Source organism: Kutzneria sp. 744, from assembly GCF_000568255.1.
Classification (GTDB): domain Bacteria; phylum Actinomycetota; class Actinomycetes; order Mycobacteriales; family Pseudonocardiaceae; genus Kutzneria.
In genome coordinates this window covers 10,907,568-10,958,357 of the sequence record NZ_KK037166.1, presented here as the reverse complement: position 1 = coordinate 10,958,357, position 50,790 = coordinate 10,907,568, and the positions used below count along the sequence as shown (strand labels likewise).

The window sequence follows — 50,790 nt, the reverse complement described above, 5'->3', positions numbered from 1 at the left end:
CAGGTTCCCGGTCCGGCCGGGAAATCAGAAGGCCACGGGGATCGGGGTGCCCCGCAGCAGGCGTGCGACCTCGGAGCGGAGTTCGACGAACGGCTCGGACTCGCGGGTGGTGATCTGGTCCCGGGTGCGGGGCAGGTCGACGGTGAGATCGGCCAGCACGCGGGCGGGTGATCCGGACAGGACGAGGACACGGTCGCCGAGGTAGACGCTCTCGTCGATGTCATGGGTGACGAGCAGCATGGTGGTGCCCTGCTCGGCGTGCACGCGAAGCAGCAGATCCTCCAGCTCGAACCGGGTCTGGGCGTCGACGGAGGCGAAGGGCTCGTCCAGGAGCAGCAATGAAGGTCGGTAGGCCAGGGCACGGGCGAGGGCAACGCGTTGCTGCATGCCGCCGGACAGCTGCTGCGGATGCTTGTGCGCGGCGCCGGCCAGTCCCACCTGAGCCAGGGCGAACCGGGCCCGGTCCTGGCGCTCGGTGCGCCCGACCCGTCCCCGCAACGGGAACTCCACATTGGACTGGACGGTGAGCCACGGGAACAGCGATCGGCTGTAGTCCTGGAACACGACCGCCAGGTCGTCGGGCACGCCGCGAACGGGCCTGCCGTGCAAAAAGACGGAACCATTGGTGGGCGCTAGCAAACCGGCGATGGCCCGCAGCAGGGTGGACTTGCCGCAGCCGGAGGGGCCGACGATGCAGGCCAGCTCGCCGGTGTCCACGGTGAACGACAGCTCGGCGATCGCGGCGTGATCGCCGCCGTAGACATGGCTCAGCCGAGCCAACTCAAGCATGGTCGACAAGGTGTCCTCCTGCTCTGGCCGGCGGGCGACGACCGCCCGCGGCGGGATGCCAGCCCAACGCGTGCCGCTCCACCGCGAGCAGCAGCGTGTTGAGGGTGTAGCCGAGCACGCCGATCATGGCGACCGCCGCCCACATCTGGGCGAAGTCGAACTGGTCCTGCGCGTCGCGGAGTTCGCCGCCGAGGCCGCCGTTGGCGGCGAACAGCTCCGCGACCACCATCAGCGTCACCGACTGCGAGAGACTCACCCGCAGCCCGGCGAAGATCTTCGGCAGCGCCGCCGGCAGCACGATGCCCAGCAGCCGCCGCGTGGCCGGCACGCGGAACGCCCGCGCGGTCTCCATCTGCACCCGGTCGACCGTCCGCACACCGTCCACAGTGTTCAGCAGGACGGCCCACACCGCACCGAAGAGGATCACGGCCAGCACCATCTGCGTCCCGAGCCGGCACAGCAGCACGAACACCGGCACCAGCGCCGGCAGTGGCAGCGAACGGAAGAAGGCGAACACCGGGCCCGTGTACTCGAGAAATCGCCGTGACAGCCCCAAAGCCGTGCCCACGAGCACACCGACCAGTACCGCCAGCAGCCAGCCGCCCACGAGCCGACCGACGCTGGGCACCAGGGCGTCTACGGCGTCCGGGCTGAGGAACAGCGTCGCGGCCGTGCCGGACAACCACATCTGCCGGGCCGCGTCCAGAATCTCCAGCGGCGTCGGGAAGTACGGATGGTCGGCAAGCGTCGTCAGGATCTGCCAACAGGCCACCACGGCCAGGAACACGCCCCACCGCACCAGGAATCGACTCATGACTGCCACCCGAAGTACCGTCGGTGCACACGTTCCAGGACGGCGTTGATCACGTAGCCGAGCACCCCGGCCACCACCACGCCGGCCAGGACCCGGTCCATCCTCGTCGCCCCGCTGGCGGCGGCCAGGATGAACTGGCCGATGCCGCCGCCGGCCCCGGTCAGCATCTCGGCCGAGATCACCACCGCCAGCCCGATCGCCGCCGACAGCCGCACCCCGGTCAGCACGAACGGCGCCACGCTGGGCAGCGCGACCCGGGTCAGCACCCGGAGCCTTCCCGCGCCGAACACCTTCGCGGTGTCCACTTGCAACGGTTCGATCTCCGCGAAGGCATAGATGGTGTTGAACAGGATGGGCCACAGCCCGGCGAACACCGCCAGCGAGATCTTGGTCGTCGGCCCGCCGCCGATGGACACCACCAGCAGCGGCACCAGCGCCACCGCCGGAATCGGCCGCAGGAACTCGACCACCGTCCCGCTGGCCACCCGCAGCCAGTGCACGCTGGCCAGCGCCAGGCCCGCCGGCACCGCGATCCCGACGGCCAGCGCCAGCGCTATCGCCCACGACAGCACGGTGGCCACCACCGCCAGCAGGAAGGCCGGATCCACCAGCATGTCCACCAGTTGCGGGAAGACGACCGAGGGCGGTGGGAGGTAGTCGGCCGGGACCGCGCCGGCCCGCACCACCACCTCCCACCCCAGCAACAGAATCAGGACGCCGGCCAGTCCTCGCAGCGCGGCGCGCGGCCGCCACCGTTCTCGGTCCGCCCCCCAGGGGCGCACCGACCGGTGCCGGCGCGTTGCCGTGTGGCCCAACGCTCTTCTCCGTCCCTCAGCTCAGCTGCGGCAGGATCATCGGCTTGATGTCGAACTTCTGGTTGATCAGCCCGAACTGCTGCATCAGGTCCGGCACCCGCTGCAACCTGGTCGGGTCGGCCGAGATCGGGTAGGACGGCAGGTGGATGACGGGCGCGATGTCGGGCTGCACGTTGGCGTTGTCGACCATGGTCTGTTTGACCTCGGTGTCGCCCTGCTGCGTGGCGGCCTCGGTCTGTGCCTTGCGGATCGCCCGCTGGAACGCCGCGACGGTCTTCGGCATCTCCTGCGTCGTCTTCTCCGTCGCCATGTAGCCGCTGAGCGGAATCCCGTCCAGCGCGCCGGTCAGCGGCTGGAACACCGTGGTGACACCGGCCTGGGCCTGAGCGATGGTCACGTACGGCTCGGCGAAGAAGGCGGCGTCGATCTCGCCGCTCTCCAGCTTCGGCAGCATGTCGGCGAAGCCGATCTGCTTCCAGTCCACGGTGGACCAGTCCACTTTGGCCGCCCGCAGGCCGGCCATCACGGCCAGGTCGGCCATGGTGCCGCGGGCGGTGACGGCGATCCGCTTGCCCTTGAGGTCTTCGGCCCGGCTCAGCGCGGATCCCTTCTTCACCACGACGGCCGTGGTGTCGGGCTTGGCCGCGGAGGCGTCGGCCACCACCCGGAGGTTCTGCTTGCCGTTGGTCTTGAGTTGGGCCTGCACCAGCACCGGGTAGGTGGCGAAGCCGAAGTCGGCGTCGCCGCCGAACACGCTGCTGATCACGCCGGGGCCGTTGGGCTTGTTGACCAGGGTGACGTCGAGGCCCTCGGCGGCGAAGTAGCCGTTCTTCTTGGCCAGCCACAGTGGACCGACGTCGGTGCAGGGGATCAGCGAGACGTTGATCTTGGATTTCTCCAGGGTCTCGTTGCCGGCCGCCTTGACGTCGGTGTTGGGTGAGCCGCCCAGCAGGCTGCAGCCGGAGTCCACCGCGGCCACCGCGGCCGCCGCCGTCACCGACAGGAACAGCCGCCGCGACCAGGGCCTGCCCACCGTCGCACCGGCGCGTGGATCAGTCATGTCGATCTTTCTCCTGACCACTCGTGGATCGAATTCACAATTGACGTGATGCGGATCACCGCCTTGACGGACGAGACTCTAGCGACATCCGCAATACCGTCATCCACGCGGCACATACGTCCGCAGAGCGGAAATCCTGCGGTCACAGCCCCGGACCAGGTCCGTTTCGGCGCACGGTTTACGCCGAAACGCCGAGTCATCGTGCCAGTAACCGATTCGCTCTAGCAGACACCGTGGCGTCCATGCGGGTGAATTCACTCGACGTGATCAAGCCGAAAACCGGCGGCACGGCGTTCGAAAACGGCCTTCATGGTGCCGAAACACAGTTCTACTTGCGGCGACAACCGATCGAGCGGCCAGCGGCCATTGGTGGGACGTCACCCCGACGCGCGTCACAACGAGGTCCCCAGCTGTGTTAAGAAGCTCCGGTGCAATTGCATCCGGCCGGTCCGAAACCTTTCGGGTGCAGATCGTCAACTGTCGACAAAAGGGCCGCGACATCCACCCTCGAACTCCGATTCGCCTGACGGGTCCTTGTTCGGATGACCAGGGGAGCGTGTGAGCAAGTGTCCGAGCGTCGGGTGTCCCACGACGAGTCGAGCGATCACCTCCACCAACCCCGCGGGCCGGTGAGGGGGCGACGACCAGGGCCCGGCGGCTCGGCCGGCGGACGATGGCGGCTGCGCAACTGGCGGCTGCGGACCAAGGTCGGCGCGGTGCTGCTGGTGCCGACGCTGGCCGCCCTGCTGCTCGGCGGCCTGCGGGTGCAGTCGGAGATCGACAACGCCAACAACTTCCACCGCACGGTGGCCCAGGTCGACGTGGCCCGGCAGATCACCGAGGTCGTCCACCAGCTCCAGAAGGAGCGGGTGCTCATGGTCACCGGCGCGGCCGCGACCAGCTCGGCAGCCGGGAGCCCCCTGGCCACCCAGCTCGACCGCACCAACGGCGCGATCGCCGAGCTGCGTGGCGCCGTGGCCAAGCTGAACCTGCCCGACCCCGGGGCCATGGACCGGTACAACCGTGCCGTCGACGGCCTGACCACGCTGACCACGCTCCGCGTGCTCGCCCAGCGCGGCGTCTACCCGGACAACGCGCTGTTCACCGAGTACACCTCCGTGATCGACACGTTGGTGCAGGTCGGCCGGGAGGTCACCGCGGCCGCCGGCACCCAGGAGCTGTCCCGGGTCAGCACTGCCGCCCAGACGCTCGACTCGGCCAAGGAACAGATCGCCCAGCTCGACGCGCTGCTGCAGATCGCCGCCGCGCACAACTCGTTCCAGTCCTCGCTCAACCAGGACCGGGCCCGCTCCTCGAACGCCGCGTTCACGGCGTCGGTCACCGACTTCACGGCGGTCGCGAACAGCCAGGAGCGGCAGGCCTTCAGCGACGGCTACAGCGGCTCCGACGTCGACGCCGACCACCTGATCGAGCAGTCCGCGCTGCTCACGGCCAGCCCGACGGCCCCGCTCAACATCGACATCCACGCGTTCACCACCGCCAGCGCCATCGCCAACGACAAGTTCCACCAGGTCGAGCTGGGCCTGATCGGACAGCTGCGGGCCCAGGCCTCCGCCCTGGCCGGCGACGCGGCGGCGGCCGCGGGCCGTGACATCGCGGCCCTGCTCGGCACGCTGATGATCGCCCTGGGACTCATGCTCGTCATGGCGTGGTCGCTGCTCACGCCGCTGCGCCGGCTCCGGCTGGAAGCCCTGGACATGGCCAACGTCCGCCTGCCGCAGACCCTCAAGCGCATCCTCGCCGACCAGGACCCGGTGGAGGCGGCCAAGAACGCCGTCGACCCGGTGTCGGTGTTCAGCCGCGAGGAGATCGGACAGCTGGCCCGGTCCTTCGACCTGGTGCACGACCAGGCCGTGCGGATGGCCGTCGACCAGGCGGTCCTGCGCGACAACGTGAACGCGATCTTCGTCAACCTGTCGCGGCGCAGCCAGGCCCTGGTCGAGCGGCAGCTCTCGGAGCTGGACCGGCTGGAGCAGAACGAGCAGGACCCCGACCAGCTGGCCCGCTTCTTCGTGCTGGACCACCTGGCCACCCGGATGCGCCGCAACAGCGAGAACCTGATCATCCTGTCCGGCACCGGGCTGACCAAGGCCCTGGTCCGGCCGCTGCCGCTGGCCGAGCTGGTCGGCGCGGCGATCTCCGAGGTCGAGCACTACGCCCGGGTCAAGGCCACCGGCCTGCCGACGGCGCTGGTGCACGGCCGCGCGGTCAAGGACCTGATCCACCTGATCGCCGAGCTGCTGGACAACGCCACCACGTACTCCGAGGCCTCGACCACGGTCACGATCGCGGCCCGGCAGCTGCGCGGCGGGCAGCTGGCCATGCAGATCTCCGACTCCGGCATGGGCATGACCACCGACGAGCTCGACGCCGCCAACCACAAGCTGGCCGACCCGCCCGACTTCGACGTCACGGTCGCGCGCCGGATGGGCCTGTACGTGGTCGGGCGGCTGGCCCAGCGGCACAACATCAAGGTCCGGCTGCGCAGCGGCGACTTCATCGAGGGCGGCACCAAGGCCGTCATCACCGTGCCGGCCGACCTGCTCGCCCCGCCGCGCGAGGAAGACGCGCGGGTCGACACGCCGCTGGTCCGCCGGCCGACCCGGCTGGAGGAGACCCAGCCCGACCTGGCCGCTCACGTGCCGGTCCCGGCCCAGAACGGCAGCAGCCTGTTCCGGCCGCCGCCCGAGCCGAAGCCGGTGAAGGAGCCCGAGCCCGAGCCGACCACCCGGCTGCCCATCTACGAAGAAGTCCTCTCCCGCTGGTTCCAGCCGGTCGTGATGGACGAGTGGCCGGTCGACGAGCCCGACGCCCCGCCGCTGCCCGCCCTGCCGATCGCCGAGCTCGACCCCGTCGAGACCAGCCTGCCGCCGATGAAGCCGCCGCCCGCGCCGGTCAACCGGCACGAGTCGTGGATCTCGCCGGCCGACGAGGCCTGGCTGACCGTGCGGACCAAGCTCAACGGACCGGCGGCCGAGCAGATCACGGCGGTCGGCCTGCCCAAACGCGTGCCCAACAAGCACCTCGTGCCCGGCTCCGCCGCGCCCCGCAGCGCCGCGCCCGAGGTGCAGGAGACGCGGCCGCCGCAGTTCCCGGAGCGCACCCCGGAGACGACCCGCAGCCGGCTGTCCGGTTTCCAGCGTGGCCTCGGCCGGGCCCGCCGGCACGCGCTGGACAGCACGGGCGACGACCTGGCCGAGACCCGCGCTGAAAGTGGAGCGAGCATGACCAACCAGGAACCCGGCGACTTCGCGTGGTTCATCAGCGACTTCGTGCGCCGCGTGCCGGAGGTGGCGCACGCCGTCGTGTGTGTCGGCCGACGGGCTGCTGCTCGCCGGCTCCCACGCGCTGCCGTCCGACCGGGCCGAGCAGGTCTCCAGCGTGGCCTGCGGCCTGGTCAGCCTGGCCAAGGGCGCCGCGCGGTGCTTCGACTACGGCGACGTGGTGCAGACGATCGTGGAGATGAAGCAGGGCTACCTGTTCCTGATGTCGATCAGCGACGGGTCCTGCCTGGCCGTGCTGGCCGCGCCCAACTGCCAGATGGACGTCGTCGCGTACGAGATGTCCATGCTGGTGGAGCGCATGGCCAGCCGGCTGACTCCCGAGCTGCGAGCCCAGCTGATCGCGGCCGCCGTCCAGAACTGAGGTCACGAGGGAGTGGCCTCCCGCCGCTTGAACTGCTGCTTGAGCAGCAGGCCGATCAGCGGGCCCAGCGTCAGCGCGATGGCCAGCGTGCCGGGGCCCGCGGTGCCGGCGCTGATGGCCTGCATCGGGTTGGCCAGCAGCAGGCCCAGGACGAGAACGCTGAGCTCCAGGGTCGTGCGCACGGTGCGGACGCTCAGGCCCCACCGCGCGCAGGCGCCGGTCATCAGGCCGTCGCGGGCGCCCGGGCCGAGGCCGCCGCGGATGACCAGCGCGGTGCCGATGGAGAAGACCACGATGCCGCCGGCCAGCAGCGCCACCCTCGGCAGGAGGGCGTCGGGCGTCGGGACCAGCGAGAGCACCACGTCGCAGCCGATGCCGGGCAGGAAGGTCGTGGCCACCGTGCCCAGGCCGGGGCGCTGCTTGAGCGGCCACCAGAACAGCAGCACCAGCAGCGCGACACCGATGATCACGGTGCCCGGGGAGACGCCGAGCAGCTTGGCCAGGGCCAGGTGCAGCACGTCCCACGGCTGTGCGCCGAGCCGTGCGCGGATCATCAGGGCCAGTCCGGCGCCCATTGCCGCGCCGCCGACGATCACCCGGAACAAACGCCAGGCCAGTTTCAGCAGCTGAGGCCGGACTTTCGCGATCACCGCGTTTTCCTCGGGCCGCCGCGCGTCGGCCAGGCTTTGGGACCTGTGGATCGGGCGTGGCCGTCGAACCAGAGCGCGATCATCCGGCGGCCGGACGTCGACACACGTTCCGGTGGCCACCTGCGCCGCCTCCGGTGGCACCCGAATGGACGGCACGTCCTGTGCGATTTGCTCGTTGTCCACATCCCGTATTCGCCGAATTTCCTCCATCGGTGACCGGCCTCCTCACGCCCCCGGGAACGCGTTCAGTTTCGACGAGAGATGCCGTTTCGGGAATAGGCAGAAAAGGTGAATGACCTCGCTTCACCCGAAGGAATTGCCGCATGATGGTGCAGCTGCACGTGCACGATCGCATTTCCGCAGCCCACGAACGGTGCCTTCCGTCACCCGGACGGAGTCGGACGGAGACGTCCGACGGCCGGACAGGTTACGGATTACTATTTGCAGGTGCCCCATGAAAGCGCCCCATGCACTTTCATGACGCAATCGCGCCATTAAATCCCGCCTGAGACAGGGCCGTTGCCCGCCGGCCGGTCAGGGGTTCGGGACCGGTCTCGCGGGGTCATCCCTTCAGGTGAGCCGGACGTCGTGGCCGGAGGATCGAGACGCCGCAACATGTTCACGTGGATCTCCGACGGTGCCTCACTCCGCTGGCGGTACCCGTTGTCCAGAAGGTCCAGTGCCCGCCACAGCGCGTCACAGCGTCCGCCATGTGTCCGTTTTTGCCCATCACACGTCGCCATATGATCACCACGACCTGGGGTTTTACGCCTAGCGTCGTTCTCGCCGGACCGAAAACGACGGGAGGCGGCAGCCGTGCGACTGATCGTGGGGATGACGGGGGCCACCGGCGCCGTCTTCGGCGTGCGGCTGCTGGAGAACCTGGCGCGGCTGCCGGACGTGGAGACCCATCTGGTGATGTCCCGGTGGGCCCGCAGCACGGTCGAGCTGGAGACCGGCCTCTCGGCCCGTTCGGTCGGCGAGCTGGCCGACTGCTCGTACTCGCCGGACGACCAGGGCGCCGACCTGCCCGCCCCCGATCTCGAGCGGTGGCCGGGCATGCGTGCGGCCCGGGTCGCATGGGCGACAGCGCCCCGGCCCTGTTCTTCAGCAGGGTCAAGGGTTTCACCGACGCCCGACCTCGGACGCGCTCGGCGGATGCGGCCGGACCTCACGGTCGTTCCGCTGGTGGACGCCGATCCGGGCCAGGTAGCCGGGGCGGACGACAAGGGCAGGAGCGCGGCGGGTCGGGGCCGGACGGGCCAGGCGGGGCTGAAACCGGATTGACCGGCCGATAAGGTCTGTAAAGGTGAGCGAACGCGCCTTCTCCCCGCTGCCGACCGAGATCGACCTGCCCGCGGTCGAGCGGGAGATTCTGGACCGCTGGCGGTCGACGGAGGTGTTCCGGCGCTCGCTGGAGCAGACGGCGGACGGCCCGAGCTGGGGCTTCTTCGAAGGCCCGCCGACGGCCAACGGCAAGCCTGGCACGCACCACGTCGAGGCGCGGGTGTTCAAGGACCTGTTCCCCCGGTTCAAGACGATGAAGGGCCACCACGTCGAGCGCCGAGCCGGTTGGGACTGCCACGGCCTGCCGGTGGAGCTGGCGGTGGAGAAGGAACTGGGCTTCACCAAGAAGCAGGACATCGAGGCGTACGGCATCGCCGAGTTCAACGCCCGCTGCCGGGAGTCGGCGCTGCGCAACGTGGCCGACTTCGCGGCGATGACCGAGCGCATGGGGTACTGGGTCGACCTGGACAACGCCTACCTCACGATGGCGCCGACCTATGTGGAAAGCGTGTGGTGGTCGCTGAAGCAGGTGTTCGACAAGGGCCTGCTCGTCGAGGACCACCGCGTCACCCCGTACTGCCCACGGGACGAGACGCCGCTGTCCGACCACGAAGTGGCGCAGGGCTACCAGGACGACGTCGACCCCTCGGTGTACGTGCGGTTCCCGCTGGCCAGTGGCCCGTGGCAGGGCGCGAACCTGTTGGTGTGGACGACAACTCCGTGGACGCTGCCGTCGAACACGGCGGTGGCGGTGCATCCCGAGGCGACGTACGCGCTGGCGGAGCACGAGGGCGAGAAGATCGTCGCGGCGGAGCCGCTGCTGCCGGAGAGCGCGGCGGTGATCGACCGCATGACCGGACAGCAGTTGGCCGGGGCAAGCTACGAACGACCGCTGGACCTGGTGCCGCTCAGCGAGTTCGGGGACGAAGCGTTCCGAGTGTTCACGGCCGACTACGTGACGATGGACAGCGGCACGGGCATCGTGCACCTGGCGCCGGCATTCGGCGCGGAGGACATGGCGGTCGGCCGACAGCACGGCCTGCCGATGGTCAACCCGATCGGCCTCGACGGCCACTTCCTCCAGGACGTCCCGCTCATCGGCGGCCTGTTCTTCCGTGACGCCAACGACACCGTCATCGAACAGCTCGCCCGGAAGGGCCTGCTGGTCAAGCACGAGCCGTACCCGCACAGCTATCCGCACTGCTGGCGCTGCGGCACGGCGCTGATCTACTACGCCCTGCCGTCCTGGTTCATCCGCACCACGGAGATCAAGGACCGGCTGGTCGCGGAGAACGAGCGCACCGACTGGCATCCCGCGCACATCAAGCACGGCCGGTACGGTGCATGGCTGAACAACAACGTGGACTGGGCGTTGTCCCGCAACAGGTTCTGGGGCACGCCGCTGCCGATCTGGCGCTGCGAGGACAACCACCTGACGTGCGTGGGATCGCTGAAGGAACTGTCCACTTTGGCCGGTGAAGACCTCACCGAGCTCGATCCACACCGGCCGTTCGTGGACGAGATCAGCTTTCCCTGCCCCGAATGCCGGGCCGAAGCGCGTCGTGTGCCGCAGGTGATCGACGTCTGGTACGACTCGGGCGCGATGCCGTTCGCCCAGTGGGGTGCGCCGCACCGCAACCAGGCGGAATTCGAAGTCTCCTACCCCGCGCAGTACATCTGCGAGGCGATCGACCAGACCCGTGGCTGGTTCTACTCGATGATGACGGTCGGCACGCTGGTGTTCGACAAGTCCTCGTACGAAACAGTGTTGTGCCTGGGGCTGATCCTCGACGCCGACGGCCGCAAAATGAGCAAGCACCTCGGCAACATCCTCGACCCCTTCGACCTGTTCGACCGCTACGGCGCCGACACCGTCCGCTGGCTCATGCTGGCCGGCGGCTCGCCGTGGGTGGATCGCCGCGTCGGCGACGAGGTGCTCAGCGAGATCGTCCGCAAGGTGCTGCTGACGTACTGGAACGCGGCCTCGTTCCTGCTCCGCTACGCCGACCTCGCCGACTGGCGGCCAGGCGAACCCGTCACCGATCGGCACGTCATGGACCGCTGGCTGCTGGCCGAACTGCACGGCGTCGTCGCCGACGTGGACGCCGCCCTGGAGGACTTCGACTCCGCCACGGCCGGCCGCCGCCTGGCCGGCTTCATCGACGACCTGTCCAACTGGTACATCCGCCGCTCGCGGCGGCGGTTCTGGCAGGCCGAGCCGTCGGCGATGGCCACCCTGCACGAGACCCTGGACGTGCTGACCCGCCTGATGGCCCCGTTCGTGCCCTTCGTCACCGACTACCTGTGGCAGCACCTGCACGCCGACGCCGACTCCGTGCACCTGGCGGCCTGGCCCGAGGCCGCCGGCCTGCCGGCGGATCCGGCCCTGGTCGCTCAGATGCGGCTGGTGCGGGACCTGGTGGAGCTGGGCCGCTCGACCCGGGCCGCGAACAAGATCCGCACCCGCCAGCCGCTGGCCCGGGCCATGGTGCACGCCCCCGGCTTCGCCGACCTCGACGCGGACCTGCGTGGGCAGATCGCCGAGGAGCTCAACGTCCGGGCCGTCGAGCCCATGACAACAGACCTTGTCGAGGTCACGGTCAAGCCGAACTTCCGGGTGCTGGGCAAGCGGTTCGGGCCACGCATGCAGCAGCTGGCCAAGGCCATCGCCGCCGCTGGCACGCCGGTCGACGGCACGCTGACCGTCACACTGGACGGCGAGACGATCACCCTGGCCGGTGACGATCTGGTGCTCACCGAGCAGCCTCGCAAGGGCTGGGCCGTGACCACCGTCAACGGCACCTCCGTGGCCCTCGACCTGGAGCTCGACGAGGAGCTCACCCTCGCCGGCCTGGCCCGCGACGCCCTCCGCCTGGTCCAGGACACCCGTAAGTCCGCCGGCCTCGACATCGCCGACCGGATCCGGCTGTGGTGGACCAGCGACCGCGAGGACGTGGCCGCCGCCCTGCGCCGCCACCGGGATCTGCTGGCCGAAGAGGTGCTGGCCGTCGACATCACCGAGGGGCCCGGCGAGAACGAGGCCACGGTGTTCGGCGAGCTGAGCCTCAGGGTGTGGTTGGCCAAGGTGTGACCCGGTTTGGGGGCACGACGGCGAGACATGGCATACGGGCGTCCGCGTGACCGTGGCGGATGTCACCGGTCGGCGCGCCTGTGCCGTCGATGCCGAGGAATGAAAACCATCGTCGGACCGTTGAACGGACAGCGAAGGAGGTGGCGATGGCCACGGTGGAACTGACCAGCGAGAACTTCGACGACGTCGTCGGCAAGGGCACGGTGCTGGTGGACTTCTGGGCCGAGTGGTGTGGCCCCTGCCGGCAGTTCGGGCCGGTGTTCGAGAAGTCCTCCGACGAGCACGACGACATCGTGTACGCGAAGGTGGACACCGAAGCGCAGCAGCAGCTGGCGGCGGCGTTCGACATCCGCTCGATCCCGACGCTGATGGCGGTGCGCGACGGCGTGGTGGTGTTCTCCCAGCCGGGCGCGCTGCCGGCGGCGGCGCTGGAGGACCTGATCGGCCAGGTGCAGGCGCTGGACATGGACAAGGTCCGCGAGCAGATCGCGGCGGCCCAGCAGCAGTGACCGCGGCAGCGGTGACCGCTTCCGGACGCCCTTTCTGACCCTACGGACGACTCTTCTCCCGGCCATAACGTGGCCGGGAGAAGTCGTCTGTGGAGGTGGGGAAGCATGCGTGCACTGCTGCTCGTCCGGCGCGGCGCACCGTTGACCAGGTCGCATGTGCACACGCTCCGGCGCAAAGGGTTCGAGCCGTTCGTGCTGTCCTCGCTGCCGGCCGACGGCGGCGCGCAGTTCCGGCGCATGTGCGCCGACATCGAGGTCGAGCACGCCGTCTCGCAGGGCGTGGCGATCACCTCTGACGAGGTCGCCGCGGTCGTCAAGGCCGTCGACGGCCTCGTTTTCTGTCTGACGCAGGCCGATTCGCTGCGTCCGCTGATGGCCGAGGCCAACCGGCTGCTGGGTGCGCCCGACGTGGCGCCGGAGGCGCTGGTGCACACCCTCGACAAGCACCTGATGCGCAAGGCCCTGACCACGACCATCGAGTCGCTGCGGATCACGGATCCGATGCTGCGGCAACGGATCGAGGCCGGGGAAACATTTGTTGTCAAGCCTCGGCGGGGCGTGGGCTCGCTCTGTGTGGGGCTGGTCCGCGAGTGGGCGGACGTCGAGGCGTTGCAGCGGGCCTTCGACGAGGGGCCGGCCGACGCGGACATGATGGCCGAGTACTTCGCCGACAACGAGCTGATCGCCGAGTCGTTCTTCGACGGCCGCGAGATCAGCCTGGAGATCATCCGCCGGGACGGCGTCTCGGCGTACGTCGTGGACCACGACAAGACGCTGATCGAGTTCGGCGCCGACACCGTGCTGGAACGCGGCATGGCCTCCCCCGTCACGATCCTCGACGACGAGGAGCTGGACCGGGCGAAGACCGTTGCGCAGCAGGCGATGGACGTGCTCGGGCTGACCGACGGCGGCTATCACGTCGAGCTGCGCGTCAACGCCGAGGGCACGGCCGAGATCGTGGAGATCAACCCGCGGGTCGGCGGCGGCATGGTGTGGGAAAGCATCCACCTCCAGTACGGCCGGTCCATCACCGACGACTGGATCGACGTGCTGTCCGGCCGGCCCGTCACGCCGCTGGGCGAGCGCCACTGCGGCACCTACGCGCAGCTGGCCTATCCCCGTGAGCAGCGGCAACTGCTGGGTGTCAACCGGAACGAGGCGATGCCGGAGCCGGAGATCTACGACGAGTTGATCACCCCCGGCGATGTGCCGATCGCCCACCGCGAATACTTCGGGGCCTTGGTGCTATGGCGGACGAAGCTGGCCACGCACCGGGACGAGGTTGCCGCGCTGGTGCCGGTGGAGTACTGCGACTTCGTCTACTCCCCCGGGCTCACCGGCCGGCCGGTTCTCCTCGTGCTGGAACCGGATTGGGACACGCTGCGGGCGGCCGTGGCCGTCGACGGCGTCGATGTCGTGGTCTGCCACCAGGGTCCGGTGGTCGTCACGCCGGAGTACGACGGCGTCCGCGACGGCCTGGCGCTACTGGTCCAGGTGCCCGACTGGTCCACTGTGGACGTCGTGCTGGACGCCGTGGCCGGGGCGGAGATCGCCGACATCATGGCGCCCCACGACGTCACGCGCCAAGCTGAGGCGCGGCTGCGGAAGGCTCTGGCATAGCGTCGCCAACCTCGCAGACCACGAGGTGCGGCGTAGCGTAGAAGTGCAGCGTCAGATCGCCGTAAGGGATCCACAACTCGCCGTCCTCGTCCATGCCTACGATGGTGGCGGAAGTGGCCGTCCCGAGGTGTCGTCGATGCCGGCTCCGGGTCCCGTATGCGCGATCCGCATACTGACCGCCGGCCAGGGGGCCAACGCTCGCAGCTCGCGGACGACATGCGGGGATCCGGAGACGCGGGCCAGGGCGGCGGCGTCGACACCGGCTGTTGTCGCCTCGTCGAGGTCGCCGTTCGTGGCGTAGGCGCGGGCGAGCTTGGCGGTGTGCACGCCTTGGAACCACGAGCAGACGTGGCCCCACCGGGGCCGCAGGTGGTGGTAGATGTCGATGGCCTCCTGCGGCCGGCCCAGGTCGAGCAGGCAGGAGGCCCGCAGCGCCGCCAGGTGCTCGATGTCCGTCCAGTAGCCGACGCGGTACTCGTCGGTGGCCGGGTGCACCACCCCGTCGATCAGCAGTGCCGCCTGCTCCAGCCGGTCGAGGCAGGCGGCCTCGTCCTGGGCCAGCGCGAGGCCGCGAGCTTCCTGTTGCAGCGCCAGCACTTTCAGTACCGCGCCGATGCCCGGTTCCCGTTGGGCGGCACGGGCCAGGCCGATCATGCGGTCGTGGTCGCCGGCCGCGAGCTCGCTCATCCGCACGTAGGCGTACGCCACCATGTCGCGGTCCTCGGCCGCCTGCGCCTGCTGCATCGCCCGGGCCGTCCACTGCTCGGCGCCGTCCTCGTCGGTGCCCTCCTCGTGCAGCCAGCCGACGAACTCGGCGTACAGCGCGGCCACCGACAGCAGGATCCGCCGCATCTCGCCGCTGGCCGACCGCCGCAGCAGGTCCGTGAACTCGTACAGCTCCCGCGCCGCCGGCCGCAGCGCCGCCGACACCCGCCAGTTGTCGGCGTCGTTGATCACGCGCCGCGCCACCAGCAGTTGGCCGACGATCTCCGGCGTGGCCGGCGCCGTCCGCTCCATCCGCCCGCCCAGCAACGCCACCAGCGCTTCGGTGCCGCCGTGGTGCCGCAGCTCGGCCGTGGCCACGCCCTGTTCGGCCAGGCCCAGCAAGCGCGGCGGGATGTTCAGCGTGCGCTGCACGATCCGCAGCACCCGCACGTCGTAGGCCAGGTTGCTGCCGGACTCCAGCCGCGAGATCGCCGACTGCGAGAACCCGGCCAGCGCCCCCAGTTCGTCCTGCCGCAGCCCATGAGCCCGCCGGGCGAACGCGATCACCGCCGACGGCGAGTTGCTCGCGACCGCGTCGCGCACCTCGTGCGCGTTCCACACCGACTCGGGCAGCGGGTCCACCCTGGTCATGGTGGCAGGCCGGGGCCGATCCGACGATCAGGACTGGCCGAAAGCAACATGCCGGCGTTGTTCGGACATTGACGATCAGCGGCCGCGGCCGGAAGCCGAACGTCGTCGAACGGCTAGAACTGGCCGAGGCGATGCGCATTCGGCGCCGCCGCACGACCGATGAACGGAGCTATGTGTGATCTCCCTGACCAAGCTGGCCGCTGCCGCGGCCGTCACCGCCGCCGTCACCCTCACCGCGGGCGCCCTACCGGCGCAGGCCAGCACTGCCGCCCCGGCGAGCTCGCAGTCCCCGCACGTCAATCCGCCGCCGAGCATCAACGGCGCGGGCTGCCCGCAGTACACGGAGCGCGCGGGCAACGACACCGTCTACCAGTACAACCTGATGTACGTGTACGCGCCGAACCACACCTTCTATGTCGGCCACTACGACGTGTACGGCTACATCGGCGGCACCACCTGGTGGCACACCGGGGAGTACGAGTACCTCTGCTGACCATGCGCCGTGGCCGTGCCGGGGGCACGGCCACGGCCCAGGATCAGGCGTGGACGCTGACGCAGCCGTCGCCGACGTGGTCGACGTTGGACTTGACGGCGTTCTCGCCGCCGCACAGCGAGACGGTGCGCGTGAAGGTGATGTCGTAGAACGTGGCGCTGTAAGCGTTGGTCAGCTTGGGGGTCCAGTAGAAGGTGGCGCCGGAGCCGGTGCTGGCCTCCAGGTAGAAGTAGCCGGTGACGGCGGCACCGGACTTCAGCGACACGGTGGCGGAGTCGACGTGCAGGCCGCTGCCCTTGACGTTGATGCAGTACTTGGTGCCGCACTTGGAGGCGCTGGCCGGCGCGGCGGGCGCGGCGACGGCCGGCCCGGCCAGCGCCAGGGTCGCGATGCCGGCGGCCACCAGCGGAATCCAGGTCCTGGTCATGCTCGTCCCCTCTCGTCGGATGGATCTTGTCCAGCCTCGGAGCGTGACCATGGCGGGCGGAAGCGGCCGGCGGCGATCGCGGACAATTCCCGGCGTCGTCGCTGGTCGCGCCTTTGTCCGCCGCACAAATCAGGTCACGTGCAGGAGGAAGAAGACGGCCCGCTGGCCGGGCAGCATGAGCCGGCCGGCCGAGTCGACCATCTTCCAGTAGACCTGGTGGTAGCCCGGGGTTTGCGCCACCCGGACGTCGACCGAGACGCGGGCCTGCTCGCCGGGGCGGGTCGCCGGGATGGGGACCTCCTGCGGCGTCAGGCATTCGTCGGGTCCGAACGACGCCGCGCGGCGCAGGTACCGGCCGATCCACGGCACGGTCCCGGAGTTGTGCAGCACCCACGTCTTCACGATCCGCGTGCCCGCCGGCACCGTCATGCCGTCAGGCACGTCGAGATCGCTGACGAACGTCGACCGGTCGCCGGGAATCGCCGCGACGGCAAGGGCCGGCTGCGCGGCGGCGGCCTCCCATTTGAGCCGCCAGGCCCGGCGCACCGCCCGTGGCTCTTGGCCCAGCACGCCGACCGCCAACGGGCGCACGAACTCCCAGGTGATGTCCCACGACGGCAGCCGGTGCCCGCGAGCGGCGTCGGCCAGCGCCGATTTCGATGCTACCGCCCCGAACTCGGCCCGCATCCGATCGTAGGACGGGTCCCCCGCCGCCTGTTTGAGCTCCCACAGCGCGTGGGCGAATGATCCAGCCATCGCGGGGGCCTGCGCCACGCGGCCCCTTCGTCCTGTCGCCACACAGGCTTGACGCCGCAAGGCCCGTTTGGCTGGCCGGTCACGCCTGTGACGCACGCCACGTGCTCAGTGGCAGGTGCCCAGCATCTGCACCAGGGCGTCGTGTTCGGTCTGGGAGATCGTGAGCTTGTACTTGGCCTTCACCTTGATCCAGTGCGTCGAGTAGTCGCACCGCTCGGACTCCACCGGCATGTAGCCGGGCGGCGGCTGATCCCCCTTGCTGCGGTTGCTGTGCGCGGTGACGGCGACCAGCTCGTCCAGGTCGTTGGCGAACGCCACCCGCTGGTCCTGGGTCCACGTCGCGGCGCCGGTGCGCCAGGACTCGGCCTCGGGCACGAGGTGGTCGATGTCCAGGTCATGGGGCGAGGTCACGGCCACGCCGTCATAGAGCGAGGTCCAGTTGCCGGAGTTCACGGTGCAGCCCTTGGACTTCACGTCCCGCCCCTGGGCCTTGAGCACGTCGACGCGGGTGTCGCAGCCGTCGGGCTGCTTGATCCAGTCGCCGCCGAAGCGATCACGTGAGTAGCCGGTCATGGGACCGGCGGCGGCGATCTTCAGCGACGCCAGCTGCTGGCTGCTGTCGCTGGGCAGCGGCGCGGTGCTGTCGCCGCCGGCCGTGGCGGGCAGGTTGCAGGCGGTGAGGGTGAGCAGTGCGAACAGGGCGATACCGGCGGTCACGCCGGTTCGGGGGCCAGCCATGCCCCCAGGGGTACGGCAAGATCGTCACCGGCGACAGAGGTCATTCGGAGCAGTTGGCGTGCAACGAAAGCACTAGATCCACAACTTCGGACGGCCGTTCCACCTGAGGGCTGTGGCCGGCGTCGGCGATGATCTCCACCCGGGCACCGGCCGCGCGGTAGCGCTCGGCGGTGCGGGCGCAGGGATAGAACCGGTCGTGTCGACCGAGGATGACCAACGTCGGAACGTCCAGGTCACGCACCTGCTCGTCCAACGGCCGACGCGCCAATGCCTTCCGCCGGTCGACGATCACCGCCCGTGCCACCGCCGGATCCGTGGCGGCGTGATCACACAGCAACACCGGGTCGAAGGCGAACCCCGGCGCGAAGGCGTACGACACCGCGCGACGCACCGCGCCGGCCGGCGCAAACCGGTGCAGCAGCGGGCCGAGGAACGGCGCAGCCAACAATCCGTTACCCCTGGGGAAAGTGGCGCCGCCGTAGTCCGGCGCCTGCCCGATGATCACGAGCCTGGACGCCCGCCGCCCCAGGGCCAGGGCCACGTCGGCCCCGTACGAATGGCCAACCGCGGTCACCTGGCCGACGCCGAGCGAGTCCAGCACCCCGAGCACATCGGCGGCCTGCGACACGGCGTCGAGGCCGGTGCGGCCGCCGGTCCGCCCGTGCCCGCGAAGATCCACCCGCAGCACACGCCCGTGCGCGGCCAGCAGCGGCGTCACGGCGTCGAACCACCGGTGCGACCCGCTGAACCCGTGCAGCAGCAGGAAAACCGGCGATCCCTGACCCTCGTCGGTGACGAACACCCGGTCAGGAGATCACAAGACTCGCGACCTTGTCGCCGCGGACGACGAAAGCCATGGTGCCGGTGCCGTTGAAGCGGTGGCTGCGGACCTTGATCGTCACGTTGTAGCTGTCGGGCTCGCCGGCCGGCTCGACCTTCTGGAGGTCGAAGTGGGCCTGCACGCCGATGTTGTCGGTCTTGTTCCAGCTGGCCACGCCGTCGTGGCCGTGGAACTGGCGGCCCCAGTCGTCGAGGAAGGCGTCCTCGGTGAAGGCGTTGACGAACGCCTCGGTGTCGGCCGCGTTGGTGGCGTCGACGAAGGCCTGGATGGCGGCTGGCGTGCTCACGCTGTTCTCCCTACGCAGTCCGGGCATGATGTTCGCGACGAGCGCCCGGGCGAACTCGTCGGTCAGCGGCTCGTCGGGGATGAGGAGCCGGTGGTACACGGCGCCCCACAGCTGGTCCACGACCACCTGCGGGTCGAAGTCGGAACGGAGTTCACCACGTTCCACGCCACGACGCAGCGTGCGCTCGGCAAGTTCACGGCGCGGGCGCGAGTAGCGTTCCCGAAAGGACAGGCCGAGCTCGGTGTCGGTCTGGGCGGCGCCCATGAGCTCGCCGATCACCCGCCCGGCGCGGCTGTCGCGCACCAGGTGCACGAAGGCCAGCAGCTGCGTGACGATGTCGGCCTCGGCGTCGCCCGTGTCGGGGAATTCCAGGCTGTGCGACACCACCGTGGCGTAGCCGTCCAGGGCCAGCGAGCCCCGGGACGGCCACCATTTGTGGATGGTCATCCGGCTCGATCCGGCCTTCGCCGCCACCTTCTCCACGGTGAAGCCGCCCATGCCCTCGGCCAGCAGCAGTTCACCGGCGGCGGCGAGCACCTGCTCGCGGACAAGGGCGGCGGGACGTCGACCACGCATCACGCGCCTCCCATCGATGTGTACCAGGCAGTATCGCCAGATATGGACAGACCGTATCTCGATATATGGACATAGTGTATCCATCAGACGGGGCCATGCCACGTGACGGCCGACACACCGCGATATATGGACACGCCGTACACATCCATGATTATATGTACACCGCGTCCACAATCAAGCAGGGAGAAAGACCATGAGCGAGACCAGGGTTGCCATCGTCACCGGCGGTTCGGGCGGCATCGGCCGCGTCGTCGCGGAGCGGCTGGCCAAGGACGGCCAGACGGTCGTCGTCACCTACGCCGGCAACCCCCAGCGCGCCGAGGAGGCCGTCGAGGCGATCACCGCCGCCGGAGGCACCGCGTCCGCCTACCAGGCCGACGTCGCCGACGAGACGCAGATCGAAGCCCTGTTCGACGACACCGAGAAGCGCTACGGCGGCATCGACGTGGTCGTGAACACCGCCGGCATCATGCTGCTGTCGCCGCTGGCCGACCTGGACCTGGCCGACTTCGACCGGATGCACCGCACCAACGTGCGCGGCACCTTCGTGGTCGACCAGCAGGCCGTGCGCCGGCTGCGCCGAGGCGGCGCGCTGATCAACTTCTCCACCTCGGTCACGCACATCGCCGTGCCGAACTACACCGCCTACGCCGCCACCAAGGGCGCGATCGACGGCATGACCCTGATCCTGGCCAAGGAGATGCGCGGCCGCGACGTCACCGTCAACGCGGTGGCCCCCGGCCCGACCGCGACTCCGCTGTACTTCGTCGGCAAGGACCAGGAGACCATCGACCGGGCGTCCAAGGCCGCGCCGCTGGAGCGCCTCGGCCAGCCGGAGGACGTCGCCGAGGTCGTCTCCTTCCTCGCCGGCCCGGCCCGCTGGATCAACGGCCAGGTGATCTACGCCAACGGTGGCGTCGTCTAATCCCGAGCGGACGCGGGGCGGTCCACTGTGGACCGCCCTTCACCGCTTGATACCCGTCATCACGTTGCGCACCAACGCCTTGGCGAAGTCGTCGGTGATCGGTTCGTCCGGCACCAGCAGCCGGTTGTAACACGCGCCCCAGAGCTGGTCGACGACGACCTTGGGGTCGATGTCGTCGCGCAGCTGTCCCCGCTCGATGGCCTTGCCCATCGCCGTCACGGCCAGTTCCCGCCGCGGCGCGGAATAGCGTTCCCGAAAAGCCGAGGCCAGCTCGGGATCGGTCTGCGCGGCCCCGATCAGCTCGGCGATCGCCTTGCCGGCGCCGGTTTCCGTGAGCAGCCGGGTGAAGGCCAGCACCTGCGTGGTCAGGTCGGCCTCGATGTCGCCGGTGTCCGGGAACTCCAGCACCGTGCGCACCTTGGTGGCGTAGCCGTCCAACGCGAGCGCGCCCCGAGACGGCCACCACTTGTAGATGGTCATCCGACTGGCCCCGGCCCGGGCCGCCACCTTCTCGATGGTGAAGCCGGCCATGCCCTCGGTCAGCAGCAGCTCGCCGGCCGCGGCCAGCACCTGTTCGCGCACCTCGGCGGCGGGTCGGCGGCCCCGCCCGCGGCGGATCGGCTGGTCGGTCTCGGTCATGCCGTCACGATATATGGACACCGCGTTTGTTCCCCGCACCTTGACGGCCGAATATTTTCACGAGTTAAATCGCGACTCGAACAAAGCCTCGGTCGGGCGGCGGTCGGGGCTGGTTCGAAGGGACTTCGCCCCGGGGGCGCCAGAAGGACCCTGTTGCGGAGGACCTTGCCCTGACGAGAGGACAGGCCCTGTGTCCGATAGTGACGGCAAGACCGGTCGAGGCTTGGCCCGCAGAGGTTTCCTCGGCGCGGCACTGGCGGCGGCGCCCGTGATGGCGCTGGCCTCGAACGCCGCGGCGGCCGAGGCCCCGGCGCCTCCCCCGCCGGCTCAGCCCAAAGCGGGTGATCCGGACTTCGGCCCCAACGTGCACGTGTTCGACGGTTCCATGCCCGCCGCGACGATCCAGTCCACGGTCGACGCGGTCTACGCCCAGCAGCAGCACGCCGAGTTCGGCTCCGGCCGGTATGCGCTGCTGTTCAAGCCCGGCGGCTACGGCATCGACGTCAAACTGGGCTACTACACCCATGTCGCCGGTCTCGGCCTGCAGCCCTCGGCGGCCGGCATCACCGGCTCCTGCCAGGTGCTCGGCGAGGCCCACGGCAACAACACCCTGACCAACTTCTGGCGGGGCGCGGAGAACCTGAACATCGTCCCGCGCAGCGGCCAGGACACCTGGGCGGTCTCGCAGGCCACCTTCTACCGCCGGATCTACCTGCTGGGCGACCTGAAGCTGTCCGACGGCAGCTGGTCGAGCGGCGGCTTCATCGCCGACTGCCAGCTCACCGGGCAGATCAACTCCGGCACCCAGCAGCAGTGGGTGACCCGCAACTCGGTGCTGGGCAGCTGGGTCGGCTCCAACTGGAACATCGTGTTCGTCGGCACGGCCAACGCCCCGGCCACCACCTTCCCGGCGCCCCCGGTGACCTCGGTCGCGAAGTCCCCGGCCATCCGGGAGAAGCCGTTCCTGTACGTGGATGCCGCGGGCGCCTGGCAGGTCTTCGTGCCGGACGTGCGGCACGACGCGCAGGCCACCAGCTGGGAGGCGCAGAAGCCGGCCGGCACCTCGATCCCGATCGCGGACTTCCTGATCGTCAAGGACGGCGTGACCGTCGCCGACATGAACGCCGCGCTGGCCCAGGGCAAGCACCTGCTGATCACGCCCGGCATCTACCACCTGTCGGAGTCGCTCAAGGTCGTCAGGCCGGACACGGTGATCCTCGGTCTCGGCTATGCCACGCTGATCCCCGACAACGGCGCGACCGCCATCGACGTCGCCGACGTGGACGGCGTGCACCTGGCCGGGCTGCTGATCGAGGCCGGCATCACCGAATCCGAGGCCCTGATCCGGGTCGGTCAGGCCGGCTCGCGGCGGGACCACAGCCGCAACCCGAGCTCGCTGCACGACGTGTTCGTGCGCATCGGCGGCACGCTGCCGGGCAAGACCAAGCAGTCGGTGGTCGTCAACAGCAACAACGTGATCATCGACAACACCTGGCTGTGGCGGGCCGACCACGGCAGCGGGGTCGGCTGGACCAAGAACACCGTGGGCGAGGGCCTGGTCGTGAACGGCGACGACGTGGTGGCCTACGGGCTGTTCGTCGAGCACCACCAGCGCACGCAGGTGCAGTGGAACGGCGAGAACGGCCGCACCTACTTCTTCCAGAACGAGATGCCCTACGACCCGCCCAACCAGGCCGGCTGGATGGACGGGCCGCACCGGGGCTTCCCGGCCTACGCGGTCGGCGACCGGGTGCGCCGGCACGAGGCGTGGGGTCTGGGCAGCTACTGCATCTTCGCCGTGGACCGGACCATCGTGGCCGACCGCGCCATCGCCGCCCCGCACACGCCGGGGGTGCGCTTCCACAGCATGATCACGTTCTCGCTGGGCGGCGGGCAGGGCACGATCGCCCACATCGTGAACACCACCGGCGGCCCGTCGGACTCCACGACCAACCTGGGCATGCTCACGCAGTACCCCTAGGCGGGTTGGATGAGGTCCCAGCGGTTGCCGTAGAGGTCCTTGAACACCGCGACCGAGCCGTAGGGCTCGTGTCGCGGTTCCTCCTCGAACTCGACACCGGCGGCGAGCATGCGCGCGTGGTCACGGGCGAAGTCGTCGGTGTTGAGCAGGAGGCCGACCCGGCCGCCGGTCTGGTCGCCGACGCGGTCCTGCTGAGCCGGCTTGTCGGCCTTGGCCAGCAGGATCGCCGTCTCGGTCGAGCCCGGCGGGGCCACGACGACCCAGCGCCGGCTGGCGCCCTGGTCGGTGTCCTCGCGCAGCTCGAAGCCGAGGGCGTCGGTGTAGAAGGCGATCGCCTCGTCGTAGTCGTGCACGAGCACGGCGACCAATCCGATGTGCGGCATGATCACATCCTGCCTTATTCCCGCTTCCCCGGATTTTCCCACTGCGTGGCCACTCCAGCGGGCGGGGCGTCCTCCGGCGCACAATCGCTGACATGACACGTGGAACTGGTCCGCGACTGGCCGTCGCGCTGGACGGCGTCGGCTGGCACCCCGCCGCCTGGCGTGCCGAGGAGACGCGTCCGGCCGAGGTGTTCGGGGCCGGCTACTGGCTGGACCTGGTGCGCGAGGCCGAGGCCGCCACGCTCGACTTCGTCACCTTCCGTGACTCGCTGGCGCTGCCGTCCGACGGTGTGCGGGGCCGGTTGGACGCGGTGCTGGTCGCGGCCCGGGTCGCGCCGCTGACCTCGGGCATCGGGCTGGTGCCGGAGATCGTCGCGACGCACACCGAGCCGTTCCACCTGTCGAAGGCCATCGCGACCCTGGACTACGTGAGCACCGGTCGGGGCGGTGTTCAGGTGTCGGTTTCTTCCGACGCCCTTGAGTACCGCAACTTCGGGCGGCGTTCCGTCGACGAGGACACCGCCGGCGAGGCCGCGGACTACATCGAGGTGCTGCGGCGGCTGTGGGACAGCTGGGAGGACGACGCCGAGATCCGCGACGTCGCGACCGGGCGGTTCGTCGACCGGGAGAAGCTGCACTACATCGACTTCGAGGGCCGGTTCTTCTCGGTCCGCGGGCCGTCCATCACACCACGGCCGCCGCAGGGCCAGCCGCTGGTGACCGCTTTGAGCGGTGTTGCCGACTCGTCGGTCGACGTCGTCTATGTGACGCCTCAGTCCCGTGACGAGATCGGGCCCTTGGTCGAGGCGCAGCACGGGCGGCAGGTGTTCGCGGATCTGGTCGTGTTCCTCGATTCCACGTCGAGGACCGCGGCCGATCGGCGGGCCCGGCTGGATTCGTTGGCGCTGCTGGAAAGCGACGCCCTGGTGTTCGCCGGGACGGCCGAGGAGCTGGCGGAGCTGCTGCTGGCCTGGCACGTCGCCGGACTCGACGGCTTCCGCCTGCGGCCGGCTTCGCTGCCACACGACCTGCACGGCATCACCCGGGGTTTGGTGCCGGAACTGCGGTCGCGCGGAGCGTTCCGCACGTCGTACGAGGCCTCCACCCTGCGCGGGCTGCTGGGACTGGGCCGGCCCGCCAACCGCTACGTCGTCTGAGGGGGATTGCGATGACCAAGCCGCTGAAGCAGATCCATCTCGCCGCGCACTTCCCGGGCGTGAACAACACGACCGTGTGGAGCGATCCCGAGGCCGGCAGCCACATCGAGTTCAGCTCGTTCGTGAAGCTGGCCCAGACCGCCGAGCGGGCCAAGTTCGACTTCTTCTTCCTGGCCGAGGGCCTACGGCTGCGTGAGCAGGGCGGGGTGATCTACGACCTGGACGTCGTCGGCCGGCCCGACACGTTCACCGTGCTGGCCGCGCTGGCCGCCGTCACCTCGAAGCTGGGGTTGGCCGGCACGATCAACTCCACGTTCAACGAGCCGTTCGAGGTGGCCCGGCAGTTCGCGTCCCTCGACCACCTGTCCGAGGGGCGGGCGGCGTGGAACGTCGTCACCTCCTGGGACGCCTTCACCGGCGAGAACTTCCGGCGCGGCGGCTTCCTCCCGCAGGACCAGCGGTACTCGCGGGCCGAGACGTTCATGCGGACCGCGTGGGAGCTGTTCGACTCGTGGCGGGCCGACGATGTCCTGGCCGACAAGGCTTCCGGGCAGTTCATCCGTGACGGCGCCGGCCGTTTCGAGCACCACGACTCGCACTTCGACATCTCCGGCCAATTCCCCGTGCCGCGCAGCCCGCAGGGCCGGCCGGTGATCATCCAGGCCGGTGACTCCGAGGAGGGGCGGGAGTTCGCCGCCGCCACCGCCGACGCCATCTTCACCCGGCACGGCACCCTGGAGGCCGGGCAGGCCTTCTACTCGGACGTGAAGGGCCGGCTGGCCAAGTACGGCCGCTCCGGCCACCAGCTGATCGTGTTGCCGGCGGCCACTTTCGTGCTCGGCGACACCGACGCCGAGGCCCACGAGCGGGCCGATGTCGTGCGGCGCCAGCAGGTCAGCGGGGCCACCGCGATCAGGTCCCTGGAGCAGCTGTGGAACGCCGACCTGAGCGGGTTCGACCCCGACGGGCCGCTGCCGTCGTTCGATCCCGTCATCGGGGAGAACACCATCTCCAAGGGACGGGCCAGCGACCGCATGTACCGGGATCCCCTGGCCACCGCGCGGCAGTGGCGTGAGCTGGCCGAGGCCAAGAACCTCTCCATCCGTGACCTCGTCATCGAGGTCACCGGGCGCCAGAACTTCATCGGCTCCCCCGCCACCGTCGCCGAGCGGATCAACCACCTCGTGCAGAACGACGCCAGCGACGGCTTCATCCTGGTCCCCCACGTCACCCCGGGCGGCCTTGACGAGTTCGCCGACCAGGTCGTGCCTCTGCTGCAGGAACGCGGCGTCTTCCGCACCGACTACACCGGCCCCACCCTCCGCCACCACCTCGCCCTCGACACCCCCTGACCCCCGCGAGTCCCGCCCAGCGTCACACCGAAACCCGTGCTGAGACAGGAGATCCGGGCGTAGCATCGCCGACGTGTCCGAGGAGTGGATCGGTCTCGACCGCCACGCCAAGCTCATGAGCTGGTGCTGGACCGGGTTCCTGACGGCGGTCATCGCGGCCATGGGGTGGGCGCCGACGGCGGACAGCACGTGGCCGGATCGCTGGTGGGTGCTCGTGGGGTTCGGCCTGGTGTGGTTGGCCACGGTCGTCTACATGGTCAACCGCTGCTACGGCCGGACGCTGCTGACCGCGGCGGGCATGGAGTTCCACACCTTCTTCAGTCGTCGGAAGATCGGGTGGGCCGACGTCACCCGGATCGAGAAGCGAAGCCATCGGGTGCGCGGCGGTCAGTGGTGGGACGTGCACGCCGTCCGAAGCCAGGGGCGGTCACTGCGCATCCCGGGCACGCACACGACGCGCCGCGGTGACCGCGACTTCGACCGGAAGTTGGGGCGGATCCGCAAGTTCCTGGCGGCGGCGAAGGTCTAGGTGCCGAAGAGGTCGGCGACCAGTGTTGCGGCCTGCGCGGGGGCACGGACCTCGAAGGCCAGGCGGCCGTCAGCCAGTCTCAGCGTGAAGTCGAAGAAGGGGCAGCAGCGCTGCTCGGCGACAGCCAGGGTAGCGATCTGGCCGGACATCTCCACGGGCAGCACGAAGCGGATGCCTTCGCGCACGGGCTCGCTGCGGATGGCGGTGGTCAACAGCCGCCGCCACTGCTCGGTGCGGTCGGCCTGCTCGTCCCCGCCCAACGCGCAGGCGATGATCTGCTCCTCGGACACGCTCCCAACCTAGACCGCTAGGCAAGCCGTTCGATGATCGTCACGTTGGCCTGGCCACCGCCTTCGCACATGGTCTGCAGCCCGAACCGGCCGCCGGTCCGCTCCAGCGACGACAACAGGGTGGCGGTCAACTTGGCGCCGGTGGCGCCGATGGGGTGGCCCAGCGCGATGGCGCCGCCGTTGACGTTGACCCGGTCGAGGTCGACCTTGAGCTCCTTGGCCCAGGCCAGGACCACACTGGCGAACGCCTCGTTGACCTCGAACAGGTCGATGTCGTCGATCGTCATGCCGGCCTTGGCCAGCGCGTGCCTGGTGGCCCGGATGGGGGCGGTCAGCATGAAGATGGGGTCGGCGCCGCGGGCGGACAGGTGGTGCACGCGAGCGCGGGGCTTGAGGCGATGCGTCCGCACGGCTTCCTCGGAGGCGACCAGGACGGCGCTGGCCCCGTCGGCGATCTGGCTGGCCAGGGCCGCCGTGACCCGGCCGTCGGGCCGCAACGTCTTGAGCGACGCCATTTTCTCCATGCTGGTGTCGCGGCGCGGGCCCTCGTCGACCTCCATCCCGTCGACGGGCACGATCTCGCCGGCGAAATGACCATTGTCCACGGCGTCGATGGCCCGCGCGTGGCTGCGGAAGGCGAACTCCTCCATCTCCTCCCGACTCAGCTCCCACCGCTCGGCGATCAGGTCGGCCGCCCGGAACTGCGAGACCTCCTCGGATCCGTAGCGGTGGGCCCAGCCGTCGCAGCCCTCGTACGGCGTCGGGAAGCCGAACTGCTCGCCCACGGTCATCGCCGCGCCGATCGGGATCCGGCTCATGCTCTGCACGCCGCCGGCCACCACCAGGTCGGCCGTCCCGCTGAGCACCGCCTGGGCCGCGAAGTGCAGCGCCTGCTGGCTGGAGCCGCACTGCCGGTCCACGGTCACGCCCGGCACCTCCTCCGGGAACCCGGCGGCCAGCCAGGCCGTGCGGGCCACGTCGCCGGCCTGCCCGCCGACCGTGTCCACGCAGCCGAAGATCACGTCCTCGACCTCGCCCGGGTCCACGTTCACCCGCGCGAGCAGTCCCTCGATGGCGCGGGCGCCCAGGTCGGCCGGGTGCAGGTGGCTGAGCCCGCCACCGCGCCTGCCGACTGGCGTCCGCACCGCGTCAACCAGGTACGCCTGGGCCATCGGCCCTCCCTTGCGCTATGCCGTCCAGCACGATCGACAGATACTGCCGGGCCACGGCGTCCGCGGTCAGCGCGCCGCCCGGGTGGTACCAGTGCACGGCCACCCACACCGTGTCGCGGATGAAGCGGTAGACCAGCTCCACGTCCAGGTCGTCGCGGAACGCCCCGTCCCGGATGCCCTGCTCCAGCAGCCCGACCCACAGCTTGCGGAACTCGGTGTTGCGGTCGGTCAGGTAGCCGAACCGGTCGAACTGCGAGAGGTAGGCGGCCTCCCGCTGGTAGATCGCGACGGCGTCGTGGCTGCGGTCGATGCACTCGAACGAGGCGACGACAACTGCTTCCAACGCCTGCCGGGGCGGCTCGCCGGCGGCCAGGATCTCCCGGTAGCTGCCGAACAGGCCGTCCAGGAAGCCGCGCAGGATCTCGTCGACCATCGACTCCTTGGAGTCGAAGTGGTGGTACAGGCTGCCGGACAGGATGCCGGCGGCGTCGGCGATGTCCCGCACCGTGGTGGCGAGGAAGCCGCGCTCGGCGAACATCCTCGCGGCCAGCGCGAGCAGCTCGGCTCGACGGCTCATGGTTCTCCTCAGGGGTGCTGGCTGCTGACCGACAGGACCTCGCCCGTCAGGTACGAGGCGTAGTCGCTGGCGAGGAACACCATGGCATTGGCCACTTCCCACGGCTGCGCCGCCCTGCCGAAGGCCTCCCGTCCGGTCAGCTCGGTGAGCAGCTCCTCGCTGGTCACCTTGGCCAGGAAGGGATGCATCGCCAGGCTGGGCGCGACGGCGTTGACGCGGATGCCGTGGGCGGCGACGTCGGCGGCGGCGCATCGGGTGAGGGCCATGACGCCGGCCTTGGCCGCGGCGTAGTGGGCCTGGCCGGCCTGGGACCGCCAGCCGATCACCGAGGCGTTGTTGACGATCGCGCCGCCGCCCTGGTCGACCATGGTCCTCAGGGCGGCCCGGGTGCAGCGGAAGGTGCCGTTGAGGGTCACGTCGAGCACCCGCGACCACTCGTCGTCGGTCATGTCGAGCACGGACTTCGTGCCGCCGAGGCCGGCGTTGTTGATCATCACGTCGAGCCGGCCGAAGGTGCTCACCGCGGTGTCGATCAGGGCCTGGACCTGGGCCTCGTCCGTGACATCACATGTGTCGCGGCCACCCGGTCGCCGTGGTCGGCGGCGAGCTTGTCCAGCGTCTCGCCGAGCCGGCGCTCGTGCCAGTCGCTGATCAGGACCTGGCGCCCTCTTCGAGGCACCGCTGCGCGACCGCCGACCCGATGCCGGTGCCGGCCGCCGCCGTGACGACGACCGCCTTGTCCGCCAACAAGTTGTGGCCGGGCACGTAGTCAATCATCCGCGCGCCTCCCTGGGCAGGCCGAGCACCCGTTCCGCGATGATGTTGCGCTGGATCTCGTCGGAGCCGCCGTAGATGGTGTCGGCCCGGCTGAACAGGTAGAGCCGCTGCCACTGGTCGAGGTCGTCGCCCATGACCATCGACTCCGCGCCGCGGGCCCGCATGGCCAGCTCGCCCAGCCGCCGGTGCCAGCCGGCCCACAGCAGCTTGCTCACCGACGGATCGGATCCCCTGGTACGCAAGGCATGCGAGCGCATGACACTCAGCTCGACCGCCGCCCGGGCCAGTTGTTCTTGCAGGACCATGTCTTCCGGGTCGGCCAGTGCCGCCACGGCGTCCAGCTCGCGCCGGAAGCCGACTTGCTGCCCCAGGGTCGACACGCCTCTTTCGTACGCCAGCGTGGCCATCGCGACCGCCCAGCCGCCGCCGGGCTCGCCGACCACAAGGTCCTTGTCGGTTCGCGCGCCGTCGAAGAAGACCTCGTTGAACTCGGCGGTGCCGGTGAGCTGGCGGATCGGCCGCACCTCGACGCCGGGCTGCCTCATCGGCACCAGCAAGTAGGACAAACCCTTGTGCCCCACCGATCCCGGGGTCGTACGGGCCAGCACGAAGCACCAGTCGGCGACATGGGCCAGCGAGGTCCACACCTTCTGCCCGGTGATCACCCACTGGTCGTCGACGAGCCGGGCCGAGGTGGCGACGGCGGCGAGGTCGGAGCCCGCGCCGGGCTCGGAGTAGCCCTGGCACCAGAGTTCCTCGACGGCCCGGATCTTCGGCAGGAAGCGGGCCTTCTGTTGCGCGGTGCCGAGGTCGATCAGCGTGGGTCCGAGCAGGTTCTCGCCGAGGTGGTTCACCCGCGCGGGTGCGTCGGCGAGGGCGTACTCCTCATGGAAGGCGACCTGTTCGTCGAAGGTCAGGCCCCGGCCGCCGTGCTCGACCGGCCAGGCCGGGCAGGTCCAGCCATGCGCGGCCAGATGGCGTTCCCAGTCGAGCCGCTCGGCGAACGCCTCGTGCTCGCGGCCGGGCCCGCCGAGCCCCTTGAGCTCGGCGAAGCGCCCGACGAGATGCTCGGCGAGCCACCGCCGGATCTCGGATCTGGTCACCGCCATGACCGTAGGCTAGCCTACCAAGCAGTTGCTTGGTAGGAGGTGTTGTGCTTCCCGGCACCATCCCGGCGGCCGTCGACGCGGCCGCGGAGCGCTTCGGCGACAGCGAGGCCCTCGTCGACGGCGAGTTGCGCCTCACCTACCGTGACCTGCGCACACGCGTCCGCCAGGTCGCCGCCGCCTTCATTTCCGGCGGCCTGCGCCCTGGCGACCGGGTGGCGATCTGCGCCCCCAACACGTGGCACTGGGTCGTCGCCGCCCTCGGCGCCAGCTACGCCGGCGGCATCCTCGTGCCCCTCAACACCCGCTTCACCGCCACGGAGATGCTGGACGTCATCTCCCGCAGCGACGCCGCCGCCCTCGTCGTGGCCACGGATTTCCTGGGCCGCAACCGCCTTGCCGAGTTGCAGGACCTCGGCGGCGTGCCGGAGTTGGTGCTGACCACCGGCGACTGGTCGTTCACCGACGAGGTCGACGCCGCCCCGGTGCAGGCCGACGACATCAGCGACATCCTCTTCACCTCCGGCACCACCGGCCGCAGCAAGGGCGCGATGAGCGCGCACCGCCAGGCCCTCGCCGTCGCCGCCGCGTGGGCCGACTGCGGCAACGTGGTGGCCGGCGACCGGTATCTGGTGATCAACCCGTTCTTCCACAGCTTCGGTTACAAGGCCGGGATTCTCGTCTGCCTGCTGACCGGCGCCACCCTCGTGCCGCAGGCGGTGTTCGACGTCGCCCGCACGATCGAGCTGGTGGAGCAGGAAGGGATCACCATCCTGCCCGGGCCGCCGACGATCTATCAGACGCTGTTGTCCCGCCCCGGCTGCGACACCCTGCGGCTGGCCGTCACCGGCGCCGCGCCCGTTCCCGTCACGCTGGCCGAGCGGATGCAGAAGCGGTTCGGCACAGTGCTCACCGCGTACGGGCTGACCGAGGCCGTGGTGGCGACCATGTGCCGACCCGATGACGGCGCCGAGACCGTCTCCCACACCTCCGGCCGTGCGACCGCCGACTTCGAGGTGCGCATCGCCCCGACCGGCGAGATCCTGCTGCGCGGTCCCAACGTCATGATCGGCTACCTCGACGACGCCACCGCGACCGCCGAGGCCATCGACGCCGAGGGGTGGCTGCACACCGGCGATGTCGGCGTCCTCGACGATCGCGGCTACCTGACGATCACCGACCGCCTCAAGGACATGTACGTCTGCGGCGGCTTCAACGTCTATCCGGCCGAGGTCGAGCAGGCGCTGGCCCGGCTGGACGGCGTCACCGAGTCCGCGGTGATCGGCGTGCCCGACGACCGTCTCGGCGAGGTCGGCAAGGCGTTCGTCGTCACGACGGCCGAACTGTCCACTGAGGACGTCATCGAGCACTGCCGCGGCCTGCTGGCCAACTTCAAGGTGCCACGACACGTGGCGTTCCTGGCTTCGCTGCCCCGCAACGCTTCCGGCAAGGTGCTCAAACGCTCGTTACGCGAGGAGGCCCCGTGACCGAGGAAGTCGTGCTGTACGAGCGCAACGGCCCCGTCGCCACCGTGACCATGAACCGGCCGCGGTACCGCAACGCCCAGAACTCCGTCATGACCTACGCCCTCGACGCCGCCTTCGAGCGCGCCGTCAACGACAACGAGGTGTCGGTCATCGTGCTGGCCGGCGCCGGCGACCATTTCTCCGCCGGGCACGACATCGGCACCCCCGGCCGCGATGTCGACGTCTCCTACGAGCGCAAGGCCGTGCTGTGGTGGGACCACGTCGACAAGGCCGGCAGCGACCAGCGCTTCGCCCGCGAGTCCGAGGTCTATCTCGGCATGTGCCGGCGGTGGCGGGAGATCCCCAAGCCCGTGATCGCCATGGTCCAGGGCGCCTGCATCGCCGGCGGCCTCATGCTGGCCTGGGTCTGTGACCTGATCGTGGCCTCCGACGACGCGTTCTTCGCCGATCCCGTGGTGCGCATGGGCATTCCCGGCGTCGAGTACTTCGCCCACCCCTGGGTCCTCGGCCCCCGCGCCGCCAAGGAGATCCTCTTCACCGGCGACCGCTTCACCGCCCAGCGGGCGTACGAGTGGGGCATGGTCAACCGGGTCGTGCCCCGCGCCGAGCTCCGGGACACCGTCGACGCCTTCGCCGCGCGCATCGCCCAGATGCCCGCCTTCGGCCTGGCCCTGACCAAGAAGGCCGTCAACCAGGCCGAGGACCAGATGGGCATGCGGTCGGGCATGGACTCGGTGTTCGGTCTGCACCACCTGGCCCACGCCCACAACGCCGAGGTGTCGAAGGACTCGCTGGCCGGCATGGACGCCAAGGCAATGAGGGGTGCCAGTGAAAAGTGAGGCGACGGCCGGGGTCGTCACGCCGCTGCGAGGTCCCCGTGGATCTTGATGACCACGACCTGGAGTTCCGCCGCGAGGTCCGAACCTGGCTCCGCGACAACGTTCCCGGGCATCTGTCCTCGATGGACACAACCGACGGCTTCGAGCAGCACCGCGAATGGGAGCGCACCCTGGCCGAGGCGCGGCTGTCGGCGGTGTCGTGGCCGGTGGAGCACGGCGGGCGAGGGGCGTCGCTGACCGAGTGGCTGGTGTTCGAGGAGGAGTACTGGGCGGCAGGCGCGCCGGGGCGGGTGGCGCAGAACGGGATCTTCCTGCTCGCCCCGACCCTGTACGCCCACGGCACGGAAGAACAGCAGAACCGGTTGCTGCCCAGGATGGCCCGGGCGGAGGACATCTGGGCGCAGGCGTGGTCGGAGCCGGAGGCGGGCAGCGATCTGGCGGCGATCCGGAGCCGTGGCATTCGAACGGACGGCGGCTGGCTGCTGAGTGGACAGAAGACCTGGAGTTCGAGGGCGGCGTTCGCCGACAAGGGGTTCGGGCTGTTTCGGACGGAGCCGGAGGCGGAGCGGCATCGGGGACTGACGTACTTCCTGTTCGATCTGAAGGCGCCGGGGGTGACGGTGCGGCCCATCCCCCAGCTCGACGGGGAGGCCGGCTTCGCCGAGATCTTCCTGGACGAGGTGTTCGTGCCGGACGCGGATGTGCTCGGCGAGCCAGGTGCAGGCTGGCGCGTCGCGATGAGCACCGCGGGCAACGAACGAGGTCTGTCGCTGCGCAGTCCCGGCCGGTTCTGCGCAGCGGCGGACCGTCTGCTCACGTTGTGGCGAGAAATCGGGGACCCGACCGACACCGCGCTGCGCAACAAGGTTCTGGACGCCTGGATGAGGGCGCAGGCCTATCGCCTGCACGTCTTCGGCTCGCTGGACCGGCCGATCGGCGCGGAGGCGAGCGTCACCAAGCTGTTCTGGTCGAAGCTCGACCTCGATCTGCACGAGACGGCTTTGGAGTTGTCGGGCACCAAGGCGGAACTGGCCGGACCGTGGCTGGACGGCTACCTGTTCGCGCTGGCCGGCCCGATCTACGCCGGCACGAACGAGATCCAGCGCAACGTCGTCGCCGAACGACTCCTGGGGCTGCCGCGATGAAGTTCACCCTGTCCTATGAGCAGCGGCAGTTCGCCCAAGCGCTGAGGGACGCACTCAAGCAGTCGACGGAATGGGACACGCTGCTGGCACTGGGCGTGCACGAAGTTGAGTCGGGACCGGATCTGGTGGTGGCGTTCCTGGAACTGGGCCGCGCCGCCGTGCCGGGGCCGGTCGTGGAGTCGTTCGCCGTGCTACGGGAAACCTCGTCCACGCTGGCCTGGGAGCCACACGTTCCCTACGTCGTGGACAACGCGGAGAACACCTACGCGATCGTCGACGACGTCCGGTACCGGGCGATCCTTGGGGATCCACAAAAGTCGGTGGACCCGACGAGGCGGCTGCACGGGTTTCGGCTGGGCGAAGCAGTGGGGCCGATGGATCCGGAGGCGTTCGACCGGGGTGTCCTCGCCTGTTCGGCGCAGCTGGTGGGACTCGGCCGCACGTTGCTGGAGCGGACCCGGGACTATGCCTTGCAGCGCAAGCAGTTCGGCAAGGCCATCGGCAGCTTCCAGGCGGTCAAGCACCAGCTCGCCGACGTCCACGTGGGACTGGAACTGGCCGAGCCGCTGGTGTTCGGCGCGGCGGTGACGATGAGCCCGCGGGACGTCTCGGCGGCGAAGATCGCCGTCGGCCAGGCGGCGTACCAGGCGATGCGCACGGCGTTGCAGATCCACGGGGCGATCGGCTACACGGCGGAATTCGACCTGAGCCGCTGGCTGTTGAAGGTCCGCGCGCTGGTGACGGCGTGGGGAACCGAGGCGTACCACCGGGAACGGCTGATGGCGGCGCTATGTGGCTGACCGAAGAGCAACTGGCGCTGCAGGACACCGTCGCCCGGCTCCTGGCCAAGGAGCCGGACGACCTGTGGCCCAAGCTGTGCGAGATCGGGGCGCCGAGCCTGGCCATCCCCGAGCAGTACGGCGGCAGCGGCGCGACCCTGACCGAGCTCCAGATCGTCCTGGAGCAACTCGGCCGGACGCTGGCCCCGACACCGTTGCTGGCCACCGCGATCGCCGCCGAGGCGGTGCTGGCCACCGGGAACACTCAAGCGTGTGAACGACTGTTGTCGGAGATCGCGGCCGGACGCCTCGCCGTCTGGTGCCCGGAGGGCGAGAAGTACGTCCTCGACGCCGATCACGCCGAGATTCTGCTGGTGGGTAAGGGTGGCGTGCTGTACGAGATGCGACCCGGCCAGGCCCGGATCGACCGCGTGAACACCATGGACGAGTCCCGACGGCTGACAACAGTTGTTGTCGACGAGCCGGCCAATCCGATCGGCCCCTACGACGAGGCCCGGGTCCGGAACTTCGCCCTCTCGGCACTCGCCGCCGAGCAGGCCGGCACGGCGGCGAGATGCCTGGAGATGACCGTCGAGTACGCCCGGCAGCGGGTCCAGTTCGGCCGGCCCATCGGCAGCTTCCAGGCGGTCAAACACCGCCTGGCCGACATGCACGTGCTGGTCGAGACCGCTCGTTCGGCCGCGTACGACACCGAGCACCCGGTCGAGGCCAAGGTCTTCTGCTCGGAGGCGCTCCAGCAGGTCGCGGCGGAGATGGTGCAGCTGCACGGCGGGATCGCCATCACATGGGAACACGACGCCCAGCGCTACTTCAAGAGAGCGCACGGCGCCGCGTTCCTGTTCGGCCATCCCGCCGAGCACCTCCGCGCGTATCAGGTGCGGGGATAACCGAGTCTCAGCACGACCTGCGGCACCAGGTCGGGACCAACCACCTGGCGGGCAACGACAGGCCGCACGGGCAGCTGACAGCCGAGCAGCCCCCACACCGTGCCCATGAGCAGCACGGCACTCAACGCCGCGCCGGCCGCGATCTCCTCTCCCTCGCGAACCCCGATCACCACGACCACACCGGCGTTCTGCAACGACCGCGACCGCCGGAGCATGCGCAGCCGTGTCCCGTGGTCGAGCACCACGTCCAGCTGCGCCCCCTCGGCCCGGGCCTGGGCGGCGAGACGGTTCAGCACCGTCCACGGCACCGCCGCCTCGCTGTAGTCGGCGTCCTCGCTGCTGCGGACGCTGATCGCCGCGGCCATCGCCACCTGCTCGGTCGTGGGCTGCTGGCGTACGGCGCGAACCGAGGCGATGTGGGTCGGATCGGACGGAACCGTGCCCCGCCCGATCAGCGCACCCCAACCGGCGGCGGCCAAAGCGATCCGCAGGTGGTGCAACACGGCGCCGACGCCGCGGAGCACGTGGGCCGGACTGTCCGGCGTGTTCCACGTGCAGGTGGGCGGCGCCGTCGCTGAGGCGCCACTGATAGCCGCCGGCATGAGGGGCGAGGTCGGCGAGGTGCAAAACCGCAGCACGGTGTCGCCGCGGGGCACCACATTCGTCATCGTCACGGTGTCTCCTGAGGTCTGGAGAGGGCTGCCCCCAACTGGCGTGGATCACAGCATCACGCCCGGGTTGCGGCAGGGTTGCGTCACGGCTGCGCGGCGACCATCTAGGGTGTCTGCGGATCATCCAAGGAGGACACGACGTGCACGCAGCCGACCTGGCTACGGCCCGCCACCTGCTCAGACCCCGCCGCGTGGTGGTGACGCACCTGGCCGAGGCCGAGACGCTCATCGACCACCTGATGCTGCCCGGCGCCGGCGTCAACCTGTACAAGGAGCCCGACGAGCCCAACGTGGTGACCTGGGGCGTGCCGGGCGAGCCCGCCGGCTGGTCCAACCAGAGCCAGTGCGCCTCATTCATCACGGCGGTCCTGCGGCGGGCCCATCCTTCCTGGGCCCGGTCGAGGTATTTCGCCCGGCATTTCGACAGCATCAGCCCATTCGCCCGCGACTACCAGCGTGTTTTCGCCGCCGGTGGAACGAGGCGGTTCAGGCCGGTCGCACGCGTGGCCGACCTGCGGCCCGGCGACCTGATCGCCATCGACTACGCCAATGCGCAGGAGACCAACACCGGCCACGTGGTGATGGTCCGCCGAATGCACGGCGTCTACGTCGCACCCAATCCGCGCCTCAATTTCGAGGGCGAGATCCAGTACGCCGTGCAGGTCGCCGACTGCACCGCGGAACCGCACGGCCTGGCCGGCGTCGGCAATTACGAGGATTTCCCCGACACGCGAATCGTCGGCGAGCAGCAGTCGCAGGGCGTCGGCTACGGCCACATGATGTTCTACGCCTCCGAGCTCACCGGCGAGTTCACCCGCTACCGCTGGAGCGTGAACTCCGGCTCGGCCGGCGTTTTCGGCGTGGAGGAGAGGCCGGTGTCGGCCGCGCGCGTCATCGCCGGCTGAGGGTGTCGACCAGCCGTTCGAGGGACACCGCGAACCGCTGCGCCTCCTCGTCCGGCCAATCGGCGGTGGCCGCCTCCAGGTGGCCGACCAGCCGGTCGCGCATGGTCTCCACGATCTGGTCGCCGGCCGGGGTCAGGCGGAGCAGCGTGGCCCGGGCGTCGGAGGGGTCGGGGACCCGGTCGACCAGGCCGGCCTGCTGCAGTCGGCTGGCGTAGCGGGTGGTCGCGGTGCGGTCGATGCCGATCTCCTGCGCCAGGTTGGTCGCGCTGATCGGCTGCCAGCGGGCGACGCCGCTGAGCACGGGATAGGTCGTGGCGTCCACTCCGTCCAGGCCGGCGACCATGGTGTCGTACAGGTGGGCTCGGGTGCTGCGACGCAGCAGCTGCCCGATCGCGGCTTCGATGCGCGCCGAGGTGGTCCGGGACGACATTCGCGGGAGCGTAGCCGCACCCCGCCCCGGCCGGAACACGCGACGCGGATCCCGTGATCGAACGGGAGGCCGGGAACGCCCGAAACGTCGGCGACCGTGTTCGATGGCGCGTGCTCCGCCCGCGCGGCTCGGCCCCCTGTGGGGCCGATGCCTTCGCTGGCCGGATTTCGAACGCCGCATCGGCTTCGCGGGTGCTCGCGTGGGTGGCGGCGATCGAAATCCGGCGACGTTCCAGGCATCGGCGGGGGCCTCGCACTTCTCAGTCCGCCGGGCCTGACCCCCTGGTCGAGAGGGGCGCTCCGCCGTTCGGTCCCTTGACACGACCGGTGGTCTAGTCCAATTGTGAGCAGGCCGCTGCCATGTCCTTATCCCGCCCACCCCTGGAGCAAGGATGCGTTTGAGAACGGCATTACTGAGCGCGGCCGTGGCCGCCGTCTCGGTAGCCGGCCTGGTCGCGAGCGCCGACGCCGCGGTCACGCCGAAGGCCACTCCCCTGCCGACGCATGTGTTCGCCCCGTACTTCGAGACCTATCAGGACGGTCAGAGCCCCTCGGCGATCGCCCGCCAGGCCGGCGTCAAGTACCTGACGTTCGCCTTCCTGCAGACCGCCAGCGCCGGCTCCTGCACCCTGCTGTGGGACGGCACCACCGCGATCGGCGGCGGCAGCTTCGGCACCGAGATCGCCGCGCTGCAGGCCGCCGGCGGCGACGCCATCCCGTCGCTGGGCGGCTACACCGCCGACACGACCAACACCGAGCTGGCCGACAGCTGCACGGACGTCTCGAAGATCGCCGCCGGCTTCGAGAGCCTGGTCACCACGTACAACATCAGCCGCATCGACCTGGACGTCGAGGTCGACTCGCTCACCAACAGCGCCGGCATCGACCGCCGCAACAAGGCCATCAAGATGGCCGAGGACTGGGCCGCGGCCAACGGCCGCAACCTCCAGTTCTCCTACACGCTGCCGACCACGCCCACCGGCCTGGACACCGGCTTCAACGTGCTGCAGAACGCCGTGTCCAACCAGGCGCGGATCGACGTCGTCAACCTGATGACGTTCGACTACTACGACAACGCCCAGCACGACATGGCCAAGGACACCCAGACCGCGGTCGCGGGCCTGGTCGGCCAGCTCGGACAGCTCTACCCGGGCAAGACCGAGGCCCAGCGCTACGCCATGGTCGGTGTCACCGAGATGCCCGGCCGCGACGACTACGGCACCGGCGGCGAGACCGGCCCGCCGGAGATCTTCACCGTCGCCAACGCCACCTCGGTCTACAACTGGGCCGTGTCCAAGGGCATCAACATGCTGTCCTTCTGGGCCCTGCAGCGTGACAACGGCGGTTGTCCGGGCGTCGGCGGCAACGACAGCTGCTCCGGCATCGCCCAGAACACCTGGGACTTCAGCCACGTCTTCGCGCCGTTCACCAGCGGCAGCACCACCCCGCCCACCAACGACTTCTCCGTGTCGGTGACGCCCGGCTCCGCCGCCGTCAACCCCGGCAGCTCCACCACCGCGGCCGTGAAGACCGCTGTCACCACCGGTTCCGCGCAGAACGTCACGCTCAGCGTCAGCGGCGCACCGGCCGGCGTCACCGCCTCGGTCAGTCCCACCTCAGTGTCGGCCGGCGGAACGGCGACACTGACCGTGAACACCACCTCTTCGGCGACGGCCGGCAGCTACCCGCTGACCATCACCGGCGCCGCCGGCTCCACCAGCCACTCCGCCACGTTCACCCTGACCGTCAACGGCACCACGCCTCCCCCGCCGCCCGGCGCGATCGTCAACCCCGGCCTGGAGACCGGCGCGCTGAGCCCGTGGACGTGCCAGTCCGGCGGCGCGGTCGTCTCCACCCCGGTGCACGGCGGCACGCACGCGCTGTCCGTCGCCGCCACCAACAGCCAGACCGGCGAGTGCGACCAGACGATCACCGTGTCCCCCAACGCCAGCCACAAGCTGACCGTGTGGGTGCGCGGCAACTTCGCCTACGCCGGCGTCAAGGGCGGGGCCAGCGCCGAGACCTGGACCTCGTCCAGTGGCTACACCCAGCTCACGATTCCGTTCACCACCGGCGGTTCCGGCGCCGTCACCGTCTACGTGCACGGCTGGTACGCCCAGGGCACCGTCTACGCGGACGACTTCGCCGTCTCCTAGTGGTTCCCGGCCCCCGTCCGACACCGGGCGGGGGCCGCCCGGAACCGGCCTGCCATGATCCGCGTCAGAGCGGGGAACCCACTGGGAGGGATCATGCAGGATCGTGTGCACGGCACCGTCATGCCCGTGCTGGACATCATGCTCAATCCGGGCGAATCGGTGTGCGCCGAGTCCGGGGAGCTGTCCTGGATGTCGGCCAGCATCCAGCTGAGCACCTCGACGCAGGGCGCCGGCAGCAGCGGCGTTTTCGGGGCCCTCAAACGCAGTCTGTCCGGCGGCACCTTCTTCATGACCAACTACACCGCCGTGGGCCAGCCCGGTTCGGTGTCCTTCGCCGCCCACCTGCCCGGGCAGATCTTCCCCGTGGACGTCGCTCCCCAGCCCGGCTACGGCTTTCTCGCCCACCGCCGCTCCTACGTCGCCGGCACCATGGGCGTCACCCTCACCACCGGCTTCCAGCAGCGGCTCGGCGCCGGCATCTTCGGCGGCGAGGGCTTCCTCCTCCAACGCATCGGCGGCCAGGGCCGCGCGTGGCTCCAGCTGTCCGGCGAGGTCGTGCCCTACGACCTCCAGCCCGGTCAGGTGATCCGCGCCCACCCCGGGCACATCGGCCTGTTCCAGGACACCGTGCAGTTCGGCATCACCACCGTGCCCGGCATCCGCAACAAGCTCTTCGGCGGCGACGGCATCTTCCTGGCCGAGCTCACCGGCCCCGGCCGCGTGTGGCTCCAGTCCCTGCCCATCGACCGCCTCGCCCACTCCCTCACCCCGTACCTGCCGCAGAACGAGGGTGGGCGAAGCAGCCTGTTCAACAACTAGGGGGCGGCGGCGCAGCCACATGCAGGGAAGGACGCCTTACCCTCGGTGAACGCAGGGAAGGACGCCTTACCTGCATGCGGCCGTAGCTCAGCGCAGGCGCTCGACCTTGAGCTCGTCGTCGCGGTAGCGGGCGCGCAGGGGCTTCTTGTCGAACTTGCCGACGGTGGTCTTGGGGATCTCCTCGACGAAGGTCCAGTTCTCCGGGACCTGCCACTTGGCGACCTTGGCGGCGAGGAAGTCGGCCAGCTCGGCGGCGGCGACCGAGGCGCCGTCGCGCACGACGACGAAGGCCAGGGGGCGCTCGTCCCAGCGCTGGTCAGGGATGCCGATGACGGCGGCCTCGGCGACGGCGGGGTGGCCCATGAGGTGGTTCTCGAGCTCGACGGAGGAGATCCACTCGCCGCCGGACTTGATGACGTCCTTGGCCCGGTCGGTGATCTGGAAGAAGCCGCGGGCGTCGACGGTGCCGATGTCGCCGGTGCGCAGCCAGCCGTCGTCGAACTTCTCGGGGGCGTCGTCGCGGAAGTAGGAGCCGGTGATCCACGGCCCGCGGACCTCGATCTCGCCGACGGACTCGCCGTCCCACGGCAGGACTTCGCCGACGGCGTCGACGATGCGCATCTCGACGCCGGCGGCGACGCGGCCGGATTTGAGGCGCCACTGGAGGTCCTCGGCCGTGCCCGGCTCGACGCCGGCGGGCGGCAGGGCCATGCCGCCCAGCGGGCTGGTCTCGGTCATGCCCCAGCCCTGGATGATGCGCAGCCCGTACTTCTCGTCGAACGCCGTGAGCAGCGCCGAGGGAATGGCCGCGCCGCCGGAAGTACCGGCACGCAAGGAGGAAAGGTCGATGTCGGCCACGGCGCCGTAGTTGAGGATGGCGCTCCAGATGGTCGGCACGGCCGAGGCCAGCGTCGACCGCTCGGCGGCGATGAACCGGGTCAGCTGGTCGGGCATCATGAACGGCCCGGGCATGTGCAGCGTCGCGCCGGAAAGGAAGGCGCCGTAAGGAAGTCCCCACGCGTTGACGTGGAACATGGGCACGATGGTCAGCACCCGGTCGGCCTCGGTGATCCCGATCAGCGACGCCGAGAGCACGGCCATGGCGTGCAGGTAGGACGACCGGTGCGAGTAGACGACACCCTTGGGGTTGCCGGTGGTTCCGCTGGTGTAGCACATGGTCGCGGCCGACCGCTCGTCCAGCTCGGGCCACACGAAGCCGGGCTCCTCGGCGGCGATGAGGTCCGAGTACCGCAGCACGCGGTCGCCGAGCATGCTGGCGTCGCCGTCGCCGACCACGATGAACTTCTCCACCGCACTGAAGTCGGGCAGGCTGCGGGCCAGCAGCGGCACCAGGTTGTCGTCAACCATGATGATCTTGTCTTCGGCGTGGTTGACGATGTGCGACAGCTGCTCCGGGAACAGCCGGATGTTCAGCGTGTGCAGCACGGCGCCCATGCCCGGCACCGCGAAGTACGCCTCGAGGTGCTCCTGGCTGTTCCAGCAGAAGGTGGCGACCCGGTCGCCGGCGCCGACCCCGAGCCGGGTCAGCGCCGCGGCCAGCCGCTCGGCGTTCGCGGCGACCTCGGCGAAGGTGGCGCGGCGGAAGCCGGAGCCGGTGTTCGTCACGCACTCGCTGCCGCCGTAGACCGAGGCGCCGTGCCGCAGGATCGCGGGGATGGTGAGCGGGTACTCCTGCATGGTGCTGACGATCACGCGACGACCTCCGTTGGACGACTCGCGACCACGCTAGTACCGACCAGTTGGTATGGCAACGGCGCTGCCCGTTCACCAAGAATTCATGACCCGATCCGGCCAACCCCCGTCACCACGCCCGTGGCCCGGGCGATGATCGCCACGGCGGCGTTGTCGCCACCGGGAATCCCTTGGGAGACAAAGGTGAAACGGCTGATCAGCATCGGCCTCGCGGTCGTTCTGGTGACCGGGGTCGCACTGGCCGTGATCTTCGGCAGCGGCGGTGGCACCGACAGCGCCCCGCTGACCACCGTGCGTGGCGTCATCGGCTCGGAGAAGCTGGCCTTCTTCAGCGACCAGCGGGTCAAGGACGCGTTCGCCAGGCACGGACTGGACGTGCAGGTGGATCCGGCCGGCTCGCGCCAGATGGCCATCCAGACGGACCTGTCGAGGTACGACTTCGCCTTCCCGTCCAGCAGCCCCGCGGCCGACCGCATCCGGCACGACCACGGCAACGCCCACACCTATGCCCCGTTCTCCTCGCCGATGGCGGTGGCCACCTTCGCCCCGATCGTCGACCTGCTGACCAAGGCCGGCGTGGTGCACAAGGGCGCGGGCGACTACGACGTGCTGGACATCGCCAAGTACATGGAGCTCACTGCGAACGGCACACGCTGGGACCAGCTGCCCGGCAACACCAGCTATCCGGTGCGCAAGAACATCCTGATCACCACCACCGATCCCCGCGACTCCAACTCGGCGGCGATGTACCTGTCCATCGCCTCGTACGTGGCCAACGGCTTCAGCGTGGTCAACACGCAGCAGCAGGAGGCGACGATCCTGCCCAAGGTCACCCCGCTGTTCACCAACCAGGGCTACACCCAGAACAGCTCGGACGCGCCCTTCGAGGACTACCTGTCGGCCGGCATCGGCCGCAATCCCATGGTGTTGGTCTACGAGGCGCAGTACGCCGATCGCCTGGTGCGCGACGACGGTTCGATCAAGCCCGACATGCGGCTGCTGTACCTGTCCCCCACCGTCTACTCCAAGCACACGCTGGTCGCGCTGAAGGGCCCGGGCGACCAGGTCGGGCAGCTGCTCAACAGCGACCCCGAGCTGTCGAAGCTGGCCGCCACCTTCGGTTTCCGCACGCAGGACCCGAAGTACTTCACCCAGGTCGTGTCCGAGCACAAGCTGCCGCTGCCGACCTCGCTGGTGGACACCGTCGACCCGCCGTCGTTCGAGACGCTCGAACGGCTGCTGGACGCCGTCGGAAAGCAGTACGGGGCGTGAGCGAGCGGCCGCTGACCGCACCGGAGCCGGTCGGCGCGGTGTCGACGTCCAGCGCGACGGGCATGGTGCCGGTGCCGGCGGAGCGGCTGGGCAAGCTGGCCGACGACGCCGAGCGGATCGCCGCCGAGTTGGGCGCGATGGACCCGATGGCGCCGGACTTCTCGGTGCGGGTGGGCAAGGTGCTGGCGCTGGGCGAGGACGAGATGCGGGTGGCGGCGACGATCGCGGGCCGGCTGCTCGACCGGGCGGTGCGGGGCGTGAACCCGCCGTCGGAGCAGGTGAGCGTGAGCCTGACCGAGCTACGGGAGCGGATCCACGAGCTGGATCCGGCCGGCCGCAAGGTGTTCGGCATCAGCCTGGGCAATCCGGCCAGGAAGCTGCTGGCCCGCTATCAGGCCGCGGATGCGCCGATCAACGCCGTGGTGCGCTCGCTGCGGGCCCGCCAGGACGATCTGAAGCGGGACAACGCGGCGATCCAGGGCGAGCGGGAACGCCTGTGGGAGGCCATGGGCCGGCTGTCCGAAGCGGCGGCGATGGCCGGCGCGGTCGACGAGGCGGTGGACCGTCAGGCGTCCATTATGGACCTGGCCGATCCGGCGCGGGCCAACGCGGTCCGGGCCGAGGTGCTTTTCCCGGTGCGGCAACGACATCAGGACCTGCTCACCCAGCTGGCCGTCTGCGTGCAGGGCTATCTCGCCCTGGACGTGTTGCGGCGCAACAACGACGAGCTGATCCGGGGCGTCGACCGCGCCGCCGGCACGACCGTCTCGGCGCTGCGCATCGCCGTCGTGGTCAGCGGCGCGCTGGCCGGGCAGCGCAAGGTGATCGACGAGATGGAGACGCTGCGGGCCACCACGGACGGGCTGATCAAGGCCAACGCGGACCTGATCGCCATGCAGGGCCAGCAGATCCAGCGCATCAGCACCGATCCCGCGGTCGGCATGGACACGCTGCGGCAGTCGTTCGACCAGATCTACCGGGCCATCGACGACGTCGAGGGCTTCAAGGCCGCCGCCGCGTCGGCGATGGCCGACACCGTCTCCGCGTTGGAGGACGAGTTGCGACGGGCTCAGAACCGCTTACGGGAGACACCATGAGGAAGCGGTTCATCGCGCTGGCCGCCGTGCTGGCGGTGGGGCTGGCCGGCTGTTCCGGCGGCGACAGCAAGGACCAGAAACAGCCGCTGGGACAGGCGAAAGCGGGCGTGCTGCGGGTGCTGGCCGGCAGCGAGCTGGCCGACATGCAGCCGATACTGGACGAAGCGGCCAAGGCGACCGGGGTGCAGGTGAAGTTCACCTTCTCCGGCACGCTGGAGGGCGCGCAGACGGTGCTCGACGGCAAGGCCGACTCCGCCTACGACGCGATCTGGTTCTCCTCCAACCGTTATCTCACGCTGCTGCCCGGCGGCGCCAAGAAGCTCGGCACCCAGACGAAGATCATGAGCTCGCCGGTGGTGCTCGGGCTGCCCAACTCCGTGCTGCAGCAACTGGGGTGGCAGGACGGCAAGGTCACGTGGTCGCAGATCGCCGAGGCGGCCGGGCAGCACAGGTTCAGCTACGGCATGACCGATCCGTCGGCCTCCAACTCCGGCTTCTCCGCGCTGGTCGGCGTGGCGGCCGCGCTGGCCGGCAGCGGCAGCGCGCTGACGCCCGACCAGATCACCGCGATCACGCCGCAGCTCAAGCAGTTCTTCGCCGCGCAGACGTTGAGCGCCGGCTCCTCGGGCTGGCTGTCGGACGCGTTCCAGAAGCGGGCCAGCGGCGCCGATCCCGGTCCGAAGGTGGACGGGCTCATCAACTACGAGTCGGTGCTGCTGGAGATGAAGGGACTCACCGTGATCCACCCGTCGGACGGTGTGGTGACGGCCGACTACCCGCTGACCCTGTTGGCGTCGGCCAATTCCGATGCCCGCGACTCGTTCCGGCGCCTCACCGACCACCTGCGCACCCCGGACGTGCAGCGCAGGATCATGGAGACCACGCACCGCCGTCCCATCGCGCCGCAGGTGCCGCTGGCCAAGGAGTTCACCGACGCCAGCCCGGTCGAACTTCCGTTCCCCGGCACCGAACAGGCCGTCGACACGCTCGTCTCGGCCTACTTCGACAAGATCCGCCGTCCGTCCCGGACCGTGTACGTGCTCGACACGTCCGGCTCCATGGAGGGCGACCGGCTGGCCGCGCTGAAGGCGGCGCTGAGCGGCCTGACCGGCGTCGACAGCTCGCTGGTCGGCCGCTACCGGCAGTTCCACGCGCGGGAACAGGTCACGCTGCTGCCGTTCTCCACCGGCCCGGCCGCGCCGGTGACGATGACCGTCGACCCGGACAACCGGCAGCCGGCGCTGGACCAGATCAAGCAGACCGCCGACGGGCTGGTGGCCGACGGCGACACCGCCATCTTCACCAGCCTGGAGAAGGCGTACCAGATCCTGGAGCAGCAGTCCGACACCGACCCGGACCGGTTCACCTCCATCGTGCTGATGACCGACGGCGAGAACACCGCGGGCGCCGGCCTGGACGACTTCAAGAGCTTCGTCGGCACGGTGCCGGACCGGCTCAAGGGCACGCCCGTGTTCCCCGTGCTGTTCGGCGAGGGTAGCCAGGACGACATGAACGCCATCGCCACCGCGACCGGCGGCAAGGTGTTCGACGGCCGCAGCCAGTCGCTGGCCGACGTCTTCAAGGACATCCGGGGCTACCAGTGAGATATCTGGGTTCGACCAAGAACCTCGCCGGCTGCGCCGGTGGGATCGTCGGGCTGGGCCTGCACTTCGTGGGTGTCGGCGGCGCGTACTGGCTCGGCGTGGTCGCCGCGCTGTACGCCGCCGGCGCGCTGGCCGCCCCGCCGGAGCGGGTGCGGCTGGTGCCGCCGCAGCCGGCCGAGGAGGCCGAGGCGTTGCTGCGCGGCCTGGACTCGCTCGTGGCGCGGGTGCGCGGGCTCGGCAATCGGATGCCGGCCGAGGCCATCGAACGGCTGGACCGGATCGCCGAAGTGCTCTGCGGGCTGTTGGCCCGTCCGGCCGAGTTGAGCGCCTACCCGGACACCCTGCACGCGGTCGCGCGGATCGCCGCCACGGACCTGCCGACGACGGTGCAGACGTTCTTGAACATGCCGTGGTGGTACGCCGTGACCCGCCGCGTGGCCAGCGAGCCGAGCGCCGCCGAGCAGCTGCTCACCCAGCTCGACCTGCTGGAACAGGAGGCGCGGCGGATCGCCGAGGAGTTCTACGACGCCGATTCGCGGCGCCAGTCCGACCACACGCGCTACCTCAGGGACCGGGCGCGGCGCGACGAGAAGTGACCCGGTTAGCGTAACGTTCGCGCAGGTTGGCAAGATACGCGGCACCACTGCACCGACTGCGGGAAGGAACCTCGGTTGAACAACCAGACCTCCCAGGTGGACGACCTGCGCTTGGTGGCGACGCCGAGCGCTGTCAACGTCGCCGAGATGTTCGTCCGCTTCTCCCTGATGGAGTGGTCGCTGCGGCCTCTCGTGCCGCTGGCGACACAGGTCGGGCGGCACATGGTCGCGGCCGTGGTGGACAACGCCGGCCCGGGGGTCGCCGGGTTCATGACCGTGCGGCTGCGGCTTCAGGGCGACGGTCTCGTCGTCGAGGTCGAGGACGAGCGAGTGGCCACCCGACCCGTCGTGTCGCCCGAGCTCGCCGGCGCCCGTATCGGCGTCGTGCCGACGGCGTACGGCACGCGGCTGTGGAGCGAGCTGGCCCTGCCCAACAACATGAACGCCAAATCGGTGCCGCTGCCCCGCCGCGAGCAGCGCCGGTCGCCGGCCGCCGAGGCGCTGGCCGACGAGCCGCTGGGCGTCGATCCTCAGGTGATGCAACGGATCCTGAGCGCGCTGGGCGGGCCGCAGGATTTTCGGTCGTGACCGGTTTCGGACCACGTTCTCGCGGGTAACCGCAGGCCGTGAATGTTGATCCCGATAGTCTGACCGCGCGGGGCCTGGCCAACTACGTCGTTTCCGTCGCCGCCGCGCTGCGCGTGCCGGGGCACGCGGTGCACCACGAGGTGAGCGAGCTGTCCAGCGCCTATCTGGCGCTGCACCGCCGCAGCCCCGTGTTCCCCGAGATGGATCTCATGCTGCTGTGGGACGAGCGGCACGGCTGGTCGGTCGCGCTGGAGACGGCACCGGCCGACGACCCGGTGGTGCTGGCCTATCTCGGCGGCGACGTGCTCGCCGAGGCGGACGAGGTTCACCGGTTCGTCGAGGACGTCATCGCCGGCCGCTGCCCGGGGCAGCCCGAGGCGCCGACCCCGCTCGACCATGACCAGATCGAAGAACTGGTGTGGCGCCTCGCGGCCCGCGCCGAGGACGGCCTCGCCGCCTGACGATCATCCACTGTGGACGGTCGAGGTGATCGGCCCCCTCCACATCACCTCGTGGCTGTCGGCCTGGCCCCGAGCATCGCCGTCAGGGCGATCAGCCCGAACCCGGCCATCGTGCCGCCGTAGCCGAGGACGCCGCCGGCCAGCCCGGCGATGGGCGGGCCCAGCAGGCTCAACGAGGCAGTCGACAGCGAGACCGCGCTGTTCGCCCGGGCTCGCATGTCCGGTGCCACCACCTCGATCAACCGGGTGCCCAGGACCAGCCGCAATGCCGGCGCGACAAGCCATCCGAGCCCCAGCCCCACCGCGACAACAGGTGTTGTCGGCACGAGGGCGATCGCCAGCAGGCCGGCGCCCCACAGTCCTCCGTGCAGGCCGACGATCGCCCGGGCCGACAGCCTTCGCCGGATCCGTTCGGCGGCAAGCGAACCGAGCACGCCGCCCACCGCCTGCGCCGCCACCGCGATTCCCGCCGAGCCGGCCGAGACCGTGCCGAACTTGACGAAAGTGGCGAAGACGCTCCCGGTCAGCACCAGGTTGAGCGCACTCAAGTAGACCGCCAGTCGCCCGAGCACCCGATCCTTGACCACGGCCCGAATGCCGTCGTGGATCATGGCGACGGTCCGCTGCGCCCGGCGGTCCGTCGTCAGCTTCGTGGACAGGAAGCCGAGCAGCAGGGCCGAGATGACGTAGCTGCCGGCATCGGCGGCGAACGCCCACTTCGGACCGGCCTGCAGCAGTGCGCCGCCGAGCAACGGGCCGACCATGGCGAGCGCGAAGTCCCGAGACTGGTTGCGCGCCATGGCCCCGGCGAACAGGCCTTCGCCGACGAGATCCGGCAGGGCCGCCGCGGCCGCCGAGTCGAACACCACCGACAGCGCCCCGACGGACAGCGCGATCAGACACATCGACCACACGGACGCGCCGCCGACCGCGGCCTGCCACGCGAGAATCCCGACCAGGATCGCCCGGGCGAGGTCGGCGGAGACCATCACGAGCTAGCGGTTGAAGCGATCGCCGACGACGCCGGCGTGCAGCGCGAACAAGAGCCCGGAACCGTAGGCGCACACCGTGACCAGGGACGCCTCGACGGCGTTGTGCAGGGCCGACACCGCGAACAGCGGCATCGCGATGTAGCTGACCTGGGAGCCGAGAACGGAGCTCGCGCGGGACCACCAGTAGAGCAGGTAATCGGTGTTGCGCCAGAGAGTTGTCGTCAACGGGCTACTTGGCCGCCGCCGCGGTGCGGATGAAGCGGACCAGGTCCTCGATGTCGTAGCCGAGCTGCTGACCGCGCGAGGAGGCCATCAGCAGCAACTGGCCGACGATGGTGGCGCCGAAGCCGTCGCGGCCGTCGGGCGACCACTCCCACAGCTTCTCGATGCCGAGGTCGGTCATCAGCAGGCCGTGCGCGGTCCGCACCTCGTGGCAGACCTCGGCCACGGCGTCGAGCAGGGTGGGCGCGCTGCGCAGGCAGCGGAGGCCGAACAGGCCGCCGAAGTCGTCGGGCTCGCAGCCCTCGGGCGGGTCGGCCTTGATGGCGTCGTACATCGGGTCGTCGAAGTCGGGGGCGGGCCACGACTGGGTCACGTGCAGGAGGTGGAACTCGTGGGTTGGCTCGGCCACCTGAACCTCCTCCACCGACCGGATCAGAAGAGGATACCGCCTGATCAGCGCCATGGGGTGGTCGTCCATCCGGTGCGACGGCCCGGATCGGCGGCCGGTCGAACCGCGTCGACGACGGGGGCGGCCCTGTCGTCGAAGGCGACGGCCGTGCCGGCGACGACGGCCGACCCCCTGGTCACGCACAGTGTTCGAACGGTTGCTGGGAGCGGGCCGGCCGGTGCTGAGCGTGACGGAGGCCGAGTCGACGATCATCGCGGCCGTCCCGGGCAGCCCGGCTGGCACCTGCGGCGTCCGCGAACAACATCACCGGAATGGTTGCATCGGTTTCGACGGTCCGGGGAGTGGACGTCTGGCCGCGCAAACCTTTACAGTAACGGACGGCTCGCCGCCGCGACCCTCACCGAGGAGGACGAAGTCGATGGCCGGCGCGCTTTCCCGCAGGCAGATGATGAAGCTCGGCGCGGCAGTGACCGGGGCGCTGGGGTTGCTCCCGGTGCTCGACGGACCCGCCTGCGCGAGCCCGCACGGACATGACGTGCCGACGCTGCCCTGGCCGGCGGCGAACGACATCGTGGCCAACACCAAGCTGCCGGTGTTCCCGGACCGCACGTTCAAGGTCGCCGACTACGGTGCCGTGGCCGACGGCAAGACCGACAACACCGCCGCCTTCGCCAAGGCGATCACCGCCGCCAACGCGGCCGGCGGCGGGCACGTGGTCGTCGCCAAGGGCGCCTACGTCACCGGCGCGATCTACCTCAAGAGCAACGTGGACCTGAACCTCGCCGCCGGCGCCACGCTCAAGTTCGGCGGCGACGCCTCGAAGTTCCCGACGGTGCTCACCCGCTACGAGGGCATCGAGTGCATGAACCGCTCCCCCATGATCTACGCCCACGGCGAGCACAACATCGCCGTCACCGGCAGCGGGGTGCTCGACGCCGGCGGCACCTCCTCGTGGAACAAGGGCAGCGACCGCGCCTACCTCGACGACCTGGTGGCCAAGGGAGTGCCGCCGGAGAAGCGGGTCGTGCCCGGCTCC

The 50,790-nt window shown here is 70.0% G+C and carries 48 protein-coding genes and 3 pseudogenes (1 of these 51 cut by a window edge); 27 read left to right on the top strand and 24 right to left on the bottom strand.

What is annotated here, in order from left to right:
* Window positions 1–24: 24 nt before the first annotated feature.
* The 4 genes from KUTG_RS49610 to KUTG_RS49595 all read right to left on the bottom strand — a co-directional run bounded on the left by KUTG_RS49610 (window position 25) and on the right by KUTG_RS49595 (window position 3,478).
* On the bottom strand, window positions 25–798 hold the full coding sequence (locus KUTG_RS49610) for an ABC transporter ATP-binding protein (RefSeq protein ID WP_043726949.1): 774 nt from the start codon (window positions 796–798) through the stop codon (window positions 25–27).
* A complete protein-coding gene (locus KUTG_RS49605) occupies window positions 782–1,603 on the bottom strand; it encodes an ABC transporter permease (protein WP_198047637.1) in 822 nt (273 codons plus the stop codon). Before KUTG_RS49605 ends, KUTG_RS49610 begins: the two co-directional genes overlap by 17 nt.
* Window positions 1,600–2,307: an ABC transporter permease gene (locus KUTG_RS49600; RefSeq protein ID WP_232241365.1), complete on the bottom strand. Its 708-nt coding sequence runs from the start codon at window positions 2,305–2,307 to the stop codon at window positions 1,600–1,602. The genes KUTG_RS49605 and KUTG_RS49600 overlap by 4 nt, the downstream gene beginning before the upstream one ends.
* A 127-nt stretch (window positions 2,308–2,434) precedes the next feature.
* Entirely contained in the window at window positions 2,435–3,478 is a 1,044-nt protein-coding gene (locus KUTG_RS49595; protein ID WP_084580769.1) for an ABC transporter substrate-binding protein, read from the bottom strand.
* Between the two features lie 542 nt (window positions 3,479–4,020).
* On the opposite strand from KUTG_RS49595, the pseudogene KUTG_RS64905 reads away from it, so the two are divergent.
* Window positions 4,021–6,024: pseudogene (locus tag KUTG_RS64905) on the top strand (nitrate- and nitrite sensing domain-containing protein); the annotation flags it as partial.
* A 699-nt stretch (window positions 6,025–6,723) separates the two neighbouring features.
* Window positions 6,724–7,144 (top strand): annotated as a pseudogene (locus KUTG_RS57620) (roadblock/LC7 domain-containing protein).
* 2 nt (window positions 7,145–7,146) lie between these two features.
* On the opposite strand, the gene KUTG_RS57615 reads toward KUTG_RS57620, so the two are convergent.
* The gene (locus tag KUTG_RS57615) at window positions 7,147–7,794 is read right to left on the bottom strand and encodes a YczE/YyaS/YitT family protein (RefSeq protein ID WP_157495366.1); all 648 of its coding nucleotides are present in this window, start codon (window positions 7,792–7,794) and stop codon (window positions 7,147–7,149) included.
* Window positions 7,795–8,610: 816 nt separating this feature from the next.
* On the opposite strand from KUTG_RS57615, the gene KUTG_RS64900 reads away from it, so the two are divergent.
* The 4 genes from KUTG_RS64900 to KUTG_RS49570 all read left to right on the top strand — a co-directional run bounded on the left by KUTG_RS64900 (window position 8,611) and on the right by KUTG_RS49570 (window position 14,301).
* Entirely contained in the window at window positions 8,611–9,081 is a 471-nt protein-coding gene (locus KUTG_RS64900) for a flavoprotein (protein WP_232241364.1), read from the top strand.
* A gap of 22 nt (window positions 9,082–9,103) precedes the next feature.
* Entirely contained in the window at window positions 9,104–12,172 is a 3,069-nt protein-coding gene (ileS, locus tag KUTG_RS49580; RefSeq protein ID WP_043726948.1) for an isoleucine--tRNA ligase, read from the top strand.
* 89 nt (window positions 12,173–12,261) lie between these two features.
* Window positions 12,262–12,681 (top strand): thioredoxin, encoded by a 420-nt coding sequence (gene trxA, locus KUTG_RS49575; protein WP_157495365.1) that lies wholly within the window; start codon window positions 12,262–12,264, stop codon window positions 12,679–12,681.
* A gap of 105 nt (window positions 12,682–12,786) precedes the next feature.
* Complete coding sequence (locus KUTG_RS49570) at window positions 12,787–14,301, top strand: ATP-grasp domain-containing protein (RefSeq protein WP_043726947.1); 1,515 nt, start codon at window positions 12,787–12,789, stop codon at window positions 14,299–14,301.
* A gap of 96 nt (window positions 14,302–14,397) precedes the next feature.
* Here KUTG_RS49570 and KUTG_RS49565 read toward each other — a convergent pair whose 3' ends face one another.
* A complete protein-coding gene (locus KUTG_RS49565; protein WP_043726946.1) occupies window positions 14,398–15,657 on the bottom strand; it encodes a helix-turn-helix domain-containing protein in 1,260 nt (419 codons plus the stop codon).
* Between the two features lie 175 nt (window positions 15,658–15,832).
* Here KUTG_RS49565 and KUTG_RS49560 point away from each other — a divergent pair, with 175 nt between their 5' ends.
* Window positions 15,833–16,150 carry a hypothetical protein gene (locus tag KUTG_RS49560; protein ID WP_043726944.1) on the top strand — a complete coding sequence of 106 codons (318 nt, stop codon included), beginning with the start codon at window positions 15,833–15,835 and terminating at the stop codon, window positions 16,148–16,150.
* A gap of 43 nt (window positions 16,151–16,193) precedes the next feature.
* On the opposite strand, the gene KUTG_RS49555 is transcribed toward KUTG_RS49560, so the two are convergent.
* The 5 genes from KUTG_RS49555 to KUTG_RS64895 form a co-directional block, all read right to left on the bottom strand.
* Entirely contained in the window at window positions 16,194–16,577 is a 384-nt protein-coding gene (locus KUTG_RS49555) for a hypothetical protein (protein WP_043726942.1), read from the bottom strand.
* Between the two features lie 129 nt (window positions 16,578–16,706).
* Entirely contained in the window at window positions 16,707–17,333 is a 627-nt protein-coding gene (locus tag KUTG_RS49550; RefSeq protein WP_052396378.1) for an NBR1-Ig-like domain-containing protein, read from the bottom strand.
* A 105-nt stretch (window positions 17,334–17,438) separates the two neighbouring features.
* Window positions 17,439–18,071, bottom strand: coding sequence for an HNH endonuclease family protein (locus KUTG_RS49545; protein WP_043726938.1), 633 nt, complete (start codon window positions 18,069–18,071; stop codon window positions 17,439–17,441).
* Between the two features lie 40 nt (window positions 18,072–18,111).
* Window positions 18,112–18,873, bottom strand: a complete 762-nt coding sequence (locus KUTG_RS49540) for an alpha/beta fold hydrolase (protein ID WP_043726936.1) — start codon at window positions 18,871–18,873, stop codon at window positions 18,112–18,114.
* Between the two features lie 4 nt (window positions 18,874–18,877).
* Window positions 18,878–19,774 carry a TetR-like C-terminal domain-containing protein gene (locus tag KUTG_RS64895; RefSeq protein ID WP_232241363.1) on the bottom strand — a complete coding sequence of 299 codons (897 nt, stop codon included), beginning with the start codon at window positions 19,772–19,774 and terminating at the stop codon, window positions 18,878–18,880.
* A gap of 193 nt (window positions 19,775–19,967) precedes the next feature.
* On the opposite strand from KUTG_RS64895, the gene KUTG_RS49530 reads away from it, so the two are divergent.
* The gene (locus KUTG_RS49530) at window positions 19,968–20,699 is read left to right on the top strand and encodes an SDR family oxidoreductase (protein WP_043726935.1); all 732 of its coding nucleotides are present in this window, start codon (window positions 19,968–19,970) and stop codon (window positions 20,697–20,699) included.
* Window positions 20,700–20,738: 39 nt separating this feature from the next.
* Here KUTG_RS49530 and KUTG_RS49525 read toward each other — a convergent pair whose 3' ends face one another.
* A complete protein-coding gene (locus tag KUTG_RS49525) occupies window positions 20,739–21,338 on the bottom strand; it encodes a TetR/AcrR family transcriptional regulator (protein ID WP_043726933.1) in 600 nt (199 codons plus the stop codon).
* 190 nt (window positions 21,339–21,528) lie between these two features.
* On the opposite strand from KUTG_RS49525, the gene KUTG_RS49520 reads away from it, so the two are divergent.
* Entirely contained in the window at window positions 21,529–23,319 is a 1,791-nt protein-coding gene (locus tag KUTG_RS49520; RefSeq protein ID WP_043726931.1) for a hypothetical protein, read from the top strand.
* Here the strand turns inward: KUTG_RS49520 and KUTG_RS49515 are convergent.
* Window positions 23,316–23,705, bottom strand: a complete 390-nt coding sequence (locus KUTG_RS49515; RefSeq protein ID WP_369794687.1) for a VOC family protein — start codon at window positions 23,703–23,705, stop codon at window positions 23,316–23,318. The genes KUTG_RS49520 and KUTG_RS49515 overlap by 4 nt on opposite strands.
* An 89-nt stretch (window positions 23,706–23,794) precedes the next feature.
* Here KUTG_RS49515 and KUTG_RS49510 point away from each other — a divergent pair, with 89 nt between their 5' ends.
* The 3 genes from KUTG_RS49510 to KUTG_RS49500 all read left to right on the top strand — a co-directional run bounded on the left by KUTG_RS49510 (window position 23,795) and on the right by KUTG_RS49500 (window position 26,740).
* On the top strand, window positions 23,795–24,859 hold the full coding sequence (locus KUTG_RS49510) for an LLM class flavin-dependent oxidoreductase (protein ID WP_043726930.1): 1,065 nt from the start codon (window positions 23,795–23,797) through the stop codon (window positions 24,857–24,859).
* 11 nt (window positions 24,860–24,870) lie between these two features.
* A complete protein-coding gene (locus KUTG_RS49505; protein WP_043726928.1) occupies window positions 24,871–26,211 on the top strand; it encodes an NtaA/DmoA family FMN-dependent monooxygenase in 1,341 nt (446 codons plus the stop codon).
* 73 nt (window positions 26,212–26,284) lie between these two features.
* Window positions 26,285–26,740: a hypothetical protein gene (locus KUTG_RS49500; protein WP_052396376.1), complete on the top strand. Its 456-nt coding sequence runs from the start codon at window positions 26,285–26,287 to the stop codon at window positions 26,738–26,740.
* On the opposite strand, the gene KUTG_RS49495 is transcribed toward KUTG_RS49500, so the two are convergent.
* From KUTG_RS49495 to KUTG_RS49475, 5 genes and pseudogenes are all read right to left on the bottom strand, one after another.
* Window positions 26,737–27,030: a hypothetical protein gene (locus tag KUTG_RS49495; RefSeq protein WP_052396375.1), complete on the bottom strand. Its 294-nt coding sequence runs from the start codon at window positions 27,028–27,030 to the stop codon at window positions 26,737–26,739. The genes KUTG_RS49500 and KUTG_RS49495 overlap by 4 nt on opposite strands.
* Window positions 27,031–27,047: 17 nt before the next feature.
* Entirely contained in the window at window positions 27,048–28,202 is a 1,155-nt protein-coding gene (locus KUTG_RS49490; protein ID WP_043726926.1) for an acetyl-CoA C-acetyltransferase, read from the bottom strand.
* Window positions 28,180–28,779 (bottom strand): TetR/AcrR family transcriptional regulator, encoded by a 600-nt coding sequence (locus KUTG_RS49485; RefSeq protein ID WP_043726924.1) that lies wholly within the window; start codon window positions 28,777–28,779, stop codon window positions 28,180–28,182. The genes KUTG_RS49490 and KUTG_RS49485 overlap by 23 nt, the downstream gene beginning before the upstream one ends.
* An 8-nt stretch (window positions 28,780–28,787) precedes the next feature.
* A pseudogene (locus KUTG_RS49480) lies at window positions 28,788–29,556 on the bottom strand (SDR family oxidoreductase).
* On the bottom strand, window positions 29,553–30,665 hold the full coding sequence (locus tag KUTG_RS49475; RefSeq protein ID WP_043726923.1) for an acyl-CoA dehydrogenase family protein: 1,113 nt from the start codon (window positions 30,663–30,665) through the stop codon (window positions 29,553–29,555). Before KUTG_RS49475 ends, KUTG_RS49480 begins: the two are co-directional and overlap by 4 nt.
* A gap of 44 nt (window positions 30,666–30,709) precedes the next feature.
* Here KUTG_RS49475 and KUTG_RS49470 point away from each other — a divergent pair, with 44 nt between their 5' ends.
* Genes KUTG_RS49470 through KUTG_RS49450 form a run of 5 tightly spaced genes read left to right on the top strand, consistent with a single transcriptional unit; the run spans window position 30,710 to window position 35,820 of the window.
* Window positions 30,710–32,149 carry a FadD3 family acyl-CoA ligase gene (locus tag KUTG_RS49470; protein ID WP_043726921.1) on the top strand — a complete coding sequence of 480 codons (1,440 nt, stop codon included), beginning with the start codon at window positions 30,710–30,712 and terminating at the stop codon, window positions 32,147–32,149.
* Window positions 32,146–32,988: an enoyl-CoA hydratase gene (locus tag KUTG_RS49465; protein ID WP_043726920.1), complete on the top strand. Its 843-nt coding sequence runs from the start codon at window positions 32,146–32,148 to the stop codon at window positions 32,986–32,988. The genes KUTG_RS49470 and KUTG_RS49465 overlap by 4 nt, the downstream gene beginning before the upstream one ends.
* A 38-nt stretch (window positions 32,989–33,026) precedes the next feature.
* A complete protein-coding gene (locus tag KUTG_RS49460) occupies window positions 33,027–34,133 on the top strand; it encodes an acyl-CoA dehydrogenase family protein (protein ID WP_043726919.1) in 1,107 nt (368 codons plus the stop codon).
* On the top strand, window positions 34,130–34,933 hold the full coding sequence (locus KUTG_RS49455) for an acyl-CoA dehydrogenase family protein (RefSeq protein ID WP_043726918.1): 804 nt from the start codon (window positions 34,130–34,132) through the stop codon (window positions 34,931–34,933). Before KUTG_RS49460 ends, KUTG_RS49455 begins: the two co-directional genes overlap by 4 nt.
* A complete protein-coding gene (locus tag KUTG_RS49450; RefSeq protein ID WP_043726917.1) occupies window positions 34,924–35,820 on the top strand; it encodes an acyl-CoA dehydrogenase family protein in 897 nt (298 codons plus the stop codon). The genes KUTG_RS49455 and KUTG_RS49450 overlap by 10 nt, the downstream gene beginning before the upstream one ends.
* On the opposite strand, the gene KUTG_RS49445 is transcribed toward KUTG_RS49450, so the two are convergent.
* Window positions 35,805–36,494, bottom strand: coding sequence for a hypothetical protein (locus tag KUTG_RS49445; RefSeq protein WP_157495364.1), 690 nt, complete (start codon window positions 36,492–36,494; stop codon window positions 35,805–35,807). The two genes, KUTG_RS49450 and KUTG_RS49445, sit on opposite strands and share 16 nt — an antisense overlap.
* Window positions 36,495–36,631: 137 nt before the next feature.
* On the opposite strand from KUTG_RS49445, the gene KUTG_RS49440 reads away from it, so the two are divergent.
* Window positions 36,632–37,396, top strand: coding sequence for a hypothetical protein (locus tag KUTG_RS49440; protein ID WP_052396373.1), 765 nt, complete (start codon window positions 36,632–36,634; stop codon window positions 37,394–37,396).
* Here the strand turns inward: KUTG_RS49440 and KUTG_RS49435 are convergent.
* Window positions 37,383–37,826 (bottom strand): MarR family winged helix-turn-helix transcriptional regulator, encoded by a 444-nt coding sequence (locus tag KUTG_RS49435; protein ID WP_052396372.1) that lies wholly within the window; start codon window positions 37,824–37,826, stop codon window positions 37,383–37,385. The genes KUTG_RS49440 and KUTG_RS49435 overlap by 14 nt on opposite strands.
* Window positions 37,827–38,217: 391 nt before the next feature.
* On the opposite strand from KUTG_RS49435, the gene KUTG_RS49430 reads away from it, so the two are divergent.
* Window positions 38,218–39,981 (top strand): glycosyl hydrolase family 18 protein, encoded by a 1,764-nt coding sequence (locus KUTG_RS49430; protein ID WP_043726915.1) that lies wholly within the window; start codon window positions 38,218–38,220, stop codon window positions 39,979–39,981.
* Window positions 39,982–40,074: 93 nt separating this feature from the next.
* Entirely contained in the window at window positions 40,075–40,800 is a 726-nt protein-coding gene (locus KUTG_RS49425) for a TIGR00266 family protein (RefSeq protein ID WP_043726914.1), read from the top strand.
* An 87-nt stretch (window positions 40,801–40,887) separates the two neighbouring features.
* Here KUTG_RS49425 and KUTG_RS49420 read toward each other — a convergent pair whose 3' ends face one another.
* Complete coding sequence (locus KUTG_RS49420) at window positions 40,888–42,510, bottom strand: long-chain fatty acid--CoA ligase (RefSeq protein ID WP_157495733.1); 1,623 nt, start codon at window positions 42,508–42,510, stop codon at window positions 40,888–40,890.
* A gap of 186 nt (window positions 42,511–42,696) precedes the next feature.
* Here KUTG_RS49420 and KUTG_RS49415 point away from each other — a divergent pair, with 186 nt between their 5' ends.
* The 6 genes from KUTG_RS49415 to KUTG_RS49390 all read left to right on the top strand — a co-directional run bounded on the left by KUTG_RS49415 (window position 42,697) and on the right by KUTG_RS49390 (window position 48,131).
* On the top strand, window positions 42,697–43,785 hold the full coding sequence (locus tag KUTG_RS49415; RefSeq protein WP_043726913.1) for a hypothetical protein: 1,089 nt from the start codon (window positions 42,697–42,699) through the stop codon (window positions 43,783–43,785).
* Window positions 43,782–44,882: a toxic anion resistance protein gene (locus KUTG_RS49410; RefSeq protein ID WP_043726912.1), complete on the top strand. Its 1,101-nt coding sequence runs from the start codon at window positions 43,782–43,784 to the stop codon at window positions 44,880–44,882. The genes KUTG_RS49415 and KUTG_RS49410 overlap by 4 nt, the downstream gene beginning before the upstream one ends.
* Window positions 44,879–46,486: a substrate-binding domain-containing protein gene (locus KUTG_RS49405; protein WP_043726911.1), complete on the top strand. Its 1,608-nt coding sequence runs from the start codon at window positions 44,879–44,881 to the stop codon at window positions 46,484–46,486. The genes KUTG_RS49410 and KUTG_RS49405 overlap by 4 nt, the downstream gene beginning before the upstream one ends.
* Window positions 46,483–47,082, top strand: a complete 600-nt coding sequence (locus tag KUTG_RS49400) for a hypothetical protein (RefSeq protein ID WP_043726910.1) — start codon at window positions 46,483–46,485, stop codon at window positions 47,080–47,082. The genes KUTG_RS49405 and KUTG_RS49400 overlap by 4 nt, the downstream gene beginning before the upstream one ends.
* Window positions 47,083–47,157: 75 nt before the next feature.
* Complete coding sequence (locus KUTG_RS49395; protein WP_043726909.1) at window positions 47,158–47,670, top strand: hypothetical protein; 513 nt, start codon at window positions 47,158–47,160, stop codon at window positions 47,668–47,670.
* Between the two features lie 38 nt (window positions 47,671–47,708).
* A complete protein-coding gene (locus tag KUTG_RS49390) occupies window positions 47,709–48,131 on the top strand; it encodes a DUF6292 family protein (protein WP_043726908.1) in 423 nt (140 codons plus the stop codon).
* Window positions 48,132–48,175: 44 nt separating this feature from the next.
* Here the strand turns inward: KUTG_RS49390 and KUTG_RS49385 are convergent, their stop codons facing one another.
* From KUTG_RS49385 to KUTG_RS49375, 3 genes are read right to left on the bottom strand one after another with little or no spacing between them, the layout of a single operon-like run.
* Entirely contained in the window at window positions 48,176–49,120 is a 945-nt protein-coding gene (locus KUTG_RS49385) for an MFS transporter (protein ID WP_043726907.1), read from the bottom strand.
* Between the two features lie 6 nt (window positions 49,121–49,126).
* Window positions 49,127–49,348, bottom strand: coding sequence for a hypothetical protein (locus tag KUTG_RS49380; RefSeq protein ID WP_043726905.1), 222 nt, complete (start codon window positions 49,346–49,348; stop codon window positions 49,127–49,129).
* A 4-nt stretch (window positions 49,349–49,352) separates the two neighbouring features.
* On the bottom strand, window positions 49,353–49,754 hold the full coding sequence (locus tag KUTG_RS49375; protein WP_043733521.1) for a hypothetical protein: 402 nt from the start codon (window positions 49,752–49,754) through the stop codon (window positions 49,353–49,355).
* Window positions 49,755–50,172: 418 nt separating this feature from the next.
* On the opposite strand from KUTG_RS49375, the gene KUTG_RS49370 reads away from it, so the two are divergent.
* Window positions 50,173–50,790, top strand: partial view of a glycoside hydrolase family 28 protein gene (locus tag KUTG_RS49370; protein WP_043726904.1) — the start only. It continues 762 nt past the right edge of the window; the window shows 618 of its 1,380 coding nt (coding positions 1–618); the start codon lies at window positions 50,173–50,175; its stop codon lies off the right edge, out of view.

Coding starts and splice junctions, on each gene's coding strand:
- KUTG_RS49605 (WP_198047637.1), bottom strand. CDS start 1,603: ATGAGTCGATTCCTGGTGCGGTGGGGCGTGTTCCTGGCCGTGGTGGCC.
- KUTG_RS49570 (WP_043726947.1), top strand. CDS start 12,787: ATGCGTGCACTGCTGCTCGTCCGGCGCGGCGCACCGTTGACCAGGTCG.
- KUTG_RS64895 (WP_232241363.1), bottom strand. CDS start 19,774: ATGCGTGGTCGACGTCCCGCCGCCCTTGTCCGCGAGCAGGTGCTCGCC.
- KUTG_RS49490 (WP_043726926.1), bottom strand. CDS start 28,202: ATGGCCCAGGCGTACCTGGTTGACGCGGTGCGGACGCCAGTCGGCAGG.
- KUTG_RS49435 (WP_052396372.1), bottom strand. CDS start 37,826: ATGTCGTCCCGGACCACCTCGGCGCGCATCGAAGCCGCGATCGGGCAG.
- KUTG_RS49565 (WP_043726946.1), bottom strand. CDS start 15,657: ATGACCAGGGTGGACCCGCTGCCCGAGTCGGTGTGGAACGCGCACGAG.
- KUTG_RS49475 (WP_043726923.1), bottom strand. CDS start 30,665: ATGGCGGTGACCAGATCCGAGATCCGGCGGTGGCTCGCCGAGCATCTC.
- KUTG_RS49550 (WP_052396378.1), bottom strand. CDS start 17,333: ATGGCTGGATCATTCGCCCACGCGCTGTGGGAGCTCAAACAGGCGGCG.
- KUTG_RS49525 (WP_043726933.1), bottom strand. CDS start 21,338: ATGACCGAGACCGACCAGCCGATCCGCCGCGGGCGGGGCCGCCGACCC.
- KUTG_RS49450 (WP_043726917.1), top strand. CDS start 34,924: ATGTGGCTGACCGAAGAGCAACTGGCGCTGCAGGACACCGTCGCCCGG.
- KUTG_RS49505 (WP_043726928.1), top strand. CDS start 24,871: ATGACCAAGCCGCTGAAGCAGATCCATCTCGCCGCGCACTTCCCGGGC.
- trxA (WP_157495365.1), top strand. CDS start 12,262: ATGCCGAGGAATGAAAACCATCGTCGGACCGTTGAACGGACAGCGAAG.
- KUTG_RS49510 (WP_043726930.1), top strand. CDS start 23,795: ATGACACGTGGAACTGGTCCGCGACTGGCCGTCGCGCTGGACGGCGTC.
- KUTG_RS49485 (WP_043726924.1), bottom strand. CDS start 28,779: ATGAGCCGTCGAGCCGAGCTGCTCGCGCTGGCCGCGAGGATGTTCGCC.
- KUTG_RS49545 (WP_043726938.1), bottom strand. CDS start 18,071: ATGGCTGGCCCCCGAACCGGCGTGACCGCCGGTATCGCCCTGTTCGCA.
- KUTG_RS49430 (WP_043726915.1), top strand. CDS start 38,218: ATGCGTTTGAGAACGGCATTACTGAGCGCGGCCGTGGCCGCCGTCTCG.
- KUTG_RS49595 (WP_084580769.1), bottom strand. CDS start 3,478: ATGACTGATCCACGCGCCGGTGCGACGGTGGGCAGGCCCTGGTCGCGG.
- KUTG_RS49385 (WP_043726907.1), bottom strand. CDS start 49,120: ATGGTCTCCGCCGACCTCGCCCGGGCGATCCTGGTCGGGATTCTCGCG.
- KUTG_RS49530 (WP_043726935.1), top strand. CDS start 19,968: ATGAGCGAGACCAGGGTTGCCATCGTCACCGGCGGTTCGGGCGGCATC.
- KUTG_RS49425 (WP_043726914.1), top strand. CDS start 40,075: ATGCAGGATCGTGTGCACGGCACCGTCATGCCCGTGCTGGACATCATG.
- KUTG_RS49405 (WP_043726911.1), top strand. CDS start 44,879: ATGAGGAAGCGGTTCATCGCGCTGGCCGCCGTGCTGGCGGTGGGGCTG.
- KUTG_RS49455 (WP_043726918.1), top strand. CDS start 34,130: ATGAAGTTCACCCTGTCCTATGAGCAGCGGCAGTTCGCCCAAGCGCTG.
- KUTG_RS49555 (WP_043726942.1), bottom strand. CDS start 16,577: ATGACCAGGACCTGGATTCCGCTGGTGGCCGCCGGCATCGCGACCCTG.